Here is a 51993-nt window from a genome sequence, read left to right as displayed (position 1 = left end):
TCTCGCTTTTCTCGATCCCAGAACCCTAGCTGTCCCATCAGTTTTAATCCTGGTTGCTACATTCTATTTTTCCATAAATCGGCCTGAATTTAATTTTTATACCAACTCAATATGGGAGTCATATTCTTTGGAAAGCGTGCATCCACTGCTCAAATTGGTATTAGAGGTGCCCGCTGAAAGGCAGCGCGGACGCGCGCCCAGTCGCTCGCTGCCGCCTCACTCACGGCGAGCAGCCGCCCCCTCAGTAACTGCCGGGGGGGCCAGTCCCAAAAAAACGCGCACCTGCTCCAGATAGCGCGGCGCATCCTCCAGCATGGGGAAATGCGCCGTTTGCGGCAGCTCGCAGTGCGTAACCCCCTCATTGAGGGCAGCTGCCCGCCGGCCCATCCAGTTGGGGATGATGATGTCTTTCTCGCCCGAGACCAGCAGCGTCGGAACGCGCAGGCCGGCAAAAGCCTGCGGCATGACCTGGGCGGCATGCCGGCTGACGGCCGTGCGGATGGTGCCTGCGGCAGCCTCAGTATTGGCAGCCAGATAGTCCTCCAAAAAGGCGCGGCGCTCGGCTGCCGGTATGGGGCGCTGCAGAAAGCGCGCCATGAACAGTCGGTCCATGCCCGGGACGCGCCGGAACCAGTTGAAGCGCAACCGGACGATGTTGCGCCCCGCCCAGTGGAAGGCCGAAAACGCCCAGCGATTGTAGGGAAAAATGCCGCTACAGGTCAGGATGGTCCGCTCGACGCGCTCGGGATAGTGATGGGCAAACAGTAGGGCAACCGAGGCACCAGTGGAGTGGCCGTTAATGAACGCGCGCTCCAGCCCCAGCGCATCCAGCAGTTCCGCTAAGTCCTGGACGTAGTCCTCCAGCGCGTATCCAGGCAGCGCCTGGCTGGGAGCTGCTGGTAGGGGCGAGCGCCCGAAGCCGCGCAGGTCGTACAGCAGACAGTCGAAGCGATCCGCCAATGCTGCCGCCGTTGGGCGCCAGTAACGTGCGGAGCCGCCCCAGCCGTGGAGAAAAACCAGGACGGGCTTGTTGGACTCGCCCTCGGTATGGGTGACCCACTCGTAGTAGTGGGGCACCCCGCGGATGGTGACCCTTGCGCCCGAGCTGCGCTCGCTTGCCATGCCCCCTCCTGCGCCGAGCCGCTCGCTAGGCGGATTCGGCCTGCGGCACCGACGATGGGTGCCAGAGCAGCTCGGCCGAGGCGCGTTGCTCCACCATCTCGCGCGTGATCTGGCAGTGCTGGATGTCGGAGCGCGAGGGCAGATCGTACATCAGCTCGAGCATGACTTCCTCGATAATGCCGCGCAGGGCGCGCGCCCCGGTATTGCGGTGGTAGGCTTCTTGGGCGATCGCGCGCAGGGCCTCAGTGGTGAACTCGAGTTCGATGTCGTCCATGGCCAGCAGCTTTTGATACTGCTTGACCAGGGCATTGCGCGGCTCGGTCAGGATGGACATGAGCGCTTGCTCGCTCAGCGGCTCCAGCACGGCCGAGACCGGAATGCGCCCGACGAACTCGGGGATCATGCCGTACTTGACCAGATCGTCAGGCTCTAGCTGCCGGAGCAGGCTGCTAGCCGAGGCCTGATCGCTCCCGACAGCTTCGCCTTCGTCGCGGACGAAGCCCATGGCGCGCTTGCCCACGCGCTGCCGAACCACGTCCTCGAGGCCAATGAAGGCCCCACCGCAGACGAACAAAATGTTGCTGGTATCGATGGGGATCAGCTCCTGGTGGGGGTGCTTGCGCCCGCCCTGCGGCGGTACGTTCGCCACCGTGCCCTCCAGCATCTTGAGCAGGGCTTGCTGCACCCCTTCCCCGGAAACATCGCGGGTGATGGAGGTGTTTTCGCTTTTGCGGGCGACCTTGTCGATCTCATCAATGTAGATAATGCCGCGCTGGGCTTGGGTGGCATCCATATCGGCAACTTGCAGCAGCCGCAGTAGGATGTTTTCCACGTCCTCGCCCACATAGCCCGCTTCGGTCAGGGTTGTGGCGTCGGCAACCGCAAACGGCACATCCAGCACCTCTGCCAGGCTCTTGGCCAGCAGGGTTTTGCCGCAACCGGTAGGACCGATTAGCAGGATGTTGGATTTGTGCAGCGTGACCTCGCCCTCGGCATCGCCATCGGCTGTTGCTTCGGCCCCTTCGGTCTCCTCGCTAGCAGGCTGCTGCTGGGCCAAGCGCTTGTAGTGGTTGTAGACTGCAACCGAGAGGATCTTTTTGCTCTCTTGCTGGCCGATGACGTGCTCGTCCAAATAGTCTTTGATGGCTTTGGGCTTGGGCAGCTCACTAAGGGAGAGCGGCGCCGCGCTGTTGCCCGATTGCGATGGGCCCTGCTCCGGTGAAGGGACGGGCTGGGGCGCCTGGCCCGGCGAGTCGGCCAGCTCGTCATCCAGAATCTCGTTGCAGAGCTCGACGCACTCGTCGCAAATGTAGACCCCTGGCCCCGCGATCAGCTTGCGGACTTGCTCTTGAGACTTGCCGCAGAAGGAGCACTTGAGGTGGGTGTCTTGCTTGGCCATGCCTGCCTCGTAGCTAGGATGCGGCGGCAGCAGCCCCCTGACCGGATAGTGCCGGTTGAGCGATGACGCGGTCGATCAGGCCGTACTCTTTGGCCTCTTGCGAGGACATGAAAAAGTCGCGATCGGTATCGCGCGCGATGCGATCGTAGGGTTGCCCCGTGTGGTCGGCCAACAGCTCGTTGAGGGTGCGCTTGAGATAAACGATTTCTTTGGCCTGGATGTTGATATCGGCCGCATGGCCCTGCGCGCCGCCCAGCGGCTGGTGGATCATGATGCGCGCGCTGGGCAGGGCCATGCGCTTGCCCGGACTGCCAGCCCCCAGCAAAAAGGCTCCCATGCTGGCTGCCAGGCCGTAGCAGATGGTGGCCACATCCGGGCGGATTTGCTGGATGGTGTCGTAGATGGCCATGCCGGCGTAAATGGCGCCGCCCGGCGAGTTGATGTAGAGCTGGATGTCTTGCTCGGGGTCCTCGGCTTCCAAATACAGCAGCTGCGCGACTACCGTATCGGCTACCGAATCATCGACCTGGGAGCCCAAAAAGACGATGCGCTCGCGCAGCAGGCGCGAGTAGAGATCGAAGGCCCGCTCGCCCATGCCGGATTGCTCCACCACCATGGGGACGACCGCCTCGCTGGCGGAGCGGATGGGGTGCCAGCGGCGGCTGTCGGGTTGGTAGCCCTGCAACTGCGAATAAACCATAGCGCGCGGGTGGCAAGCGGCGGGGTAAGTACGGCTCCATTATGCCTTAGCGGCCGCAGCACTAGGCTCACGCCTGCGGGTCTTGCGCCGAGACATCGACGGTTTGCTCCGAGGCCTGCTCGGTCTCGCCAGCCTCTGACTCGGGCTGCTGTTCCTGCTCGTCCTGCTCGGATTCCTCCGACTGCAGCGTCCCTTGGGGCACGAGCTCGATCGCGGCGTTTTGCTCCAGCCACTCCAGCGCTTTTTCCTTGCGCAGGTCATCGGTAACCATCTGCTGCATGCGCTCAGGATCGTAGTCTTGGTCGGAGAGCTCTTGCTTGAGCGACTCGATCTTGCTGTCGATTTCGTCTTGCTGGGGTTCGAGTCCCTGACGCTTGGCTACCTCAATCAGCACTAGCGACTGCTTGAGGCGCTGGATGGCCTCAGGGCGCGAGCGCTCTTTCATCTGCGGGATAGTGTCGTCGGTAAAGACCTGCCGGACGTCGATACCGTACTGACTCAGCTCCATGGCCGTTTGAGTCAGCATGGTCTGCACTTCCCGGTCGATCATCGACTCGGGCAGATCGATCTCGACGCGCTCGAGCAGGGCGTCGTTGAGGGCTTGCCGGATGCTGTTTTGGGTCTCCTGCTGGGCCTGTTCCTTAAACTGCGATGCCAGCGATTCCCGCATTTGCGACAGGCTCTCGTACTCGCCCACCTCCTGGGCGAACTCGTCGTCGAGCTCGGGTAGCTCGCGCGCTTTGATCTCGTTGAGGGTGACGTTAAAGGTGACGTTGCGCCCGGCCAGATTCTCTTGCGGATAGTCGCCTTCGAAGGTGACCTCAATGGCTTGGGTCTGCCCCTGCTGCATGCCCACTATGCCGCTGACGATACCCTCGATGAACTCGCCCTCTTCGAGGTCGAGCTGAAAGTCGCTGTCCTGGGCGCCCTCTAGTGGCGCCTCGTCCTCGCTCTCGGCCAGGCGCCCTTGGTAGTCGATGACGACCGTATCGCCCCACTGGGCCGGTCGGTCCTCGACCGGGACCAGCGTGGCCTGCTCCGCGCGGCGCTGTTGCAAAAACTGCTCCACTTGCTCGGCGATCGCCTCGTCATCTTCCGGCGTTTGCTCCGCCCGGACGCTCAGCTGCTGGTAATCCGCATCGTCCAGCTTGACCTCGGGCGAGACGTCCACTGCCGCCGAGACGGTCAGCGTCTGGCCGGGCTGGTAGTTTTGAGTCAGCGCCTCAAACGACGAGCGCAGCTGCGGCTTGCTAATGGCCTCAATCTGCTCCTGCTCGATCACCTCATCCAGAATCTGCTCGAGCAGATCCTCGAGTGCGGCCGCTTTGATCCGCTCGGGGCCCAGCCGTTGGATGAGCACCTGGCGCGGCACCTTGCCCTTGCGAAACCCAGGAATGTCGGCCGATTGGGCCAAGTTTTTGACGACTCGGTCGTAGGCTTGCTGCGAGCGTTCGGCGGGGATCTCGATTTCCAGACCGATTTGACTGCCGGGCAACTGTTCCTGGGTAACGCGCATGCCTCAAGTGCTCGTGACGCGGCGGCCGACCGTGCAGCCTCCCCCTAGCCCGCAGGCATCTGGGTCAGGCGTTGCTCGGGGGCTCAACTGTATCCAGGGCAGCGTAACACAGCCGCAGCCGGCGATCGCCTTGCTCGGCGGGCAATCTGCTAGCCTTAGGTGACAGCCCTGCATCGGGCAGGTACGGGCTGGTTCAGGAGCAACCACAAGCGGAGGCACAGCGTTGAGCGAGGGCATTCGCGTCGCCATTTTGGGGGCCACCGGTGCCGTGGGCGCCGAGCTGATCGCGCTGCTCGAGCAGCGCCAGTTCCCGGTCGCCGAGCTAAAACTGCTGGCCTCGCCGCGCTCCGCCGGCCGCCAGATGCCGTTCCGGGGCGAGTCCTTGCCGGTGGAGCCGGTCAGCGAGGCAGCGCTGGCGGATGCGGATCTGGTTCTGGCTTCGGCCGGTAGCGCGACGGCCAAAACCTGGATCCCCAAAGCCGTGGCAGCCGGTGCCGTCGCGATCGACAACTCCAGTGCCTTTCGCCTGGATCCGCAAGTGCCGTTGGTGGTACCGGAGGTCAATCCGGAAGCTGCCGCCGGCCACCGCGGCGCGATCGCCAATCCCAACTGCACCACTAGCTTGATGGCAACGGCGGTATGGCCGCTGCACCGCCTGCAGCCGCTCAAGCGCTTGCTGGCAACCACCTACCAATCGGCCAGCGGCGCCGGGGCTCAGGCGATGGCGGAGCTCAAAGCGCAGGCCCGCGCCATCCTCGAGGGTCAGGAGCCACCCACTGAGGCCTTCGCGCACCCGCTGGCGTTTAACGTTTTCCCGCACAAATCCCCGCTCGATGCCAGCGGTTACTGCCAGGAGGAGCGCAAGCTTATCGATGAGACGCGCAAGATTTTCAACGCGCCCGAGCTGCCGGTGAGCGCCACCTGCGTCCGGGTTCCGGTGCTGCGGGCGCATGCCGAGGCCCTCAATCTCGAGTTTGGGTCGCCGCTAGCGCTCGAGCGCGCGCGCGAGGCCCTGGCCCAGGCCCCCGGCATCGAAATGGTAGAGGACTGGCAAGCCAACCACTTCCCCATGCCGGCCGAGGCCACCGGGCGCGATCCGGTTCTGGTGGGTCGCCTCCGCCGCGATGCTTCGCACCCCAACGCGTTAGAGTTGTGGCTGTGCGGCGATCAGATCCGCAAGGGCGCTGCCCTCAACGCCGTGCAGATTGCCGAGCTGCTGCAGCGCGAGAACCGCATCCACCCCGCTGCTTCAGCGATGGCGGTTTAGTCCCCTCGGTGATTCCCAAGCAATGACTGACAGCTCGCTCGGACGCGTCATCACCGCCATGGTGACCCCCTTCACCGCCGATGGTGCGGTGGACTATGCCATGGCGGAGCGCTTGGCTGCGGCGCTGGTGGCCGATGGCAGCGACGGGGTTGTCGTTTGCGGGACCACTGGCGAATCGCCCACCCTCACCTGGGATGAGGAGTACAAGCTGTTCAAAGTCGTTCGCAGTGCCGTTGGCTCCCAGGCCAACGTCATTGCTGGCACGGGGTCCAACGCGACATCCGAGGCGATCGCGGCCACGCAAAAAGCGGCCCAGTTGGGGCTGGATGGCGCTCTATCGGTGGTGCCTTACTACAACAAGCCTCCCCAACAGGGGCTGTACCGGCACTTTGAAGCCATCGCCCGGGCCTGCCCCGACCTGCCGCTGATGGTCTACAACATCCCCAGTCGGACCGGCCAGAGCCTTGACCCCGAAACCGTGGCCCAACTGGCCCGGCTCGACAACGCAGTCGCGCTCAAGGACTCCAGCGGCAGCCTGGATCGCATCAGCCAGATCCGGCAGCTGACCGATGCCTCCTTTGCCATCTACTCCGGCGATGATTACATCACGCTGCCGTTTCTATCGGTGGGGGCCACAGGCGTGGTTAGCGTCGCCAGCCACCTGGTGGGATCCCAACTGCAGCAGCTGATCCGCAACTTCGAAGCCGGTAACGTCGCGGCGGCGCGACAGATCCACCTGCAGCTTTATCCGCTTTTTCGCGCCTTATTTGCTTCCACCAACCCCATTCCCATCAAAGCAGCCCTGGCCCAACAGGGCTGGTCCGTTGGCGCGCCGCGCCTCCCCCTGTGCGAGCTGGACGCTGAGAGCCAAGCGCAGTTGGCGCGCGTCATGCAAGACCTCTCGCTCGCCTAGCAGCGGCGCGGCCCCTACCCCGCAGCGCGGCAAGCCCCTGCCGCCGTTTCGTGGGGCGATCGCAACTATGACCCCTAACCCCGATCCCATCCGCGCAGGAGGCTAATGAGTAGCAAGCAAAGCGATGCAGCCTCGCCCCTCAACATCATCCCGCTGGGCGGGCTGCACGAAGTCGGCAAAAACACTTGCATCTTTGAATGCGGTGAGGAAATGTTTCTGCTCGATGGGGGCATCGGTTTTCCCAGCGAGCAGATGCACGGCGTCAACGTTGTCCTGCCGGACATGCGCTACGTGCGGCAGAACCGCCACAAAATCAAAGGCATGGTGGTGACCCACGGCCACGAGGATCACATCGGCGGTATTGCCTACTACCTGCAGCAATTCGACATTCCGGTCATCTACGGACCGCGCCTGGCGCTATCGTTGCTGCAAGGCAAGCTCGAGGAGGCTAACGTTGCCGATCGCACCGAGCTCAAATCGGTGGGCCCGCGCGAGGTGGTTCAGCTCGGGAGCGCCTTTGCCATTGAGTTCATCCGCAACACCCACTCGCTGGCCGATAGTTTCTGCCTGGCCGTTCGCACCCCAGCCGGCACAGTCATCCACACCGGGGATTTCAAAGTCGACCACACGCCCCCCGATGGCGAAACCTTCGACCTGCATCGCCTCGCCGAGTACGGCGCAAGCGGGGTGCTCTGCCTGCTGAGCGATTCCACCAACGCCGAAACCCCGGGCCATACCCCCTCCGAGCAGACAGTCTATCCCAACCTCGATCACGTTTTCGCCCAAGCCACCGGCCGGTTGATGGTGACCACCTTTGCCTCTTCCATCCACCGCATTGGCATCATTCTGGCGCTAGCGCAAAAGCACGGGCGGACCGTATCAGTGGTGGGGCGCTCGATGCTCAACGCGATCGCCCACGCCCGCAACCTAGGCTACATCCACTGTCCGGACAGCCTGTTCGAGCCGCTCAAATCCCTCGCCCGCTTGCCCGAGTCGCAGCAGCTGGTTCTGACCACCGGCTCCCAGGGGGAGCCCATGGCGGCCATGACCCGGATCGCGCGCGGCGAGCATCCCCAACTGCAAGCGCGCGAAGGCGACACCATCGCCTTTTCCGCCAACCCCATTCCCGGCAACACCATTGCCGTGGTGGATGCCATCGACCGCTTGATGGCCCAAGGGGCCCACGTCGTCTACGGGCGCGAGCAAGGGATCCACGTCTCCGGCCACGGGTCGCAAGAAGACCAAAAGCTCATTCTGGCGCTGGTACGGCCGCAGTTTTTCGTTCCGGTGCACGGCGAGTACCGCATGCTGGTCAAGCACGCCCAAATGGCGCAGCAGATGGGCATTCCGTCAGAACGCACCGCCCTGGTTCAAAACGGCGACACGCTGGTGCTAACCCCCAACGACCTGGAGCGCGGCGAGCCCGTGCTGGCCGGCATTGAGCTAGTCGATCGCGCCGGAATCGTGCGCGGCGACACCATCAAAGAGCGGCAGCAACTGGCCGCCGATGGGGTTATCACCGTGGCCGCCACGCTCGCTCGCGACGGTACGCTTGCGGCCCAGCCCCAGGTGCAGTTGCAGGGGGTCGTCAATGCGCTGGAGCGCTCGGCCGTGCAGCGCATGGTGAGCCAGAGCCTATCGCAGCTGGTGGCGCAGCAGGCCCCGTTGCAGGACGGCGGCCGTGGCGAGTTCGATTGGACCCGCCTCAAAACCGAACTCGAGAGCAACTTGCAGCGGCTGGTGCAACAAGAGTTCCGCAGCAGCCCGGCCACGATCGTCCTGCTGCAGGTGCCGGCGCAAGACGGCAACGGCCAGGCCCCGAGCGAGGCCGCCAACCGTCCCCGAACGCGGCGGCGCCGGCGCTCCAAATCGAAGGCCTCGAGCCCCTCCTGAGCGCGCCCGGCGCTAGAGCTCGCGGATGCGGACCCGGTCGGCTTGGAGCTCGCCCACCAGCACCGTACTGGCGGCGTTAACAAACAGGCCGTTCTCCAGTACGCCGGAAATGTTGTTGATGGTTTGCTCTAACTCGGCTGCGTTGTCGATCGAGCCAAACCGGACGTCAAAAACCAAATTGCCCTGATCGGTCACCACCGGGCCGGCCTTGTTGACCCCCATGCGCAGCTCGGGCTCGCCGCCCAACTGCTCGAGCGCGCGCCGTGCGGGCGCCTGCGCCATGGGAATGACCTCGACCGGCAACCGGAACTTCTCGCCTAAGGTCGAGACCAGCTTGCCGCTATCGACAGCAACCACGAAGGTACGGGCAAACGTATCGACGACTTTCTCGCGCGTGTGGGCCGCACCGCCGCCCTTGATGAGGGTCTTGGCCGGATCGACTTCGTCGGCGCCATCGACCGCAATGTCAATGTGCGATACCGCATCCAGGCTAGTGAGCGGGATCCCGTACTGCTTGGCCAGGACTTCGGCTTGAAAGGAGGTAGGGATGCCCGCAATGTTGCCTAGCTGCCCGGCCTGCAAGCGCTCGCCGATGGCCTGGATGGCATAGGCTGTCGTCGAGCCTGTCCCCAGTCCCACGACCGCATTGGCGGGGACGTGATCGGCGGCCGCGCGGCCGACTTGCTCCTTGAGAGACTGAGCCGAATCGGTTTTCGCTGTCATGCTTGCTTAGCTCCTTGCGCCCTAAGACGGCGGGCTGCGTTGCCGGGGATGCCCGAGCAACGCGCTTACTGCTTGCTTTGTGCGGCCAGCCGTTCTTTGAGCTTGGCTAGCTCGTCAGCCCAGCGCGGATCGGGCTCAACGCTCTCAGCACTACTACTACCTTTGCCGCTGCTGCGCTGGCGTTTTTTGTTGTTGCGGCGCTTGTTGGCGCCCCCGCCATCGGCGCTGTCTGAGGCTGCTGCTTCTTCCGCGTTCTCCTTGGAGCGAGGCAGCGCCTTTTCGATTTTGAGCGGATTCTCTTTAAAAGTTTGGCCGTTGTACTTTTCAATGAACTGGTTGGCCGTTTCGTCGTCGGGAACGGTTACGAACGCAAACCCCCGGCAGTTGCCGGTTTTGCGGTCTTCGATCACCTTGACCGACACAGAATCGGCAACATCGCTAAAGACCGCTTGGAGCGCTTCTTGCTCGATGGGCTCTTTCGGTAGGTTGCCGACATAGAGACGCACGGACATAAACGTTACCTCCTAGATAACCTCCCGATCGTTAAGTGGGGCAAAACACTGTCATTGCAACGTTGGCCACAACCGGAGCTGGGCGCCATCGGCGGCCTACCCCCTGCAGGCAGCAAGGCGCTCGCTCGAGCTGCACGCGAGCGTTCGGTGTGGCGTCAAAAGCTTGCGGACAAAAGCGTGCTTCGATGCGCTGCGATGGGCCTCGATCAAGCCCAATGCCCTAACTGGCCCCCGAGGATACCACACGCACCCCCGCTGCACGCGATAGTGCTTCAGTCGGCACGACCGCCCCTCGCTTGCCGAACCCGTACGATGCTAGCAGCGCCTCTCATGCGCTGCTCGAGGCGGGAGTGGGCACTGTGTCAAACTCCTTGTTATATTTTTTAAAGAAAGTTTACAACGCATCCGGAATCTTCATTCGCGTTGTAGGAGCCCGCTTATGTCTCAACCCGCAGAGCTATCGCTAGAACAAGAGTTCAACGTCCGCTCCTTTGAATACCAAGTTCGCCAGATGAGCCGCGAACAGGCCCAGGAGTTCTTGATCAAGCTCTACAAGCAAATGCTTATGCGCGAAAACTTGTATCAGGAGTTCCTCAAGCACGAGTGGGGGCTCGATGGGACCTCAAGCTTCCCGTACTCGCAGGAAGCTAGCTAGAACCGGCTTGGCTGCCGCGTGCAGCCAAGCCCAAAGGCTACCAGCCCCACGTGCCGGAACTGCCTTTAAACGGACCGACAATATCGCTGGTGATCCAGCCGCCGTAAAAGCAGCCGGTCTGCGGCTGTACGCGTTCGGTGCCGACGTAGCAAGCCGCCATCTGAGCCGGATAGAACGCTAGGTACTCGCGGATGCCAGCGTACTGTTGGGGCGGTTGGGGATAGTCCCAAGCGGCGTTAAGGGCCTGCCGATCCCCTACAGCGACCGTGTAGTAGCGGGCTTGCCCTTTCCACTCGCAGAACGAGCGGTGGTTGGTGGGCACTAGGTACTCGGTGCGGACGTCTGCCGGCGGCAAGTAATAAACGGGGGGATGGCTGGTCTCGAGCAGGCGCTGGGCGCGCTGGCTGTCGGCGATGGTGACGCCATTGAATTCCACCCGGATGCGCTGGGCGCTGGGTTCCAGGCGCGGCGGACGCGGGTAGTCCCACACTGACTCTTGACCGGGACCGGGTTGGACGCGTTGCCGTTGGCGCATGGCGCTCGACCGTCTGCCTGCAGGCGCTTCTTCTCATTTTAGGTGGCAGTAGCCAGCACTAGCTATCAGCTCAGACGGCACGCCGCCACTGCTGGCCAGCCTTATTTGTATTGTTGGCAGCAGCGATCGCGCTGACTGCCCTGATGGCCGGCATTTTGCTGCTGGCTCACCTAGGGGCTACGCCCTCGCTCTAGTCGAGCTCGTAGCCGAACGCGCGGTCGTCCACAGCGCGCATGTCCAAATCGGCGAGGCCGTACTCGGCCCAGCGGCGGTCCACTCGGGCTGCTACCTCGGGATCGGGCTCGAGCGGGGCGCTCCAGTCGCGATCGGTCTCGGGTGGGGCTTTGGTGGTGGCATCGATACCCATGCGAGCGCCCAGCCCGTCCTTTTCAGTAGCAAAGTCTAAGCTGTCGAACGGCGTGCGCGGCAGCACGAACGTATCGCGCCCCGGATCCACTTTGGAGCAAGTGGCCCAGACCACCTGGCGCGGGTCGCGCACGTTGATGGCTTTGTCCACCACGATGACGAATTTGGTGTAGGTAAACTGCGGTAGCGCGCTCCAAAACGCCAGCGCCGCCCGCCGAGCCTGCCCGGGGTAAGCCTTGTCAATAGAAATAATGGCAGCTTTGTAGCTCAGCGCATCCATGGGCAGGAAAAAGTCCACCAACTCCGAGACCTGCTGCCGCAGGATGGGCGTGTAAATGCGGTTGAGCGCGATCGCCACGATGGCCTCTTCTTTGGGCGGTCGCCCGCTAAAGGTGGTCAGATAAACCGGATCCTTGCGATGGGTCAGGCAGTGGAAGCGGATGGCGGGGGCCTGCTCCTGCTCGCCGTAGTAGCCCATGTGGTCCCCAAAGGGCCCATCCGGCAGCTCGTCGCCGGGCGCGATGGTGCCCTCTAGCACGAACTCGGCATCCGCCGGCACTTTCAGATCCACAGTCTTGCACTGGGCCAGCGGCACGCCCGAGCCGCCGTAGAGCCCGGCAAACAGCCACTCCGAGAGATCGAGCGGGATGGGGGTTGCCGCCGCCATCACCAGCAGCGGGTCCACCCCCAATGCCACCGCGACCTCGAGGTTTTGCCCCGCTTCGGCCGCCTTGCGCAGGTGCCGCGCGCCGCCGCGCACCGAAAGCCAGTGCACGGTCATGGCATCGCGCGACTGCAACTGCAGGCGGTAAATGCCCACGTTGGGCGTGCCGGTCTCGACATCCTTGGTAATGACCAAGCCCAGGGTGGCGATCTTGCCGGCGTCGCCGGGATGGGGCCGGATGAGCGGCAGCTGCCGCAGATCGAGATCTTCCCCCTGCCGTACAACCTGCTGGCAGGCCGGGAAAAAGGAACGGCCCGGTTGGGCTTTGGCGGCATCGAACAGCAGCTTGCCCAGCTCGAGCGCGTCAGTGGCCTTTTTGGGGGGCTTGGGTTGCTGCAGCGTGCCCAGTTTCTGGCCCAGGGCCTCCAGATCCTGCGGCGACTGCACTTGCATTGCCCAGCACACCCGCTCCAGCGTCCCCAGCACGTTGATCGCCACCGGATGCGAGGCGCCCTTGACGTTCTCGAACAGCAGCGCCGGCCCCCCGGCGCGCAACACGCGGTTGGCGATTTCGGCAATTTCCAAATCCGGATCAACGGGGGCATGGATGCATCGCAGTTGCCCCTGCGCCTCAAGCTGTTGGAGAAAGGCGCGCAGATCTCTGGCCATTGCTCGGGCTCCGCTCGACTGGCCCCAATTATGGCGGGTTCGCTCAAAGGGCCAGCAGCAAGCTGGCGGCAACGACAGCTAGCACCAGCAGCAGCCCGCGGTAACGGCGCCACCCCTGGCGGCCGGCAGCAGGGGCCGAGGCCGATAGGCGGTCGGGCAGCGGGTGCGGCCAGGGCTGCTCGCGATCCACAAACAGCGGGCAGCTGCGGGCGTAGGGGCGCTGCGGAAAGTTGCAGGTATCGTCAGCATGGTAGGCGCAGCGATCGCACAAAAACGCCCCTTCCGGGGCGCGGTACAGCGGAATGCCGGGATGCCCGTGCGCTTTAAGCGGCGCTTGGCAGCGCGGGCAGGTGACGGCTTGGGCGCTGACCGGAGACTGGCAGCGGTGGCAGGCCGGCATAGCGATCGCGGTGGGGACTGCCGGCCATGCTAGCGGGGCCGCTGGCGGTGCCTTCCAGCCGAGCTGTGCGATGATAGAAATACGAGGATGCGGGCAGCGAACTGCCGCTAGTGCCTTAACTCTGGGAGACCGGATGGATAGCGGGAACTGGATCAAGCAACTGCTCACAGTCGGGGTAGGCACGACCTCGCTGGTGGCCGAAAAAATGCAAGAGGTCAGCGAGCGTTGGGTGCGCGAAGGCCGCATCGACCCCGAGCAAGCCCGGGCGCTAGTCGACGACCTGATGCAGCGCTTGCAAGCTGACAGTGACAATTACGAACAAGAATTCGAGCGGCAAATGGAGCGCATGCTGCAAGATCTGGGCGTGGCACGCCAGGGCGAGCTGGACGAGTTGCGCGGGCGCATCGACCGCTTAGAACGCCAAATTCGGGATTTGGAGAACAAACGCTGGCGCTAAACTGGGGCCGGCCAAGCAACAGCAACGTATGCGCGGGATTCTTATCAGTTTGGGTGCCCTGGCGGCTTGCCTGTTGGTATTGTTGGGCGCTCAGCTCGCCAACAGCGGCAGCGATCGCGCCCTGGCCGCCGAATCACCTCCCACCAATACGCCGGGCTTCGAGGATTTGCCCACCATCGTCAACAGCAGCAACCTGGATCCCGATGCGGTCGTTACCACCGACTCGGGCTTAAAGTACGTCGACATTCGCCAAGGCGATGGTCCCAGTCCCGAACCAGGACAGACAGTGGTCGTTCACTACACCGGGACCCTCTCGGACGGCACGCAGTTCGATAGCTCGCGCGAGCGCAACAATCCGTTTTCGTTCAAGCTCGGGGCCAACCAGGTCGTTCCGGGCTGGGAAGAAGGCGTTGCCACCATGCGCGTCGGCGGGCGGCGCGAGCTCATCATTCCGCCCGAGCTGGGCTACGGCGAGAGCGGGGCCAGCAGCATCATCCCGCCCAATGCAACCCTGATTTTTGATGTCGAGCTGCTCGAGATCAAAGGCAAGCCCAACGGCAGCCAAAGCTCGGCTGACGCCAGCGGCCAAGGCAGCTAGCCGCCCCGCTTGCAGCGGCAGCGCCCGAGAGCCCGGGTGATAGCCTATAGAAAGGTGTATTGGCACAGGGAGCCTTTGTGACGGTCAGAGTCCGCATTGCCCCCAGCCCGACCGGCAAGCTGCACATCGGTACGGCCCGAACGGCGGTTTTTAACTGGCTGTTCGCCCGCCGCCATGGCGGCCGCTTTATCCTGCGCATTGAGGATACGGACCGGGAGCGCTCGCGCTCCGAGTTCACCGACGACATCCAGCAAGGGCTGCGCTGGCTGGGCCTGGATTGGGACGAAAGCCCGATCTTTCAATCGCAGCGCCTGGGGGCCTACCGGCAGGCCATCCAGACCCTGCTCGATCGCGGCTGGGCCTACCGCTGCTACTGCACCGAGGCCGAGCTCGAGCAGATGCGGGCCGCCCAGAAAGCGCGCGGCGAAGCCCCGCGCTACGACAACCGCCACCGCCACCTAACCCCCGAGCAGCGGGCCGCGTTTGAAGCTGAAGGCCGCCGCCCTGTCATCCGCTTCCAAATTGAGGACGAGCGCGAAATTCGCTGGCGCGATCGCATTCGCGGCGAGCTGCGCTGGCAGGGCAGCGACCTGGGCGGCGACATGGTCATTGCCCGCCCGGGCGATACCAGCGAGATCGGCCAGCCGCTCTACAACCTGGCGGCCGTGGTGGATGACATCGAACTGGCCATCACCCACGTCATTCGCGGCGAGGACCACATCGCCAACACCGCCAAGCAGATTTTGCTCTACGAAGCTTTGGCGGCAGCGCCGCCCGAATTCGCCCACACGCCGCTCATTCTGAGCATAGGCGGGCAAAAGCTCTCCAAGCGCGAGAACGTCACTGCCATCTCGCAGTTCCGGCAGATGGGCTTTGTCCCTGAGGCCCTAGCCAACTACATGGCGCTGCTGGGCTGGACGCCGCCCGATGCCACCCAAGAGCGCTTCACCCTAGCCCAAGCTACCGAGCAGTTCAGCCTGGAGCGCGTGAGCAAATCCGGTGCCAAATTTGACTGGAGCAGGCTGGATTGGCTCAACAGCCAGTACTTGCAACAGATGCCGCCCGAGCGGCTGACGGAGCTGCTCATTCCGTACTGGCAGCAAGCCGGCTACCGCTTCGATCCCAGCGCTGATCGCGAGTGGTTGCAGGGCATTGCCGCCCTCATTGCCTCCAGCCTCACCCGCTTGAGCGATGCCATCGAGCAGGCGCGCTCGTTTCTGGCCGATGCCATCGAGCTGAGCGAGGACGCCCGAGCCCAGCTGCAGCAACCGGGCGCCCGCGAGGCGCTGTCGGCGGTGGCCGAGGTACTGGCCCAGCGCGAGGCACTGACGGGAACTGAGGCGCAGGCCATCGTGCAGGAAGTCACCCAGGCGCAGGGGCTCAAAAAAGGCACAGTGATGCGATCGCTGCGAGCCGCGCTCACCGGCGAGGTTCGCGGGCACGATCTGATCCAGTCCTGGGTGCTGCTCCACCAGCGCGGGCTGGACCGCCAGCGCTTGCAAGCAGTCCTCGAGCGGCATCCCTCGCCTGCCTCATGAGCCAGGCGACCGCCTGGGGCGAAGGTAGTACAATGCCGGCGGATGGCACGAGGGCGTAGGCTTGGCATTCAAACTCGGCCTGCTGGGCCTGGGCACGGTCGGCAGTAGCGTTGTCGGGATCCTGGAAGCCCCCCAGGGGCGCCATCCACTGCTGCGCGAGTTCGAGATCCAGCGCGTCGGGGTGCGCTCGCTGGATAAAGCCCGCAGCGTCGAGCTGCCCCCCGATGTCCTGACCGACGATTTGGAAGGGATCGTTACCGATCCCGCCATTGATGCCATTGTCGAGCTCATGGGCGGGCTGGAGCCGGCGCGCTCGCTCATGCTGCAGGCCATCGAGCAGGGCAAGCACGTGGTCACGGCCAACAAAGCCGCGATCGCGCGCTACGGCGACGAAATTTTTGCCGCCGCCCATCGAGCCGGGGTTTACGTCTCACTCGAAGCGGCTGCCGGCGGCGGCATTCCCGTCATCCAGCCGCTCAAGCACGCCCTGAGCGCCAACCGCCTCCAGCGCGCCATCGGCATTGTCAACGGCACCACCAACTACATCCTGACCCAAATGGCGGCCCACAACGCCGACTTTGATGCAGTCTTGGCCGAGGCCCAGCAGTTGGGCTATGCCGAGGCCGATCCCAGCGCCGATGTGGACGGCTACGACGCGGCCGACAAACTGGCCATTCTGGCCTCGCTCGCCTTCGGCCAGAGCGTGCCGCTGGATGCCATCCATCGCGAGGGCATCGGCCAGGTGAGCGCTGCCGATATCAGCTACGCGGATCGGCTGGGGTTTGCCCTCAAGCTACTGGTGATCGCCCAGCGCGATGCCAGCGGCGAGCTGGAGGCGCGCGTGCACCCCACCCTAGTGCCCAAGGACTATCCGCTCGCCAGCATTGATGGCGTCGACAACGCCATCCTGATCGAGGGCGAGCCCATCGGGCAAGTGATGTTTTTCGGGCCGGGGGCCGGCAGCGGTCCCACCGCCAGCGCCGTCGTCTCGGACCTGATGAACGTTGCAGCCATCCTCAAAACCTGCGCCCCTCCCCAGGCGCTCCATCCGCTGCTGGGCACCCAGCCGCAGCCCCCAGCCTCAGTACAGCCCATAGAAGCGCTCGTCGCGCGCTTTTACGCGCGCTTGCTGTGCGTGGACCGCCCGGGCGTGCTCGGGCACATCGGGCATTGCTTCGGCCAGCACGCCGTTAGTTTGGAGTCCATCGTCCAGATCGACTTTCGCGATGGGCTGGCCGAAATCGTGGTCGTAACGCACCAAGTGCAAGAGCGCAACGTCCGCGCTGCCCTCACTGCCATTCAGGAGTCGGCCGCGCTGGAGCAGCTCAGCATTCCCAGCTTGCTGCGCGTGCTATCTGCTAGTTAAGCTTCGGCATCCGCGACCAAGGCAGGCTGGCGCTCGTCCGCCGCCAGCGGCAGGCCCAGCAGCGTCTTGTATGTCCCCGCGTACGCGCGCGCCGAGCGGTACCAGCTAAAGTCCTGCTGCATGCCGCGCTGCTGCAGCTGCTGCCAGCTCTGGGCGTGGGCGAAGCCCTCCCGGGTGCGGACCAGGCAGGTGTAGAGTGCCAGCGCGTCGTAGCCCTGGAAGCAGTACCCGGTCCCGGCGCCAGCAGCGGGATCGTGCGGCGCCACTGTATCCACCAGGCCGCCGGTGTGACGAACGATGGGGACGCAACCGTAGCGCATGGCCAACATTTGGCTGATGCCGCAGGGCTCAAAGCGCGAGGGCATGAGGAAAGCATCGCTGCCGGCATAGACCCACCGCGAGAGGCGGTCGTTGTAGAGCAGCTGCACGGCCATGCGGCCGGGATGGCGGGCGGCCAAATCCCAAAGCTGGGTCTCGTAGCGGGCCTCGCCCGTGCCCAAAACGGCGAATTGCGCGTCGGTGTAGGCCAGGAACCAGCCCAGGCTCTGCAGCACCAGATCGAGGCCTTTTTGCTCCACCAGCCGCGACACCATGCCGATGGTGAAGGTTTGGGGCTCGGCGCTCAGGCCGAACGCCGACTGCAGGGCCGCCTTGTTGGCCGCGCGCTGCTCCAGGGTCTGGGCCGTGTAGGGCTGCGGGATGTGATCGTCGCTTGCGGGGTCGAAGCTGACTGTGTCGATGCCGTTGACGATGCCGACCAGCTTGTCGCTTTGGGCGGCCAGCAGGGCATCCAGCGACTCGCCGTACTCAGGGGTTTGGATCTGGCGGGCGTAGGTGGGCGAGACCGTATTGATGCGATCGGCGTGGTGAATGGCCGCTGCCATGATGTTGTGGCCCTGCACCTCGCTCGGGAGCGAGACAAACTGCGCCAACCGCTCCCGGGTGGGGCCCTGGTAGGCCAGATTGTGGATGGTTAGGACTGTGGCGATCGCGGATGAGTGGCGCAGCCAAACGGGGATTGCCCCTGTATGCCAGTCGTGGCAGTGGACGATTTGCGGCTGCCAGTAGTGCCAGCAAAGCTCGGTGGCCGCACGTGCAAACAGTGTAAACCGCCAGCCTTCGTCGTCACCGTGATAAATGCGGCGGGGCTCAAAGGCTGCATGCCCCACCAGGTAGAGCGGTACCGTCGTCCCGGGCAGTACGGTCTCATAAACCCCAAATGCCTGCCCAAGCGCCCGACCTTGCCAGACTGGCGCTGCGGGAATGCTGAGCTCATCCGGCAAGAAGCCGTAATACGGCAAACAGATGCGGACATCGTGCCCCAGCTCCCTCAACACGCGGGGCAAAACGCCCACGACATCGCCCATGCCGCCGACTTTGGCGATGGGAGCAGCTTCGGCGGCAACAAACAGGATTTGCATGGTGTTGCTAGCTAGTAGCTGGGATCGCGCTCGATTTGGGCAAAAATGTCGTCCAAGATGGCTTTGGCGCCGCGATCGCGCAAGCGCACGGCCAGCTCGTACCCCAATCGCTCGGCGCTTTGGCGCGAGCCGCTGATGCTGTCCTGGATCAGCTGCTGGCCGTCCAGGCTCGCCACCATCCCTATCAGGGTCAGCGCTTCGCCATCGATGTGCGAGTTGACCCCAATGGGAACCTGGCAGCCGCCTTCCAGCTCGCGCAAAAACGCGCGCTCGGCCAGGGTGCGGTCGCGGGTAAGCGGGTCCTCGACGGCTTTGACCAGCGCCAGCGTCTCCGCATCGCCCTCGCAGCACTCCAGGCCCAGGGCGCCTTGTCCGACCGCGTGGAGGCAAAAGCGCGGCGGGATGACTTGCTGGATGCGATCGCTGCGCCCCAAGCGCTGCAAGCCCGCCACGGCCAGGATGATGGCATCGTAGTCGCCGGCATCGAGCTTGGCGAGCCGGGTGTTGAGGTTGCCGCGGACGTCTTTGAACTGCAGGTGCGGGAAGTGATAGCGCAGCTGGGCCAAGCGCCGCAGCGACGAGGTCCCCACGACGCAGCCTTCTGGTAGCGTCTCGATGGTGCAGTCGCGGTAAGCCTCGCGCACCAGCAGCGCATCGCCGGGGTCGACGCGCTCGGTAATGCTGCCAATGACCAGCCCCTCCGGCAGCTGGGTGGGCAGGTCCTTGAGCGAGTGAACGGCCAGCGCCAGGCGGCCATCGAGCAGGGCCAGCTCCAGCTCCTTGGTAAACAGGCCCTTATCGCCAATTTTGGATAGGGCGACGTTTTGGATGTTGTCGCCCTGGGTGCTCATGGCCTCGACCTCAAACGCCCGCTCCGGGAACTGGGCCTGCAAGCGCTGCTGCACCCAATCCGTTTGCGCCCGGGCCAGCTTGCTTTTGCGAGTGCCGATGCGAACGGCCGGACTGGCAGCGGAGGTCATGGCGTTGCTGAGATCGCGCGGGCCGGTAGGGGCATTGTGACACGAGCGCCGCTTGCCGCCCTTACAGGCCCAAGATCAGGCGTGCCAGATAAAAATAAATCAGCACGCCCAGCACATCGACGGCCGTGGTGATAAACGGCGCCGACATCAGTGCCGGATCCAGGCCGATGGCGCGGAACAGAAACGGCAGGGCCGAGCCCGCCCCCGAGGCCAGGATGGCGATGGCAAACAAACTGGCGCCTACCGACACGGCCACTGGCAGCTCATTTTGCAACCAGAACGCCCATCCCAGGGCGAGCGCGCCCAGCATGGTTCCCAACAGCGCGCCCACCAGGATCTCGCGGGCGACGACCTGCAGCGGCCCCAAATCGCGGACCTCGTCCGTGTTGATGCCGCGGATGACCACGGTTGAGGACTGGGCGCCAACGTTGCCGCCAGTGCCGATTAGCAGCGGGATGAAGGCGGCCAACCCCACCACTTGCTGCAAGACCGCTTGTTGGGACTGAATGATCTGGCTGGTGAGGCTATTGGTCAACAGCAGCGCCAGCAGCCAGACAACGCGCTTGCCAGCCGCTGCCCCAGGGTGGGTCTGGAAGTAGCTATCGCCGGCCGATTGCACGCCGCCCAAGGTATAGATGTCCTCGGTGGTTTCTTGCTCTAGAACGTCAATGACGTCATCGACCGTAATGACGCCCACCAGGCGCTGCTCGCGATCGACCACGGGCAGCGCCAGCAAATCGTAGCGCTGGATCAGCCGCGCGGCTTCTTCCTGGTCCGTATCGGTTTGCACCGAGACCAAATCGCGGGTGACGATGTCGCCAACGGGGGTCTCGGGATCAGCCAGCACCAGGTCTCGCAGCGACACGATTCCGGACAGCTGCCGGGCGGCATCGGTGACATAGAGCGAATAAACCGTTTCCGAGGCGCTGGCCAAGTTGCGGATTCGCTCCAGGGACTGGGCGACCGTCCAAGTGTCTTTGAGCGAGATGTACTCGGGCGTCATCAGCCGCCCGGCCGTATCCTCGGGATAGCCCAGCAGCTGTGCGGTGGCCTGGCGCTCTTGGGCGCTGAGCTGGCTCAGCAGGCGCCGAACCACTTTGGCCGGGAGTTCGTCGAACAGCTTCACTCGGTCGTCGGGCGACATGCGCTCGACCAGATCGATGACTTCTTGCCGCTTGAACTCTTGGATCAGTCCCTGCTGAACGCTGGTGTCAAGGTTTTCGTAAACTTCAATCGCTTTGCCTTTGGGCAGCAGGCGGAACGCGATCGCCTGCCACGATTCGGGAAGCGCCTCGATGGCCTCGGCAACGTCGATGGGCTGGACGGGAACCAGCAGGGATTTGACCCCCTGCCAGTTCTCTTGCTCCAGCATGCTTTGCAGCTGCTCGCTCACCAGCTGCCGCAGCTCCTCGCGCGAGGTCGTTTGCAGCGAATCCAGCCGTTCGGTCACGTTGCCCCCCTCGCTGGCAGCGCGCGCTAGCGGCAGTCCCAGCTATCTCGCTTGGGAATTGGTGCGGCCAGGCTGGCCCCTACAGCTTGGCATTGTAGAGGGTTGTCTCGGCGCCGTTGCTCACCCCAGCAGGCGGCCCAGCAGCATGCCCAGGCGAACCCCAACTGCGCCCAGTGTGGCGCTCCCCAACCAGTAGCAGCCGGCGATCACAGCGCCGCGATCGCGCCACAGCGCCAAGCTCTCAAGCTCGTAGCTGGAAAAGGTGGTGTAGGCGCCCAAAAACCCCGTCCCCACCAGCAGCCGCAGCTCGGGGGCAATGTCGTTGGTCCGCACTAGTGCCGCCGCTACCAACAGTCCCATGGCCAGGCAGCCCGAGAGGTTGACGGCTGCGGTGCCGTAGGGAAAGCTGCCGCCCAATCGCTGCGCGAACCACAGCGTGAGGTAGTGCCGGCTCAAGGCACCGGCGGCGGCGCCCAGCGCGATCGCCAGGGGCGGGCGCCAAGCGGGGTCGAGGGGCATGGCAATCAGTGGCGGGCAGCAGCGATCGGGGCCGTGCAGGCCCAAGCGAAGGTAGCTCCGAATGCTAGCAGCTCGCTCCCATCGGCGGCAGCAGACGGGGGAATAGGATGGAGGTGAATCCTTTGCCGATACCATGAGAGGTGAAGCCGTATGAACCAAGGACCCGAGACGCCTCAGGAGCAGGCCCCCATTCAAGTCAGCGATCGCACCGATCGCTTGGTGGAGCAGAACATGCCGGAAGCCACCGAGCAAGCGCGGGCCGAGACCAAAAACCTCATCGAGACCGTGACGCGCAAAGCGCAATCGGAGGCGCAAAAGGCCGGCGAGCTGGCCTTGGATAACTATCTGGAGGCCATCCGCCGGACCCGGCAAGAGATCGAGTCGGCCGAGTTGTTCGATCCCGACCGCATCGAGCAAAGTTTCCAGCTGCTGCAACAAGACGCCCAGCAAAATTGGGAGTCGCTGGTGCAGGAGTTCAACGAGTTTGGCGATCGCCTCAACGAGGCAGCCCGCGCTGCTTGGGACGCCCTAACCCAGCCCCGCTCGGGCAGCTAACGCTAGGCCCCATTTGGCTGTTCCGGATCGGCATGCTGGCGCGCTTGCTGGCCGCGCTGGTTGGCAAGCGCATTGCGCCGCAGCATGCGCGGCTTGACACGGCGTAGGGCCGAGCCGCGGAAGCGCCGATCCCACTCGCGGTCTGAGATTTGGGCTAGCTCGCTCAGCTTGAGTGCCACGTTTTCCAGGCGCGGGTAAAAATCGGCCACATCCGTTGCTTGGGCAAAGCTTTGGTTCCAGGGGCAAACGTCCTGGCAGATGTCGCACCCGGCCACCCAGCCTTCTAGGTGGGGCTCGATCCACTGCGGCAGCACCTCCGAGCGGTTCTCGATGGTGTGGTAGGCGATGCAGCGATTGGCATCGACCACAAAGGGCTGCGTAATGGCATCGGTGGGGCACGCTTCCAGGCAGCGCGTGCAGCTGCCGCAGTGCTCGGTGTGCGGCCGATCGGCGCTGAGCGCCAGATCGGTCAGGACCTCGCCCAAAAACACCCAGCTGCCGTACTCGCGCGTAATGAGGTTGCCGTTTTTGGCAATCCAGCCCAATCCGGCCTGCTGCGCCCACACCTTGTCCTGAACGGGGCCCGTATCGCAGTAGTAGCGCGCCCGGGCACCGCCGCCCTGCTCCTGCAGCCAACTGGCTAGGGCCTTGAGCTTTTTGTCCATGATCTTGTGGTAGTCCCGCCCCCAGGCGTAGCGCGAGATTTTGGCAGCGTCCTCGCCCTTGGGGTGGGATTGGGGCGTGTAGTAGTTGAGGGCGACGCAGATGACCGAGCGGACCTCCGGCAGGCACCGGTGCACGTCAAAGCGCTTGGGATTCTCCATCCAGTGCATGTCGGCATGGTACTGCTGCGCCAGCCAGTGCCGCAGGTGCTGGACGGCCTGGCTTAGCTCGGCGGCATCGGCAGGGGCAACGCCGACTTTGTGGAATCCCAAGGCCCGAGCTTGGTTTTCGAGCGCAGTACGGGTGACTGGCACCGGAGCGATCGCCGCGTGCGAACGGATAAGTACCATCTAGATAGCACTTAAGCCAGCGTGCTACAAGATGGGTTTGCATTTCTTAATAAAAAGTTGCATAATGTAACTGCATTCAGCGAAGGGCCCCAACGGCCGCCCTCGGACTGAAATCGCCGAAGCACTCTGCCAACCAGCCATGACCTACACCACGCCTGCCACCCCAACCGCCAATACCAACCTCGAGACACCTGTCGCCGCAACGACGGCCCAAATCCGGCGCCTGAGCGTCGACGATCGGCTCGCACTGCTCTGGTATGTCTATACCGATATGGGCCAATTCGTTACACCGGCTGCACCCGGCGCTGCCCGCTTGCAGCTTGCCCAAGGCCTGCTGGAGCAATTCGAGCGCATGTCTTACCAGGAGCAGCTGCAGGCCATGCGCGATCTGGATCGCAACGCCAATACCCCCATCTGCCGCGCCTACGGCATCCTGAGCGCCAACACGCAGCTGGCCTTCTGGTACCAGCTTGCCCAGTGGATGCGCCAGGGCAAAGTCGTACCCATGCCAGCCGACCATCAAACGAGCGCCGAGGTTCGCAGCGCTCGCTACGCCATCCGCAACCTGGAATTCGGCCAGCAGCTGACCGTTCTGCGCAACGCGGTCGCCACCATGGGCAACGATCCGCTAGTCCAGTAACCGCACGGACCTGCTGGCAGCGCCGTCACCTTGCCGGCAGGTCTGCTTGCTTGCAGCCGCGCCACCGCCAACGATAACCATGACTGAAGCGACAACCGCCGGCGAGCCCGCCGTTACCGAGCTCGAAGAGCCCACCCTCGAGCGCTACTTCCGCACCTTCAACGCCGGCCAATTTGAGGCCACGGCCCAGCTTTCTCATCCCGATGGCGTGCTGCAGCCGCCGCTCGATGACCCTCAGGCTGGCCGCACGGCGATCGCGGCCTATTTAAACGCCGAAGCCCAAGGCATGCAGGCCTACCCGCGCCAAGCCACCCTGGAAGCGAGTGACGGGCACGGGGTGCGCGTGGGCGGCTACGTGCAAACGCCGCTGCTTGGCGTCAACGTTGCCTGGGTATTTTCGCTGCTACCCGACGGCCAAATTGCGCGCGCCGAGATTAAGCTCCTCGCTGCCCTGCAAGAACTGTTCGAGCGCGGCGCCGCGCCAACGGGTTAGCCCACCGGGCTGGCTTGAGCCCACGTTTGGCTCAACTGGCGGCGGCCCAGCTCGCAGTCGCGTTGGGAGGGCTGCCAGTCCGGGTGGCCGGCCATGAGCAAACTCTCCAGCGTTTCGCGATCGAAGAGGTGCCAGACCAGCGCGCCGGCGAGCGTCGTTTCGATTGCGTAGCAATTTGGAGCGATGCAGTGCAGGGTGCAGCGCTCGGCCGCGCGCTCGAGCGTTAGCTGCTGTTGCGGCGCCAGGGCCCGAAAGGCCCGGACGGTTTGCCTCCACTCGGCCAACGAGGTGGCGTGCAAGCCGGGGATGGCCGTTGCAAACGTCGGGTCGCCGTTGGCCTCAATCCAGTAATAGCGTGCTGGATCGATCCCCTGCAGCCACGGTCCTTCATCATCCAAGCGGTACCGCGGGGCCAGCACGAGCAAATCTGCCATAACGATTGACCGAAATTGCCTTGAGATGAAGACGATCCTGCCTTATACCCCCCTCAAACTCATATTCTTTAGCAATCGCGGCACTCGCTTCAATAAAATTTAATACAAATTAATGCGGGGCAGCTCAGCGGCGCCTGCTATCGGTGAATAAGTTGGTGAACATCATGAGCAAGCCGCCGATGGTGATCGCCAGCGCCAAGCCGGCAGCAGCCCAGTTGGCCCAGTCGCTATTTTCCATCCCAGCCTCGGTGTGGTTGGCCAATTACGCCCGGCGAGCGTCCCTTGCGCCAGCTGGCGCGCTGGGTAAGGGACCGCCCGCCGACCCCTGCTATTGCTTGCGGAAGTGAAAGATGCCCCAAGCCATGTAGCCGCTTTGGCCGCCATTGACCCAGTGACGCAGGCCCTCTTTCATCCGGTCGATGTAGGCCTGGCTTACGCCCGCCTGGCGCACTTCCTGCTCGCGGCGCATCAGTTCTTGGCGCACCCGGCCGTAGTGGTTGGTGAGCTGATGGGTGCGCTCGTCGAAGGCAAGTTCTTCCAAGCCCAGCTTGCGCGCCTGCTCGCGATAGAAGCCTGGCGAGCCCAAACTGTCCAGATGGATGCGCTCCAGGATGGGTTGCAGCACCCCTTCCGGGCAATTATCGGTTTGCATGGGATCGGTAAAGATAAACTCACCGCCGCTTCGCAGCACGCGAGTCACCTCGGCCAGGACGCGGGCGTGATCGCCGCTGTGTAGGAACGAATCCTGCGACCAAACGATGTCGAAGCTGCCGTCCGCGTATGGGAGGTCGGTGAAGTCGCCGTCGACGACATCGATGAGGTGGTCTAGCCCCTGCTCGCGGTTTTTGACGCGATCGCGCTCGTTTTCCACCTCGCTGAGGTTGAGCGCCACGCAGGGGCAACCGTAGGTCCGGGCAAGGTAGCGGACCGAGCCGCCGTAGCCGGCCCCAACGTCAATAACGCGCGAGTTGGGACCGAGGATCTGCAGCATCTCGGCCATGCGCTCGACCGTGCGGTGGCTGGCATCAGCAATGGGCTCGTTTTGGGACTGGTAGAGCCCAACGTGGATGTCTTCGCCGCCCCAGATGGTGTAGTAGAAATTGTCGGCGTCGTTGCTGTTGTAGTACTGGCGGGCCGTATCGACGACGGCATCGGCTGATTCGCTCATGGTTGGCAGTGCTCCTTAAGGCATCGGCGGCCAACCGAGCGGTCTGCCGGTCGCGGTGCGGCAGCTGGGAGCCCCGGACCGGCACTGGCAACCGCTCGGTTAGTCCTGAGACTAGGCCGACGGTTGCTTGGTTGCAACGTGGATGAAAAAGTCCGGATCGTCTTGGTGGTAGGTCTCTTGGAAGTCGCCGTAGGTTTTGACCTCTTGAAAGCCTACCTCGTAGAGCAGGCGCCGCGTGTAGTCTTTGCGCAGCGGGTACATGTTGAGGTTGAAAACGGACTTGTCGGGGAACTCGTATCGGAAGCGCGCAAGGCCGTCATCGACGTACTCGGGCTCGGCTTTAACGTTCTCGCCGCAGTAGTAGTAGGTGTGCTTGGTGTCGTAACGGCCGTCGAGGATGGAGTCATAGTTGCGCTGGTCGACGATCAGCACGCCGTCGTGGTTGAGCACGGCATAAAACTCGGCCAGCGCTTTGCGCCGATCCTGCTCGGAGAACAGGTGGGTAAAGGAGTTCCCCAGGCAGATGGCGGCATCGAAGCGCTCGTGGATGTCTTTAGTCAGCCAGCGCCAGTCCGCGTGGACGGTTCGCAGGATCTGGTTGCAGTGGGTGGCATTCTCGAAGGCTTTGACCAGCATCTCGACGCTGCCATCGGCACTGGCCACATCAAAGCCGGCCTCAAGCAGGCGAATGGAATGGAAGCCCGTGCCGGCTGCCGCATCGAGCACGCGCCTTGCGCCGTGGTTTTTGAGGGTTTCGATAAAGAAATACCCTTCGCTGGTGGCCCGAGCCTCCCAGTTGATGAGCTGATCCCACTTCTCGACAAAGTTTTGGATGTATTCATTGGCGTAATGGTCGCTGTCCCGAACGGCCGTGGGATCGGTGCCGTAGTCCTGCACCTGTTGGCCGTTTTTGGGCAGGTTCATTTGCGGTAGGTTCATGGTTTGCCTCGCGGAGTTCGCTAGCTTCCCAAAACAGGATTGAGCGATCCCGACCGAGCCGAATGCGCGCCGCTCGCGCATGGGCGGCCGTTGGGCGGCATCGCAGCGCAGAGCATCCTGCTTGGCCGCTGCCATTTCACGCACTGGGGCGATGGCCGGGACCGAGCGCACGGGCAATCGCGCCCTGGGAAGCAGGTGTTTGCTAGCGGGCGTCGGTTGGGCACCGTTCGCCTGCTGGCAACCTCGATCATTAAACCCCGTTGGGCGCCCCAATGTCCAGCGCCGGTTGCGGCGGGAGCGCTGCATCGTTCCCAGGCGGGGCGGCAAGCGCGCTCTCACCTCAGCTCCCCCGATCCCCGCAGCCTCATTCGAATTTGGGCGGTGCTTGCATCGTATAAACCTCGGTCTGCTGCGCGATCGCGCGCCGCAGGTAGGCAGGCGTTTGCAGCAGCCCCAACAAGGCCGTACCGTCCAACATTCGCAGCCCGCCGCTGGTTTGCTCGGCCAGCAGGCGATCCACAGCGTCCGGATCGGGGCGGGTGGGAATGGTCTCGGCCGAGCCCAGCACAAAACCCCAAGGCGAGGCAAAGGTGGGAACGTAGGAGGTATAGGACCAAAAGTGCGGAAAGACAGCCCCCACCGTGTTGGCCAAGCGGGCGTGCAGGGTGAGCTTAGGGGGGGCGACGGGCCCAGCCTGAATGACAAAAAAACCGCCTGGGGCAAGCGCATTGCGGACGCGCTCGAAATACTCGCGGGTAAACAGCTGGAAGGAGGGGCCCTCCTCAATGGGATCGGAGAGGTCCGAGATGATAAGGTCCCACGGTTGCTCGGTGCCTTCCAAAACGGCGATGGCATCGCCAATGTGCAGCTCAAGGCGCGGATCCTCAAAGGCATTGGCGTGCATCTCGCCCAGATGCTCGCGGCAGGCTTCGACGACCTCGCCATCAATATCGACCATCAAAACACGCTCGACCGACTGCCAGCGCAGCACTTCCCGGATGGTGGCGCCTTCGCCGCCGCCCAGCACCAGCACGCGGCGCGGCCCGCCCTGGGCGATCGCGGCCGGATGGACCAGCGCTTCGTGGTAGAGGAACTCGTCGCCGGTGCAGGACTGCCACTTGCCATCGAGGACTAGCGCCTTACCGTAGGCCCCCGTCTCGACCACGTACATGTCCTGATAGGCCGTTTGCTTGTGCGCCAGTACCCGCGTAATGCCGTGCGCGTAAATGTCCCAGGCCGTCAGGTATTCGCTGAGCCAGAAATCGGCTTGGAGCTTGCCGCCAGCCATGGCGCGATCGCTATTGCGCTAGAGTTCGCCTCGGGCATCCTATCGGTCTGGGGCGGTTAAGCGCGCTCGATGCGACCGGCTTCGACGGTCAGTACCTGCGAGTCGCGCTGCCACTGCACATCAAACGCTTGCAGGTGGGTGGCCGTTATGAGGGTCTGAAAGCGCGCTTGGATGGCTGCCAGCAGCCGATCCTGGCGCTCGGGATCCAGCTCGGCCAAAACGTCATCGAGCAACAGCAGCGGTGGCTCGCCCACAATTTGCTCGATCAGCTGCAGCTCGGCCAGCTTGAGCGACAGCACCAGGGTGCGCTGCTGTCCCTGCGAGCCGTACTGCCGGGCAGGGATGCCATCGAGGGTCAGCGCAATTTCATCGCGGTGCGGCCCCACCACCGTCCGGCCTTGGTGCATCTCGGCCTCGCGCCGCTGCGCGATGCGCTCGCCAATGGCGCGCCGCACGCTATCCGGATCCCCCTCCGGCGGATAGCTGACGTTGGGCGTGTAGGCAACTGCCAACGCTTCGCGCGCGTTGCTGATGCTGGCGTGCCAGTCCCGGGCCAGCGGGGCCAGGCGCTGCAAGATGCGAGCGCGGCGGCCCATGAGGCGCGCGCCATTGGCCGTTAGCTGCGCGTCCCAAGCCGCCAGGCGGTCTTGCCAATCCGGGCTGGCGCTCGCGGGGCGCTCTTGCGCGGCGCGCGCCCGGCGCAGTTCTTGCAGCAGCGCGTTGCGCTGCCGCAGCACGCGGTTGTATTGCTGCAGCAGGTGCGCGTAGACCGGCTCGAGCTGGACCAGCAAGGCATCCAGCCAGCGACGGCGGACCTCGGGTCTGCCGCGGACCAGCTCCAAATCCAAATTGGAAAAGGTGACCGCATTGAGCGAGCCTAAGAAATCGAGCTGCCGCTGCAAGGACTGGCCGTTGAGGCTAGCCGTGCGCCGCCCGCGCTTGCGCAGCGTCAGGGCCAGCTCGAGCGGGCCGAATGCGCGCTGGGCGCTTGCCTCAATGCGGGCGGCTGGGGCGTCTTGATGGACCAGGTCGCCATCGCGGGCGGCGCGGTTGCTTTTGAGCGTTGCCAGCAGCTCGATGGCCTCCAGCAGGTTGGATTTGCCCTGGGCGTTTTTGCCCACCAAAATCGTTTTTTGCGCGTCGAAGCCCACGCGCCCCTCGCGGTAATTGCGGAATTGCTGTAGGGACAGCTCGTGCAAGAACATGGCCGCTTCCCTCGCCAAACCCAGGGGCAGGCGCAGCGCCCCGATGGTAAATGGCACGATTGGGGACATACGCCAGCCCCCAAGCCCCCATGGAAGTCATTCCGGCTATCGATTTGCTCGGCGGCCGCTGCGTGCGGCTCTATCAGGGCGATCGCGCGCAAGCGCAAACCTACGGCGAGGATCCGGTAGCCGTGGCCCGGCAGTGGGTTGAAGCGGGGGCAACGCGGCTGCATACCGTCGATTTGGATGGCGCCGAGCGAGGCCATCCGGTCAATCAGGACGCCATTGCCGCGATCGCGCGCGCCGTTGCGGTGCCCGTTCAGGTCGGCGGCGGATTGCGTGATCGCGACAGCGTGGCCCGACTCCTTGAGGCCGGTGCGGTGCGCGCCATTTTGGGGACGGCTGCCATCGAGCAGCCGGGGGTCGTCTGCGCGCTCTGCCAGGCGTTCCCGGGCCAGATTGCCGCCAGCATCGACGCACGCAACGGCCGGGTGGCGGCGCACGGTTGGTTGGAGACCACCGAGGTGAGCGCGATCAAGCTGGCCCAGCAGCTGCAGGCACTGGGGGTAGCTGCCATCGTCTATACCGACATCCAGCGCGATGGAACGCTGAGCGGGCCCAACCTCGAGGCCCTGCGCGCGCTGGCTGCGGCCATCGAGGTGCCGGCGATCGCCTCGGGCGGGGTCAGCTCGGTGGCGGACTTGCTCGATTTGGCTGCGCTCGAGCCCCTGGGCCTGAGTGGGGCAATCGTCGGCCGCGCGCTCTACACCGGTGACGTATCGCTGCCGGAGGCGCTGCAAGCGGTTGGGCCGGGGCGCTGGCAGGACGTCCCTGCCGACACCGAACCGCCAGCGTGGGCTTAGCTGCCTGGTGGCACGCCCTGCAGCAGGCTCGTGCCACCCCACACTAGCGACGCGACGATCGCCGCTGACAGCGCTGCGCTAACCGTACAGATGGCCAGGCCCATGAGGCCGATGGCGCCGTCATCTTCAAACAAGCCGAACCCGGTCACGAAAATGCCAATGGAGGGCAGCGTATTGGTCAGCGGAATGGGGACCATCATGGAAGCTGCCATCAGCGCGATGGCGCCGCCGAGCGCCATGCGACCGGGCGGACTGGTACAAACAAAGCTCAGCCGGGGCCGCGCTACAGCTTCAATGCGCTGCAGCCAGGGCAGCCCCTGCCGGGTCCAGTGCCGGGCGCGCTCGAGCTCGATGCTGTAGTTGCGGACGCGCTGGGGCAGCCACGGCAGTTTGGCTCCCCAAGCTAGCTGTAAGGCTAGCAGCAACAGCACGGCCCCAAACGGAATGGCATAGCCCGGGGCCGGAACCGGTAGGGCCGAAGGCAGCGCCAGCGCGACAAAAAGCAGCCCAAAGGTGCGCTCTTGGGTCAGTGCTAGGAGCTCCTGCAGCTGGACCTGCGGCAGCCGCTGTTGCTGAAAGAAAAAACGCTGCAGCTCGGCTGACAGTCGCGCCATGGGAGCTTCGGTTGGCTGGCGATTGCGGGAGCAGGCGACTGCAATGCGGGGGAGCTAACCGTCCCCCGCAAGGCCTGCCTCAATCGGTACCTTCGCTCCAGGAGTTCATGTACTGGGTCTGTTTTTGGCTGAGCTCATCGCGCCGGATGCCCATGGCGCGCAGCTTCAGGCGCGCGATCTCGGCATCGACATCGCGCGGGATGGAGTGCACGCGATGCTCGAGCTGCCCTTGGTTTTTCACCAGGTACTCGCTGGCCAGCGCCTGGTTGGCAAAGCTCATGTCCATCACGGCGCTGGGATGCCCCTCGGCCGAGGCGAGGTTGATCAAGCGGCCTTCGCCCAGCACCACGATGGAGTTGCCATTGGGCAGCACGTACTGCTCGGTAAACGGCCGGACCTCATTGATCTCGTTCACTTGGGAGCGCAGCGATTCGAGGTCGATCTCGATGTCGAAGTGGCCGGCGTTGCAGACAATCGCGCCGTCTTTCATGTGCTTGAAGTGCTCGCCGTGGATGACGTGCTTGTTGCCAGTGACCGTGACGAACACATCCCCTAGGGCAGCGGCGTCGTCCATGGGCATGACGCGAAAGCCATCCATGACAGCTTCCAGCGCCCGGACATCGTCGACCTCGGTAACGACGACGTTGGCCCCCATGCCGCGCCCGCGCATGGCAACGCCTTTACCGCACCAGCCGTAGCCGGCAACCACCAGCGTCTTGCCCGCCAGCAGCGTGTTGGTCGCCCGCAGGATGCCGTCGATGGTGGATTGGCCGGTGCCGTAGCGATTGTCGAAAAAGTGCTTGGTGTCCGCGTCGTTGACGTTCATGGAGGGGAACGCCAGAACGCCGTCGTTGACCATCGCTTGCAGGCGATTGATCCCGGTTGTGGTTTCTTCGGTCGTCCCCACGATGTCGCCGATCTGGTTCTGGCGCTCCTGAATCAGGGTGGCGGTGACATCGCCGCCGTCATCGATGATGATGTTGGGGCGGTGATCCAGCGAGACGTTGACGTGGCGGTGGAAGGTCTCGTTGTCCTCGCCTTTGATGGCAAACACCGGGATACCCCAATCGGCCACGAGGCTGGCGGCTACTTCGTCTTGGGTCGAGAGCGGATTGCTGGCGATCAGCAACGCGTCCGCGCCCCCTGCCTGCAGCGCGATGGCCAGATTGGCTGTTTCGGCAGTGACGTGGCAGCAGGCCGTCAGTCGGATGCCTTCTAGGGGTTTGGGAGGCGATACGGTACCACGACCACCGCTACTACCAGGAGGCGGACCCGGTGATCCCCGACCGGACGTACGACACGCTGTTCGACCGCCTGGAGACGCTCGAGGAGTCGTCCGGCCGCCGCTCGGAGACCAGCCCGACCCGGCGCGTCGGGGGAGCGCCGGTGGACGGGCTGGCAGCTTACAATTTGGACGTATCGGTCGGTGGGCAAGTGAGGTAGCGTGCCGCGACGTTTCCGCTTCCGCAAGCGGCGCTTGGGCCTTGGGATGCTGGCTGGGCTGAGCTTGTTGCTAGCTTTGCTGGGCTCGCCAGCCCGCGCGCAGATACCGGGCATGCTGGATTCCAATCTAGCCCCCGAGCACTTGATATCGGCGCCCCAAAACGGCAGCGATTCGGACAGTCGCTGCATTTGGCTGGACGGCCGCTGCTTGTTTGAAATTGCCGCCCCCAAAACGGCGCTCTGGGAGCGAGCGGCAACCATTCAAGGCGTGCTCAACAACACCATTCTTCCGCGCTATCTGGGGGCTTCGGATCCCCAACTCAAGCTCCAGACGGAGAAGGCCAAAGACTCGCTCGCGCTCGTCGTTTCGCTCGGCTCGTGCACTAGCAGCGATTGCCAGTGGCGCCTGATGAACGTCACGGCCCAAGATGCGGCATTGCGCTCGGTCAGCCAGCCGATGCGCGCGCGCCAAATTGCCAGTCAGCTGCGCCAGGGGCTCGAGCGCGCCCAGCGCGAGCGGCAGCCTGCCTACATGCGCGCGCAGGCCCGCAAAGCAGCCGCCCTGGGGGCTGCAGCGCTACTGGCCAGCACGGCCATTTACTGGCGCTGGCAGCGGCGCTACCGGCGCTCCAAGCAAGCCCTGGCTGCCGCCGAAGCCCCACCCAACCCGCCAACTGCAACGCGGCTCAACCGCCGGCAAAACCGCCACCTTAGCGAGGTGGGCCACCGCTTGCTGCAGCTCGCCCAAATCGGCATTTGGTTGGGGAGCAGCCTCACCGCTTGCAGCTTGTTTCCGCAAACGCGCATTATCCCCATTTTTATTGCCTCCAGCTTTGGGTTGCCCCTCAAAATCGCCTTGGTGGGATTCGGCATCTATTTGATCGTGCGCTTGAGCTACGCGCTCATCGACCGCCTGACGGCGCTGCTGGCCAACAACGCCTTGATGACCCCCGAGGCCAACTGGCGGTTGCAGTTGCGTGCCTCGACCATTTCAGGGGTGGCCAAAAGCATCGCCACCGGGAGCTGGCTCGTCATTGGCATGCTGGCGGGGCTGACAGCCATGGGCGTCAACACGGGGCCGCTGCTGGCTGGGGCCGGCCTTATTGGCGTGGGGCTCTCCTTTGCCGCGCAAAACCTCATTCGCGATTTCATCAACGGCTTTTTAATCGTGCTGGAAGACCAGTACGCCGTGGGGGACTGGATCGCGGTCAGCAGTCCCAATGGCGATGTCGGTGGCCTGGTGGAAAAGTCGGCCTGCGTATCACGCAGCTGCGGGATGCCGGGGGGCGGCTGGTCACTGTACCCAACAGCGCCGTTGCGGTGGTCGCCAACTTCTCCAGCAACTGGTCGCGGGCCGATCTCAAAATTCCGGTGGCCTACCAAGCCGATACGGATGGCGCCATCGCCACCATCGAACGCGTGGCGAGCACCCTAAGCCAAGACCGCCATTGGCGCCCCTACATCCTGGAGAAACCGCGCGTCCTGGGCGTGGATGACTTTGGCGATCACGGGACGATCGTCCGCGTCTGGATCAAAACGCAGCCCATGAAGCAGTGGGCCGTCGCGCGCGAGTGCCGCCGGCGCATTAAGGCCGCCTTGGACGAGCAGGGAATCGCCCTATCGCTGCCGCAACAAGCTTGGTTCGCACCAGACCAGAACCGTGCCCCCGAGGAGGGCCCCAGTGCTGCTATCCCCGCACCTTCCCCATCCGCGCAGCCGCGCTCGCGCTGAGCCCTACGCGATCATCTCGCCGACAAAGCGTTGGAAGCTCAGCTGATTGGTCTGGTGCCACTGCACCACCTGGCGGCGGAATTGCTGCCACTGCTGGTAGATCTGCTTGAACGTGCCGTCTTGGCGGGCGTTGTCTTCGTAGAGCGAAAAGGCGGCCTCCTGGGCGGCCTTGAGGATTTCGTCCGAGTAGGCTTTGAGCTCGGTCCCGCCCTCGAGCAGCGATTGCAGCGCTTTTTGGTTGCGGGCATCGTACTTGGCCAGCATGTTGAGGTTGGCTTCGCGGGCCGCTGTTTTAAAGATCTCCTGGTACTGCTGGGGCAGCTGCTGCCAGGCCGAGCGATTGACTTGCGCCTCTAGCGTGGCGCCCGGCTCCCACCAACCGGGGTAATAGTAAAAGGGGGCAGCTTCGTTGAGGCCCAGCTTTTTGTCGTCGTAGGGACCCACCCATTCGGCCGCATCGACGGCACCGCGATCGAGAGCCAGATAGACCTCGCCGCCCGGCAGCACTTGCGTGTTGACCCCCAGCTGCGACATGACCTTACCCCCCAAACCGGGGATGCGCATTTTGAGGCCTTCCAGGTCGCTGACGGTGCTGACTTCGCGGTTGAACCACCCGCCCATTTGGGCGCCTGTATTGCCCGCCGGGAAGTTGACGATGTTGAAATCGGCATAGAGCTTTTGCATGGCTTCCAGGCCGCCGCCCTCATAAAGCCAAGCATCCTGCTGTTGGGCCGTCAGCCCGAAAGGAACGGCCGTGCCGAACGCCAGCGCGGGGTTTTTGCCGATGTAATAATAGCTGGCCGTATGGCCGCATTCCACGGTTCCGGATTGGACGGCAGTCAGCACTTGGTCCCCCGGCACGATCTCGCCGCTTGCAAACGGGTGGATCTGAAAGCGCCCATCGGTCATGGCGCTCACCCGCCGGCTGATATCCTCAGCGCCGCCGTAAATCGTGTCCAGCGACTCGGGCCAGCTTGTCGCCATGCGCCACTCCACGCGGGGCAGGCTGCTGGCCTGGGTTGCGGGTCCCTGGTCCGTTTGGTTGCACGCGCCTAGGGCGGTGGCACTGGCTGCGCCGAGCGCGGCGCTGCCAACAAACGTTCTGCGTTTCATAAGTGATCGCCTTGCCTTGGTTGCGGCGGCACCCCCTACTGACAGCCGCCGGATAGGAGCAATCTAGGCCACTGCCGCTGGGTGGCGGCAATGGCTTAAATAAAATTAACAGCCCGTCCCATTGCAGCCATGTGGTTTCTGTTTGCCAGCCTGACGGCCCTGTTCGAGTCCCTCAAGGATGCCGCCAGCAAGCGCGGCCTGCAGGCCCTCAACGAGTACGTTGTGGCTTGGTCGCTAACGGTCTTTACGCTACCGCTGCTACTGCCTGTGCTGCTGGTGACGGGCGTTCCCGAGCTGGGCCCCATGTTTCCGTGGGCCCTTCTAGCTGGTGGCAGTACCAACGTGGTGGCCATCCTGCTCTACATTCGGGCGCTCAAGCTCACGGACCTCTCCATTGCTGTGCCGCTGATCGCCTTTACGCCGCTGTTTTTGCTGGTAACCTCGCCACTGATTGTGGGCGAGCATCCCACTGCCTCCGATGCCGCCGGGATCGCGGCCATTGTAGTGGGCTCCTACGTGCTCAACCTCAAGCAGCGCAAGCGCGGCATTCTGGCCCCGCTGCGCGCGCTGCTGCAGCAGCGGGGCGCGCAGTTAATGCTGTTGGTGGCCTTTATTTGGAGCTTTAGCTCCACCATCGACAAAGTGGGCGTGCGCAACTCCAGCCCTAGCTTTTGGGCGGGCGCCAACTTTAGCTTCATTGCAACCAGCATGCTGCCCCTCGTGCTAGTCAAATCGCCGCAAGGCATCCGGCCGGTGCTGCAGTATCTGCCTGTCCTGGCGCCCGTTGGCTTGCTGCAAGGGGCTGCCGTGCTGTGCCAGATGCAGGCCATCAGCCTGACCTTGGTGGCCCACGTCATCTCGGTCAAGCGCACCAGCACCCTACTGAGCGTGCTCTGGGGGCACTTACTGTTCCGCGAGCGCGGCCTGCTGGAGCGAGCCAGCGGTGCCGCCATCATGGTTGGGGGCGTGGCGCTAATTGCCCTGGGTTGAGCCATTGCGGGCGCTATCGGACGGGGCCAGCTGTTGCAATAGCTGGTCTAGCTCCTCAATCGCGTTCCCGTACTGGGCCCAGTTGCCATTGCGCGCTGCCTCGCGCGCGGCTTGCAGCGCTTCGCGGGCATCCCGAACGCGGCTTGCAGGCAGGGCAGCCTCCGGCGGCTCCGCCTCGGCTTCGGCGGGGGCAGCGTCGCTGGGGGCGGCTTGGGGTTGCCCTTGAGCGAAGAGCGCACTCAAGGCGTCCTCCAGCGTCGGCCGCATGATGGTCTGCTCTTGGTAAGCCGCAATGACACGCTTGAGCTCGGGAAGCTCGCCCTGCTCCGCGCGCAAGTAGACGGGCTCGATGTAGAGCAGCGCCTCGGCAATGGGAATGGTGAGCAGGTTGCCGCGGATCACGCGCGAGCCGCGCTGGTCCCAAAGGCTCAGCTGCTCGGAGATGTCGGGGTTTTGATTGATGCGCGCCTCGATCTGGCTGGGACCGAAGACCAGTTCTTGCTTGGGGAACTGGTACAGGCGCAGCTGGCCGTAGCGATCGCCATCCGAGCGGGCGGCCATCCAGCCGATGGCATTGTCTTTGTCCTCGGGGGTAAACGGCAGAATCAGCGCGAATTCCTCTCCATCGGCCTCGGGCAAGCGCATGATGATGTAGTAAGGCTCGACGGCCCCTTTTTGGCCGCGACGCTGCTCGACGGGGTAGCGCCAGAGGTCTTCTTGGCTGTAGAAGGTCTCGGCATCGCGCATGTGGTAGCGCAGATACATCTGCGCCTGGATGTTGAACAGATTGAGCGGATACCGAACGTGGGCCGCCAGCGCCTCCGGGAGGGCCGATTGGGGCTCAAATAGCTCGGGAAAAATCCGGCGGTAGGTCGCCAGGAGCGGATCGCTACCGTCAAAGGCGTAGAAGGTGATGCTGCCGTGGTAGGCATCCACCGCGATTTTGACCGAGTTGCGAGCGTAGTTAAAGCCGCCGGCAACGAGCTGGTCGTCCGCCCCCGGCTCCAAAATGGCCCCGGCACGATTGATCCCCGAGACCGGCTCGGCGTAGGGGTAGCGATCGCTGACCGTGTAGCCCTCGATCAGCCACTTCAGCCGGCCGTCAGCTACGACCAGGTAGGGATCGCCATCCAGGCGCAGGAACGGCGCGATGCGGGCGACGCGATCGCGAATTTGCCGGTGGTAGTGGATGCGGGAATCCGTGCCAAAGTAGGACGAAATCGCCACTTTGAGGTTGCCTAGCTGGTAGGCATAGGCCAAGCGCCTGCCCAGCGACCCCATGGGAACGCCGCCTTGCCCGTCGTAGCGCGTCTGGGCATTGCTATCGCCGCGGGGATAGTCGAACTCGGGGGTACTGGTCCCGGTAAAGATGGGTTCCTGTGTCTGCTCGCCGTAATAAATCGCGGGCTGCTCAATGGCAGTATCGACGCTCGACTGGGGCGGGATGTCTTTGATGAATAGCTCCGGCAGCCCCTGCGGCGTCACAGTATTGACTGGGCTCATGACCGCGCCGTAACCGTGGGTGTATTTCAAGCGCCGGCTCACCCAACTATCGCTAGGGGCATCGGCCAGCTCGCGCGCCGCGAGCGTGACTTGCCGGTAGTTGCCATTGAGGGTATAGCGATCCACATCGACATCCGGAAAGGTGTAGTAGGGCCGGATGCCTTGCAGCTGCTGGTAGGTGGTCTCTAGCGGCCGGTAGTCCCAGAGGCGGATGTTGCGAACGGTGGCTTGGTTGGCCTCGAGGTCTTGCCGCTCGAGCGGCGCGTTGCCCGGATAGGCAGAGCGCTCGACTTCATCGAGGCGATAAGCCTGCCGCGTTAGGGCAATTTCGCGCTCGAGGTAGGGCTTCTCGCGGGCTAGCTCGTTGGGGGCGACTGCCAGCTGCTGCTGCAGGCTGGGATAGATCTGGGTTAGCACCAGGGCCGCAACGGCGTACCCGCCCACTCCCAAGGCCGGCAGTTGCAGGCTGGTTTGCTGCAGCGAGAGCAGCAGCATTACCGCCAGCGCGACCGCAACCACGCTCATGGCCTCCAAGCCTGGCAGTCGGGCGTGAATGTCGGTAAAGCCTGCCCCCGTGACGGCCCCTGCCGTTGAGTACAGCAGCTGGTAACGCTCCAGCCAGAACCCTAGGGCCAACAGCAGCGCCAGCGCGACCAGCAGCAGCGTGACGTGCGTTTTGGCCTGCCCGGCAATCGCGCGGCGCCAGCCCCGCTGCGGATCGATGCCCCCAGCGAGCGCGTAGAGCGGAACGGTTACGGCCAGCCCAGCCACGACCAGCCCGAGCAGCCAGCCGTGCAGGCCCTGATAGAACGGCAGCCGGAACGCATAAAAGCCAATGTCGCGCTCGAAAACTGGATCGCGCGTCCCAAACGAGCTGGCGTGGATGAACTTGAGCGGCGTCTCCCAGCCGGCCGCGCTGCTGGCTGCAATCAGTGCCAGCAGGGTGATCGCAATAGGCAGTGCGATTTTGAGCGCGCCGCGGGCCTCATCCAGGTGGCGACTGCGGCGGGATTGGCCTTGCGGGCGCAGGGCAAGCGCGGCATTGAGGCCCAAAAAAGCCGCAAAGGCAGCAAAGGTGGCCACCCAGGTTAGAACCTGCCATCCCAGCCGCTTCCAGAACGTCCCGGCAAAGTCGAGCGCCGCAAACCACCAGGCTTCGGTGAGCAGGCGGACGAGCGTTTCTGAGGTTAGGGCGAGAATCGTGATCGCGATGGCGACCGGAGGGAGCAGTTTGAGAAGCCAATTGGCAGGACGAGGGCGCACGGCAAGCAGCTGCGAGCAATACGATTGCCATTGTGACTGCCAGGCGGGGCAAACGAAATCGGCACTTGCAACCGTTATAGACTGAGGGCGCAACTAGCGCATCGGCTAGCCATATGCCGTTTGGCCCGTACCGGAGTCGGGCGCTTGCCTGGATCGCTCGCCGCTCGCTGCGCCTGAGCCAGCAGCTCGGGCACACCTGGCGGCGATTGCGAGTTGCTGCTGCTTGGAGCGGGCAAGTCTTGCTCTATCCGCTGTATTTGCTGGTGCGCGGCAGCTTTGCCCTGGCATCGACCCAGCCGCCCACTGGGCGCCTGCCGGGCGATGCCCCACCGAGCGCGGATGCCCCCATCCGAGCCACTTTGGCCGCCATCCGCATCCGCTACAGCGCCCGCGGCGAGCTCAAAAGCGCCGAGGTCCTCGGAGCGCGCCCTGCCCTGCTTGCCCCTTGGCAGGGGCTCAAGCGCGCGCTCGTACGCGAGCGCACTGCGAGCGCCGAGCGCGCTGCCATCCGTGGGGTTGCCGTGCTGCGCGAGAGTGGCGAGCCCGTTCTGGTCGGCGCCGACAACCAGGCGCTGCCCCTGCTAGCGCCCGCGCAGCAGCATGCCCTGCAGCACTACCTGCGCCAGCAACTGGCAGCGTACTGGTACCGGCACGAATTCGATTCCCCCTTCTCGCGCTTCCCTCCCTTGCAGCCAGCTGCACTCGGCCCGCCCGGCCGGCGCCCGAATTCGCTAGCGATCGCGCTCAACCTATTCGACGAGGCCCGCTCGGCCCCATCTCCGCAACTGCTGGCCGTGCGCCTGCGGCAAGCCAGCGACCGGCTGGAGGGATGGGCCCAGCGCTTGGGCCGTGCGGCTGGGAGCGAGCCCACCCCATCCGCAGCGGAGGGCACGCCCTGGCTGAGCTGGTCGGATCTGTACGCTGCGCCCACCCCAGAGCAAGCACCGCTGGAGAGCAGCAGCGAACAACAAGGTTGGTGGGACCAGTTGCAGGACGCCCTCGCGCCCGAGGAGGAGGAGGCGGAAGCAGCCGAGGCCATCGAGACGCCTGCGCGCGCGAGCGGCTACGTGCGCCATCCGCTCGCTCGCCTTTTGGTCTGGCTGGATGGTGCCTTGCTATGGCTCGAGCAGCGCCTTGCCCGGTTGGGGCAATGGCTGCGGCGCGGAGGGCAGGGCCGTTAGTAGCTCAATCGCGCGTGACCCCTTGCCGGACCTCGCGAACGCTGCTCTCGGAAAAGGGCTCTGCTGAGCCTTCCCAGTTGAACCCATGGACGCGGAAGCGGATCGCGCCCAGCCCGAGCTCGGGGTTGTAGCGCAAAGCGACGTTGTAGGTGCGGCGGCTGTACTCCAGCACGTAGTCAGTGCTGATGGTGTCGCCATCGGCCAGATCGAATGCCGTTTGAACCCCTACCCGAACGGGGCCATAGATCTGTTGCGTGATGCCCAGCTCCAGCACCTGCCGATCGGCGACCCGATCAAACTGGAACGGCGAGGTGCCGTCGCGCAGTGCCTGCGTGTAGCGGAGGTTGAAGCCGGTGTAGTCCAAAACCGGCTGCGAAAAGTGGCCGATTTGGCCCCGCACGCCGATGCTGCCGCTCAACGAGCGCTGCGCATCGCCGTTGCTGTAGCCGCTAAAGGCACCGGTGAGGCCAGTCGTTAGCTCCAGATACGGCACCACCGGCACCGGCGTATAGCGCAGCCCCTGGTCTTCGCTCCGGGGGAGGGCCTCGCCTTCCCAGAGGGTGAAATTGCGGCTGAGCGAGGCAGCCCCTTGGTAGCGCGTCAGGGTCGCCAGATCCTGGGTCTTGCCTGCCTCCAGCAAGGCTGGGCGATCGCTTTGGGCGGTGATGCGCTGCACCCCAGCCTGGTAGCTCAACCGGATCCCCGTATCGCCCAGCGTTAGGGTGGGCGAGGTTACATAAGCGCCCAGGCTGTTGCGGACGGTCTCGAAGCCGAGCGAGCCATTAAAAACGCGCTCATTGTGGCTGTATTCCAGGTTCAGCACGTGCGGGCGCTCCCGATCGCCCACAAGCTGCCTCAGCCGCACGCGGCCTTGAAGCTGCCGTTCGAAGTTGTCCTCGGCTTCTTCCGCCTCGGTGGCATTGGGGGCCTGCTCGCCTAGATTGAATCCCACAATCTCACCCGAGGCGTTCAGACGCGTACGCGGCGCCAGCTGGGCTTCCAAGTCGGCTTTAAGCCCCAAGGTAGCCAGCCCCAAGGGGCTACTATCGAAGGCAGCCCGTTGCAGAAAGTACTGCGGTGTCAGCTCCAGCTGCAGCTTTGGGGTCTGGATGAGCTCGAAGCTGCGCTCGAGGTACAGGCCGCCGCGCTCGTCGCTGTCAAAGCCCACGTTGACCAGAGCCGGATCGCTGGCGCGCTCGGCCAGGATGACTTGGTTGCGCAGGATGGGCAGCGATAGCGTGCGGTCGAAGACAAGGCGCGGGTCCTGGGCGCTGACCTTATCGCGGCTAGGCCCCAGATGGGTTAGCTGGGCCGCGTCAGCAGCCACCTCTAGCTCGGGCGGCGAGAACAGATCGTTGGTAATGCGGATGTTTTGCGCTTGCCAGTTTTGCCCGTCAAATTCGAGGCGCTTGGCACGAAAGCGCAACTGATTGATGCCGCCTTCAGCCGCCGGTTGCCGCTCGGCTCGCTCCAGATCCCGACCTTCGCCCGCACCGAGCTCAACTCGGGCGCCGCCTTCCGGGCGCACCTGCTGCGGCCCTTGGGCAGCGAGGCGATCGCCGAGCGGCTGCCGGGCAAAGCCGCTGGTGCTGGCATCGTTGGGCAGGGTTTGCCTCGTATCGCGGCTGAGGGTGGGAATGTAGATCTCGCCGCGGGCATTGGTGATGGTGCCGCTGTCCTGGGCAAAGCGGTATTCAAAGCGCTCGCCGCGCAGCCGCTGCCGGCCGCGCTGGAGCGCAACCTGGCCGCTAGCAACGGCCACCCGCTCGGCCAGATCGACGCGGACGCGATCGGCGGTGAGCTCGCCCTGGATGAAGCGCGCTACGACCTCGCCCTCAGCCGTCACGCTCCGCTGCTGCCGGTCGTAGTTCACCCGATCGGCTCGGACCTCGATCGCGCGTATGGGGGACTCCTCAGGCGTTGGGACCTGGGTCTGGGCGATCCGCACCGCCGGTTGCTGGGGCGGGAAGGCAAATGCGAACGCCCGTTTGCCTGCCGAGCGCGACTGCAGGCGCAGCTTGGGGACCGGTGCCTGTTGTTGGGGGGCTTGCGCGGTTGCCGGGGAGGGGGCCTCGGGCGGGCATTGCGTGCGGACTAGCGGCGGCAGTTCGGGCGGTGGTGGCAATGGCGGCATGGCGGCAGTCGCAGGCCGAGCGAGCCCAATCCTAGTACCGGGCGCAAGCGCATCGCTTTAGGGAGCGCTCTCGCCCCCTCGGATAGAGTTGGAGACTTGCCCTGCCCCCGCAGCTCGCGCGTTTATTCCAGATCGCGCCGCTTGGGATTGCGGGCCGGATCGCCGGATAAAAAGCCAAACACAAACAACGCGACAAAAAACGTCACGACCAGATAAACGGCGATCTTGAGCGTCAGCATGGCGTCCGCTTGAGCAGAACTGCGCCCCCAATTCTATCGCGAGCGGGGTCACAGCCAGAATGCCCACCAGTCGCGCTGCTGCCAGAGCAACAGGGCACCGCTAAAGGCAACAAACGAGATGACGATCTGCTGGAATCGGTGTTCCGCCACGTTTTGCAGGGCGCGCCGCCCCAACCAGTTGCCCGGAATGGCGCCTGCCCCCAAAATCAGCCCATAGCCCCAATAAGGCCAACTCAACGTCCCAAAGGCTGCGTAGGCAAGGGCTTTGGTTAGGTGGACGGCGGTGATGTTAGCCGATTTAGTGGCGATCAAGCGCTCTTTGGCCAGGCCGTAGCTCAAATAGAACGGGTTGAGCAGCGGCCCCGTACTGCCAACCACCCCAGACAGGAACGCGTAGGCAAACCCGGCGGGCAGAAAGTGCCAGGCGCGCGCTTGCAGGCAAGGAAGGGTTTGCTGCCAGCGGTAGCTCGCAAACGACAGCAGCAGAAATGCCCCCAGCAGCACTCCCAACCGGTCCGCGTCAAGCCGGCTAAAAACGAAGGCGCCCCCAATGGCGCCCGCGATCGCGCCGGGCAAGTACCAGCGCGTTACGTGCCAGTCGATGCCCTGCCAGTACAGCCCGACGCGGTGGCCGTTGCCGATGAGCATCCCAACGGTGATCGCGGGTGGAACGGCAGCAGGCCCCACGCCAACGCTGACTGCCGGAATCAAGATCAGGGCGCTGCCACCGCCGGCCAAGGCACTCAAAAACCAAGCCAGGCAACTGGCAGTTCCCAGCAACAGCCCTAACGCCACGATTGCCTCAATTCCTGTCAGTGGCTAACCCTGCCCGTATCTTAATAAAAGTTAAGAGCAAAGCCCGCGACCCCAAACGCTTCCCAGTCGCAGCCGCCCGTTAGGATAATTAAGGCTATTTGAAGGCAAAACCTCCGCATTCGTGACACAGTCAGCCCGTTCTTCGGCAAGCACCCCATCCCAATCGCCTGCAACGGCCCAAGCGCCGGCGCAGACGCCACTCTACGATCTGGCGCTAGAGCAGCAAGCGCGCATGACCGAATTCTCGGGCTGGCAGATGCCAGTCCAGTTCGCCGGGCTCAAACGCGAACACCACACGGTGCGCCAGGCGGTGGGCTTGTTCGATATCTCGCACATGGGCAAATTTGCCCTTAGCGCTCGGGATCTGCTTGCCGCCCTGCAACCGCTAGTTCCGTCCGATTTGGAACGCCTGCAACCCGGTCAGGCCCAGTATACGGTGCTGCTGAACGAGGGGGCTGGGATTGTCGATGACTTCATTTTTTACTACCAGGGCCAAGATGGCAGCGGCCGGCAGCAGGGCCTCGCGATCGTCAACGCGGCAACGCGAGCCAAGGACTGCGACTGGCTGCGCGCGCAGCTAGCCGATACGGCCGTCGAGCTCTGGGATCGCTCGGACGAGCAAGTTTTGCTGGCGCTGCAGGGACCGCAAGCCATTGCGACCCTGCAACCGCATGCCGACGCCGATCTGAGCGCGCTGAAACCGTTCGGGCACTGCCAGACCGCCATTGCTGGCGAGCCGGCATTCGTCTCGCGCACGGGCTATACGGGAGAGGATGGCTTCGAAATCATGCTCGCGCCCGAGGCCGGTCGGCGCTTGTGGCAATTGCTGATGGCAGCCGGGGTTGCCCCTTGCGGTTTGGGCGCGCGCGACACGCTCCGCCTCGAGGCTGCCCTGCCACTCTACGGCCACGAAATTGCCGAGACGACAACGCCGCTGGAAGCCGGATTGGGTTGGCTGGTCCATCTCGAGCGTAAAGGGGCGTTTCTGGGCCGCGAGGCGCTCGAGCGCCAAAAAGCCCAAGGCGTTCGGCGCCGGCTGGTGGGACTGCAAATGGAGGGGCGCCACATTGCGCGCCACGGCTATCCGGTGCGCATTGGCGATGAAGCGGTCGGCGAGATCGCCAGCGGGACGTTTTCCCCCACCTTAGAGCGCGCGATCGCGCTGGCCTACCTGCCCCAGGCATCCTCAGCGGTTGGCAATCGGGTTGCCGTTGAAATTCGCGGCCAATCCCATCCCGCCACCGTAGTCAAGCGCCCGTTCTACCGCTCGCCCTACCGCCCGGCCTAGCGCCCGACCCTACACCGGCGCTAGAGTTGCCAGCGCGCCGGCACGGGCAATTGTGCCGTTCCCCGATTCGTGAGAAGCTTGTAGCTAGCGCCAGCAGGTGCCAGCCCTCGGCAGCTAGGGCAGCGCCGGCATGGGGTTCCCTGCTGCCGCAGATCCGAGACGCAAAATGGCTATGGAATACCCAGACGATCTGAAGTACCTCGACAGCCACGAGTACGCCCACGCCGATGGGGATACGGCCACCATTGGCATCAGCGCCTATGCTGTCGATCAGCTCGGCGACATCGTGTTTGTCGAGCTGCCCGAGCCCGGCGACGCTGTCGAGAAGGGAAAAGGATTCGGCACGGTGGAGTCGGTCAAAGCCGTTGAAGACATGTATTCGCCCGTGACCGGGACCGTAATCGAGCGCAACGATGCAGTCGTCGAGTCCCCCGAGCAGATTGCCGAAGATCCCTACGGGGATGCGTGGCTGCTCAAAGTCCGCATGGACGATCCCAACGACCTCAACGATGCGCTCTCGGCCCAAGAGTACCGAGCCAAAGTTGAAGGGAGCTAACCCCGGTAGCGCCGCACGCCGAACGGGCAAATATCAGTTTGTTACAAAGTGATAAGCGCGTGCGCTACTCCTGTCCCCATCCATTTCCAACTAACTCGCTATGGTCAGTTTAGATAGCCGACCCGCCACGGCTGCCGAGGCCGAGAGCAGTGGTTCCGCCATTGAGGGCAAGCTCACCCAGCTCGATTCTTTTGTCGGCCGGCACGTCGATCCCAGCGCGGACCAAATCGAGCGGATGCTCAAAGCGCTGGGCTTTAGCAGCCTCGATGCGCTGGCGGATGCTGCCGTCCCCGCTGCCATCCGCCTGGGGCGCGAGCTGCAGTTGCCCGAGGCATGCAGCGAACGGGCCGCGCTAGCGGAACTGCAGGCGATCGCCGATCGCAATCAGGTCTTTCGTTCGTTTATCGGCATGGGGTACCACGACTGCTTTACCCCACCGGTCATCCAGCGCAACATTCTGGAGAATCCCGGTTGGTACACCGCCTATACCCCCTATCAGGCCGAGATCGCCCAGGGCCGCATGGAGGCCCTGCTCAACTTCCAGACCATGGTCATCGACCTGACGGGGCTCGACATTGCCAATGCCTCGCTGCTGGATGAGAGCACGGCAGCCGCCGAGGCCATGACCCTAAGCTGCAACGTGGCCAAGGCCCAAGCCAACGCCTTTTTCATCTCGCAGGCTTGCCACCCTCAGACCATCGAGGTCGTCCGGACGCGGGCCGAATCCCAGGGGATTGAGGTTATTGTCGGCGACCACCACAGCTTCGACTTCGAGCGGCAGCCTGTCTTTGGCGCCTTGCTGCAGTACCCGGCGACCGACGGAACGATTTACGATTACCGCGGCTTCATCGAGCGGGCGCACGCCAGCAACGCCCTGGTCACCATGGCGGCCGATCCCCTGAGCTTGGCGCTGCTGACGCCCCCGGGCGAGCTCGGCGCTGACATTGCGGTGGGCAATACGCAACGCTTTGGGGTGCCGTTGGGCTACGGCGGTCCCCACGCTGCGTACTTTGCCACCCGGGCGGCCTACAAGCGCCGCATTCCCGGTCGGATGGTGGGCGTGTCCTACGATGCCGATGGCAATCCCGCCCTGCGGTTGGCCCTGCAAACGCGCGAGCAGCACATTCGCCGCGATCGCGCCACGAGCAACATCTGTACGGCGCAGGTGCTGCTGGCTGCCATGGCTTCCACCTATGCGGTCTATCACGGGCCGCAGGGCATCGCGCGCATTGCCCGCAACGTTTTTAACCTGACAGCAACGCTGGCAGCCGGGCTGCAGCGGTTGGGCTATCGCCTGGAAACGCCGTGCTTTTTCGACACCATCCGGGTTAGCGTTACCGCCGACTCGCCCCAGCAGAGCGCCGCCGCCATTTTGGAAGCGGCCGAGGCTCGCGGGATCAACCTGCGCTCGTTCGATGCCAGCAGTGTGGGCATCGCGCTGGATGAAACCACCACCGGCGACGACTTAATCGCGCTCTGGCAGGTCTTTGCGGCTAGCGGGCGCTTGCCGTTCGAGCCCGAGGCGCTAGCTGGCGACGCCGAGGTTGCCTGGGACGCGCCCTTGGTGCGCCAAAGCGCTTATTTGACCCATTCCGTTTTCAATAGCTATCACACCGAGACCAAACTGCTGCGCTACCTCAAGCGCCTCGAGGCCAAAGATCTGTCACTGACAACCTCCATGATCCCGCTGGGCTCCTGCACGATGAAGCTCAACGGGGCGGCCGAGATGCTGCCGGTGACTTGGCCGGCATTTGGCAAGCTGCACCCATTCGCACCGCGCTCGCAAGCCCGCGGCTACCAAATCCTGTTCGAGCAGCTCGAGCGTTGGTTGGCCGAAATTACCGGGTTTGAGGCCATCTCGCTGCAACCCAATGCCGGCTCGCAAGGCGAGTACGCCGGGCTCAAGGTCATCCGCAAGTACCACGAGCAGCGCGGGGAAGGTGAGCGCAACATCTGCCTGATCCCCGAGTCGGCCCACGGCACCAACCCCGCCAGTGCGGTCATGGCGGGCATGCAGGTAGTTGCCATTGACTGCGACGCGCAGGGCAACATCGACATGGCCGATCTGCGCGCCAAAGCCCAGCAGTACGCCGAGCGCCTGGCCGCGCTAATGGTTACCTATCCCTCCACCCACGGCGTGTTTGAGGACAACATCCAGCAAATCTGCGACCTGATCCACGAGTATGGCGGTCAAGTGTATTTGGATGGGGCCAACCTCAACGCCCAGATGGGCCTTTGCCGGCCGGCTGATTACGGCGCCGACGTCTGCCATCTCAACCTACATAAGACCTTTTGCATTCCGCACGGCGGGGGCGGTCCCGGGATGGGCCCGATCGGCGCTGCGCCGCACCTAGCCCCTTTTCTGCCCGGCCATCCTGTTATCGAAACGGGCGGCGAGCTCGGCATTGGCGCGATCGCGGCGGCCCCATGGGGCAGCCCCAGCATCCTGCCCATCTCCTGGATGTTCGTCCGCCTGATGGGGGCTCGGGGCCTCACCCAGGCCTCGCAAGTGGCCATCCTCAACGCCAACTACCTCGCCCACCGGCTCGAGGAATGCTTCCCCATTCTCTACAAAGGCAATACCGGGCTGGTCGCGCACGAGTGCATTGTCGATCTGCGCCCCATCAAGCAGAGCGCCGGCATTACTGTGGGCGATGTCGCCAAGCGGTTGATGGACTACGGCTTCCACGCCCCCACAGTGTCCTGGCCGGTGGCCGGGACCATGATGGTTGAGCCTACTGAGAGCGAGTCGCAGGACGAGCTTGATCGCTTCTGCGATGCCATGGCCGGCATCCGCGACGAAATTGCAGCCATCGAGCGCGGCGAGGCCGATCCCGACAACAATGCCCTCAAGCATGCGCCCCACACCCATCAGGTACTGATTGCTGGCGACTGGCAGCGCCCCTACGCGCGCGAGCATGCTGCCTACCCAGCCCCCTGGCTCTGGGAATACAAATATTGGCCGCCCGTGGCGCGCATCGACGATGCCTACGGCGATCGCAACCTGGTCTGCTCCTGCGCGGGCATGGAGGCCTACAAATAAGCCCAAGGGCCGCAAGCATGCAAAAAGCCGTTGCCCGGCTAAGGCAACGGCTTTTTAGAGCCCAAAAGGGCGGGCTAGCTAGCGCCGCTCGTTCCGGTTGCTACTTCTTCCTCAGCGGGGGCCCCTGAGGGGGAAGCCTCGGTTTTGAGGGTCAGGTAGCGGATAACTTCATCGCTTAGGCGCAGGGCCCGCTCGAAGGGCGCGATCTGGCTTCCATCGAGGGTGTAGTTGGTCTGGATGTAGATGCCCTCGGTGTGGCGCTTGATGGGATAAGCTAAGCGCCGCTTGCCCCGGTTTTGGACCTGGATATCCTGACCGCCACGCTCGCTCAGCCAACTCTGGAAGCGAGTCATGACTTCCTCAATCTGCTCGTCCGATAGATCCGGACGCAGAATGTACATGGTTTCGTAGCTGCGCTGCATGGTACCTCCTTGCGGACGATCAGGCCTCCGAGCGCGCGCCTCGGAAGCAAGGAACGGCGGGCGGCAGTTACCGCCGCTGGGAGCTACCTATTGTGGAGCAGGACAGCGCCGGCGTCAAAACGGGCTGGGCGCTAGCGAACCTGACCGTGAACGGCCTCCGAAATTGCCGGAATCTCGGCGTAGCGGCCCAGCGCCGACTGGGCGATCGCGTAAATGCAGGCAGCCAGCATGCCCAAAAAGACAACGTTGAAAAGCGTCTCCAGCAGGAACGTGCCTTGCAGGCCCTGCCCGAAGATGCGCGATGCAAACCGCAGCAGGATCAGCAAAATATCGAGCAAGATGGCCTGCATCGTGTTGAAGCGGATGAAGTGGCTGATGTCCTCGTTGCGGACCACAAGAAACAGCAGCACGATAAACACGATCAGGCCAAAGAAGGGGAAAACAGAATACAGCTGCAGTAGCGGCTGAATTGGCAGATAGATCAGCTGCAGGGCCGGAAACTGGTTGAAAAGGTACTGCCCGAACGGCACGACATAGATCAGCGGCAGCAGATAAGGCAGGGCAGCAAAAAACCGGTCCTTGGCATCGACAGAGCCCATCGCCCCTCCTCGAGTTGCACCCTCGCCAATCGCGTAGCTAGCCCATAGCTTAGCGTATGGCGTGGGGGAGGCAGTCGATGCGCAGCTGGAAATAGGGCCGAGCGTGCGCCAGCGCCTGTCCGGTCCCCTCGCGTGTTGGGGCCGCTGGCATGGGCGTTCGCTGGCCGCGGCGGATTTGTTAAACTGATAGCGGTTTGCTGGCGGTGCCCCGCCGGCAGGTCTCCAGGCGTCGGCCGTCGAGACTTACTGGCACCGAGCGCGGTGCAGCAGCGGCTACCGGCCGGCCTCTATTGAAATTGGGACGGATTCAACGTGACTCAAACCAATCTGGATTTTCTGGTTCAAAACGATCCCCAAGTTGCGGAGGCGCTACAACTCGAGCTCCAGCGCCAGCGCGACCACCTGGAGCTGATCGCAAGCGAGAACTTCACCTCACCCGCCGTACTGGCGGCTCAAGGATCGGTCCTGACCAATAAATACGCCGAAGGGGTCCCGGGCAAGCGCTACTACGGCGGATGCGAGTTTATTGATCGTGCCGAACAGCTGGCCATCGATCGCGCCCAACAGCTGTTCGGGGCAGCCAGCGCGAACGTACAGCCGCACTCGGGGGCGCAGGCCAACTTTGCCGTTTTTCTGGCCCTGCTGCAGCCCGGCGACAAGATCATGGGCATGGACTTGTCGCATGGCGGTCACCTCACCCACGGCTCCCCCGTTAATGTCTCCGGCAAGTGGTTCCAGGTTTGCCACTACGGCGTCGATCCCCAAAGCGAGCGCATCGACTACGACCGCATCCGCGAGCTCGCCCGGCAAGAGCGGCCCAAGCTCATCATCTGCGGCTACTCGGCGTATCCGCGCCAAATCGATTTCGAACAATTCCGCGCGATCGCCGATGAGGTTGGTGCTTACTTGGTCGCCGACATCGCCCACATTGCCGGCTTGGTTGCTTCAGGGCACCACCCCAACCCAGTGCCCCACTGCGATGCCGTCACCACCACCACCCACAAAACCCTGCGGGGCCCGCGCGGCGGCCTGATCCTGACCCGCGATCCGGAGCTGGGCAAAAAGCTCAACAAGGCAGTATTTCCCGGTTCCCAGGGCGGCCCCCTCGAGCACGCGATCGCCGGAAAAGCAGTTGCCTTTGGCGAAGCACTAACGCCTGACTTCCAGCGCTACTCCGCCCAAGTCATTGCCAACGCGCAGACGCTGGCCCAGCGCTTGCAAGAGCGGGGCTTCAAGGTGGTCTCAGGAGGCACGGACAATCACCTGCTTCTGCTGGATCTGCGCTCTATTGGCATGACTGGCAAGCGAGCGGACCAACTGTTGGGCGAGATCAACATCACCGCTAACAAAAACACAGTCCCGCTGGATCCCGAATCGCCCTTTGTGACCAGCGGCTTGCGATTGGGCTCGCCTGCCGTCACAACGCGCGGCATGGAGGCAGCCGAGTTCACCGAGATCGCCGATACCATCGCTGATCGCTTGTTCGACCCTGAAAGCGAGCGCGTCCAAAGCGACTGCCAAAATCGCGTCCGCGCACTTTGCCAGCGCTTTCCGCTCTATCCGCACCTGAGCGTTCCCGTACCGGCCATGGCGTAGCGCGCGCAATGCCTCAGTTGCGCCTGTAGCATGCCGCTAACCCCGATTGCGTCCGCCGCCGCCCGGGGCGAGCTGCAAGCCGTCCGCTGGATGGCCACGGATCTGGACGGGACGCTGACGCAACAGGGCAAACTGACGGCCACCCTGCTGCAAGCGTTGGAATCGCTGGCCCAAGCCGGGATTGCCGTCCTCATTGTGACGGGGCGATCGGCCGGTTGGGTCAGCGGCCTGGTCCGCTATCTGCCCATTACCGGCGCCATCGCCGAAAATGGTGGCCTCTTGCATGCGGCCGAGCGCGATCGGCCCGCCATCCTGGCGCCGTTCCCCAACCTGGATCGGCACCGCCAGCAGCTAGCGGATGCATTTCGCGCCCTGCAGGCGCACTATCCCGAGCTAGCCGAATCGGCAGACAACCGCTTCCGCATGACCGATTGGACCTTCGATGTTGCCGGGCTGAGCCCCGAGCGCTTGCAAGCGCTCGGACAGGCGTGCCGCGAATGGGGATGGGAATTTACTTACAGTACCGTCCAGTGCCACATCAAGCCCCCTTGGCCGGATAAGGCAACCGGCGCTTGGCAGGCCATCGAGCGCTTCTCCTCGCAAGTTGCGCCGCATCAAGTGCTTGCAGTGGGCGATAGCCCCAACGACGATCCGCTATTCGATGCCGAAGCGTTTCCGCTCTCGGCAGGGGTCGCCAACATCCGCGCCTATACGGATGCCCTGAGGCACCACCCTGCCTACATCACCACCGCAGCCGAGGGAGCCGGCTTTAGCGAGCTAGCCCGATTGCTGGCTGGCCAAGCCTGAGCGGCGCATGCCGAGCAGGGCAGCTACTAACGAAGGGGCCGCTAGGCGGTCCCCTCACTGGCAAGCACCGTCGGCGCTGGTGCCGCTATTCCATCACGGCTTCCACTTCGGCAATTTCGGGGATGGATTCGCGGAGCTTGCGCTCGATCCCCATTTTGAGCGTCATGGTCGAGCTCGGGCAGGATCCGCAGGCGCCTTGCAGTTGCAGTTTGACGACAGGGCCATCAATTTCGTAAAGCTGCACGTTGCCGCCATCCGCCATTAGGTACGGCCGCAGCTGCTCCAGCACCTGCTCGACGTTTTCTTCTGTTAGGGCGAGTTTCGTATCGGCCATAATTAACCTTCCGTGCGTGCGCAGCGGATCGAGATTGCTATCCATCAATCGTAGCGCGCG

48 protein-coding genes and 1 pseudogene are annotated in these 51993 nt (G+C 64.0%); 20 read left to right on the top strand and 29 right to left on the bottom strand.

From position 1 onward, the window contains the following. Positions 1-216: 216 nt before the first annotated feature. From BRC58_02615 to BRC58_02600, 4 genes are all read right to left on the bottom strand, one after another. Complete coding sequence (locus BRC58_02615) at positions 217-1122, bottom strand: alpha/beta hydrolase (protein PSP18881.1); 906 nt, start codon at positions 1120-1122, stop codon at positions 217-219. Between the two features lie 25 nt (positions 1123-1147). Beyond that, entirely contained in the window at positions 1148-2521 is a 1374-nt protein-coding gene (locus BRC58_02610) for an ATP-dependent Clp protease ATP-binding subunit ClpX (protein ID PSP18880.1), read from the bottom strand. Positions 2522-2534: 13 nt separating this feature from the next. Continuing rightward, complete coding sequence (gene clpP / locus BRC58_02605) at positions 2535-3221, bottom strand: ATP-dependent Clp endopeptidase, proteolytic subunit ClpP (GenBank protein PSP18879.1); 687 nt, start codon at positions 3219-3221, stop codon at positions 2535-2537. A gap of 67 nt (positions 3222-3288) precedes the next feature. Continuing rightward, positions 3289-4737, bottom strand: a complete 1449-nt coding sequence (locus tag BRC58_02600; protein PSP18878.1) for a trigger factor — start codon at positions 4735-4737, stop codon at positions 3289-3291. A gap of 223 nt (positions 4738-4960) precedes the next feature. On the opposite strand from BRC58_02600, the gene BRC58_02595 reads away from it, so the two are divergent. The 3 genes from BRC58_02595 to BRC58_02585 all read left to right on the top strand — a co-directional run bounded on the left by BRC58_02595 (position 4961) and on the right by BRC58_02585 (position 8810). Then, positions 4961-6004 carry an aspartate-semialdehyde dehydrogenase gene (locus BRC58_02595; protein ID PSP18877.1) on the top strand — a complete coding sequence of 348 codons (1044 nt, stop codon included), beginning with the start codon at positions 4961-4963 and terminating at the stop codon, positions 6002-6004. Between the two features lie 22 nt (positions 6005-6026). Then, the gene (locus BRC58_02590; protein PSP18876.1) at positions 6027-6917 is read left to right on the top strand and encodes a 4-hydroxy-tetrahydrodipicolinate synthase; all 891 of its coding nucleotides are present in this window, start codon (positions 6027-6029) and stop codon (positions 6915-6917) included. Between the two features lie 105 nt (positions 6918-7022). Next, positions 7023-8810 carry a ribonuclease J gene (locus tag BRC58_02585; protein PSP18875.1) on the top strand — a complete coding sequence of 596 codons (1788 nt, stop codon included), beginning with the start codon at positions 7023-7025 and terminating at the stop codon, positions 8808-8810. Between the two features lie 12 nt (positions 8811-8822). On the opposite strand, the gene BRC58_02580 is transcribed toward BRC58_02585, so the two are convergent. Together BRC58_02580 and BRC58_02575 are read right to left on the bottom strand one after the other, a co-directional pair. Next, entirely contained in the window at positions 8823-9533 is a 711-nt protein-coding gene (locus BRC58_02580) for a ribose 5-phosphate isomerase A (GenBank protein PSP18874.1), read from the bottom strand. 65 nt (positions 9534-9598) lie between these two features. After that, on the bottom strand, positions 9599-10045 hold the full coding sequence (locus tag BRC58_02575) for an RNA-binding protein (GenBank protein PSP18873.1): 447 nt from the start codon (positions 10043-10045) through the stop codon (positions 9599-9601). A 439-nt stretch (positions 10046-10484) separates the two neighbouring features. Here BRC58_02575 and BRC58_02570 point away from each other — a divergent pair, with 439 nt between their 5' ends. Continuing rightward, entirely contained in the window at positions 10485-10700 is a 216-nt protein-coding gene (locus BRC58_02570) for an NblA-related protein (protein ID PSP18872.1), read from the top strand. 37 nt (positions 10701-10737) lie between these two features. Here the strand turns inward: BRC58_02570 and BRC58_02565 are convergent, their stop codons facing one another. The 3 genes from BRC58_02565 to BRC58_02555 form a co-directional block, all read right to left on the bottom strand. After that, positions 10738-11235, bottom strand: a complete 498-nt coding sequence (locus BRC58_02565) for a hypothetical protein (GenBank protein PSP18871.1) — start codon at positions 11233-11235, stop codon at positions 10738-10740. A 190-nt stretch (positions 11236-11425) separates the two neighbouring features. Further along, positions 11426-12934: a UbiD family decarboxylase gene (locus tag BRC58_02560; GenBank protein PSP18870.1), complete on the bottom strand. Its 1509-nt coding sequence runs from the start codon at positions 12932-12934 to the stop codon at positions 11426-11428. Between the two features lie 43 nt (positions 12935-12977). Beyond that, entirely contained in the window at positions 12978-13334 is a 357-nt protein-coding gene (locus BRC58_02555) for a hypothetical protein (protein PSP18869.1), read from the bottom strand. A gap of 133 nt (positions 13335-13467) precedes the next feature. On the opposite strand from BRC58_02555, the gene BRC58_02550 reads away from it, so the two are divergent. From BRC58_02550 to BRC58_02535, 4 genes are all read left to right on the top strand, one after another. Beyond that, positions 13468-13791, top strand: a complete 324-nt coding sequence (locus tag BRC58_02550) for a hypothetical protein (GenBank protein PSP18868.1) — start codon at positions 13468-13470, stop codon at positions 13789-13791. Positions 13792-13819: 28 nt separating this feature from the next. Further along, on the top strand, positions 13820-14389 hold the full coding sequence (locus BRC58_02545; GenBank protein PSP18867.1) for a peptidylprolyl isomerase: 570 nt from the start codon (positions 13820-13822) through the stop codon (positions 14387-14389). 77 nt (positions 14390-14466) lie between these two features. Continuing rightward, on the top strand, positions 14467-15927 hold the full coding sequence (locus BRC58_02540) for a glutamate--tRNA ligase (protein ID PSP18866.1): 1461 nt from the start codon (positions 14467-14469) through the stop codon (positions 15925-15927). A 61-nt stretch (positions 15928-15988) separates the two neighbouring features. Next, positions 15989-17293: a homoserine dehydrogenase gene (locus tag BRC58_02535; GenBank protein PSP18865.1), complete on the top strand. Its 1305-nt coding sequence runs from the start codon at positions 15989-15991 to the stop codon at positions 17291-17293. Here the strand turns inward: BRC58_02535 and BRC58_02530 are convergent. The 4 genes from BRC58_02530 to crcB form a co-directional block, all read right to left on the bottom strand. Continuing rightward, the gene (locus BRC58_02530; protein PSP18864.1) at positions 17290-18714 is read right to left on the bottom strand and encodes a glycogen synthase GlgA; all 1425 of its coding nucleotides are present in this window, start codon (positions 18712-18714) and stop codon (positions 17290-17292) included. The genes BRC58_02535 and BRC58_02530 overlap by 4 nt on opposite strands. 11 nt (positions 18715-18725) lie before the next feature. After that, positions 18726-19694, bottom strand: coding sequence for a hydroxymethylbilane synthase (locus BRC58_02525; protein PSP18863.1), 969 nt, complete (start codon positions 19692-19694; stop codon positions 18726-18728). A 61-nt stretch (positions 19695-19755) separates the two neighbouring features. Beyond that, entirely contained in the window at positions 19756-21144 is a 1389-nt protein-coding gene (gene mgtE / locus BRC58_02520) for a magnesium transporter (GenBank protein ID PSP18862.1), read from the bottom strand. A 120-nt stretch (positions 21145-21264) separates the two neighbouring features. Next, complete coding sequence (gene crcB / locus BRC58_02515) at positions 21265-21663, bottom strand: fluoride efflux transporter CrcB (protein PSP18884.1); 399 nt, start codon at positions 21661-21663, stop codon at positions 21265-21267. A gap of 150 nt (positions 21664-21813) precedes the next feature. On the opposite strand from crcB, the gene BRC58_02510 reads away from it, so the two are divergent. Next, the gene (locus BRC58_02510) at positions 21814-22218 is read left to right on the top strand and encodes a hypothetical protein (GenBank protein ID PSP18861.1); all 405 of its coding nucleotides are present in this window, start codon (positions 21814-21816) and stop codon (positions 22216-22218) included. A 2-nt stretch (positions 22219-22220) separates the two neighbouring features. On the opposite strand, the gene queG is transcribed toward BRC58_02510, so the two are convergent. Beyond that, a complete protein-coding gene (queG, locus tag BRC58_02505; protein PSP18860.1) occupies positions 22221-23231 on the bottom strand; it encodes a tRNA epoxyqueuosine(34) reductase QueG in 1011 nt (336 codons plus the stop codon). 139 nt (positions 23232-23370) lie between these two features. Between queG and BRC58_02500 the strand changes: the two genes are divergently transcribed. Both BRC58_02500 and BRC58_02495 read left to right on the top strand, forming a co-directional pair. After that, complete coding sequence (locus BRC58_02500; GenBank protein PSP18859.1) at positions 23371-23871, top strand: Orange carotenoid protein; 501 nt, start codon at positions 23371-23373, stop codon at positions 23869-23871. A 79-nt stretch (positions 23872-23950) separates the two neighbouring features. Continuing rightward, a complete protein-coding gene (locus BRC58_02495) occupies positions 23951-24364 on the top strand; it encodes a nuclear transport factor 2 (protein PSP18858.1) in 414 nt (137 codons plus the stop codon). Here the strand turns inward: BRC58_02495 and BRC58_02490 are convergent. The 5 genes from BRC58_02490 to BRC58_02470 form a co-directional block, all read right to left on the bottom strand. Beyond that, positions 24361-24798, bottom strand: coding sequence for a hypothetical protein (locus BRC58_02490; protein ID PSP18857.1), 438 nt, complete (start codon positions 24796-24798; stop codon positions 24361-24363). The two genes, BRC58_02495 and BRC58_02490, sit on opposite strands and share 4 nt — an antisense overlap. A 328-nt stretch (positions 24799-25126) precedes the next feature. Further along, positions 25127-25966 (bottom strand): SAM-dependent methyltransferase, encoded by an 840-nt coding sequence (locus BRC58_02485; protein PSP18856.1) that lies wholly within the window; start codon positions 25964-25966, stop codon positions 25127-25129. A gap of 111 nt (positions 25967-26077) precedes the next feature. Beyond that, positions 26078-26890 (bottom strand): SAM-dependent methyltransferase, encoded by an 813-nt coding sequence (locus BRC58_02480; protein ID PSP18883.1) that lies wholly within the window; start codon positions 26888-26890, stop codon positions 26078-26080. Between the two features lie 379 nt (positions 26891-27269). Continuing rightward, complete coding sequence (locus BRC58_02475) at positions 27270-28193, bottom strand: spermidine synthase (GenBank protein ID PSP18855.1); 924 nt, start codon at positions 28191-28193, stop codon at positions 27270-27272. A 56-nt stretch (positions 28194-28249) separates the two neighbouring features. Continuing rightward, entirely contained in the window at positions 28250-29398 is a 1149-nt protein-coding gene (locus tag BRC58_02470; GenBank protein PSP18882.1) for a DNA replication/repair protein RecF, read from the bottom strand. A gap of 89 nt (positions 29399-29487) precedes the next feature. Between BRC58_02470 and hisA the strand changes: the two genes are divergently transcribed. Then, entirely contained in the window at positions 29488-30261 is a 774-nt protein-coding gene (hisA, locus tag BRC58_02465; protein ID PSP18854.1) for a 1-(5-phosphoribosyl)-5-[(5-phosphoribosylamino)methylideneamino]imidazole-4-carboxamide isomerase, read from the top strand. Here the strand turns inward: hisA and BRC58_02460 are convergent. Further along, positions 30258-30875 carry a hypothetical protein gene (locus tag BRC58_02460; GenBank protein PSP18853.1) on the bottom strand — a complete coding sequence of 206 codons (618 nt, stop codon included), beginning with the start codon at positions 30873-30875 and terminating at the stop codon, positions 30258-30260. The genes hisA and BRC58_02460 overlap by 4 nt on opposite strands. A gap of 79 nt (positions 30876-30954) precedes the next feature. Next, the gene (locus BRC58_02455; protein PSP18852.1) at positions 30955-32277 is read right to left on the bottom strand and encodes an adenosylhomocysteinase; all 1323 of its coding nucleotides are present in this window, start codon (positions 32275-32277) and stop codon (positions 30955-30957) included. Positions 32278-32364: 87 nt separating this feature from the next. Here BRC58_02455 and BRC58_02450 point away from each other — a divergent pair. Next, positions 32365-34049: pseudogene (locus BRC58_02450) on the top strand (mechanosensitive ion channel protein MscS). A gap of 3 nt (positions 34050-34052) precedes the next feature. On the opposite strand, the gene BRC58_02445 reads toward BRC58_02450, so the two are convergent. Next, positions 34053-35162, bottom strand: coding sequence for an ABC transporter substrate-binding protein (locus BRC58_02445; protein ID PSP18851.1), 1110 nt, complete (start codon positions 35160-35162; stop codon positions 34053-34055). A 129-nt stretch (positions 35163-35291) separates the two neighbouring features. Here BRC58_02445 and BRC58_02440 point away from each other — a divergent pair, with 129 nt between their 5' ends. Then, entirely contained in the window at positions 35292-36152 is an 861-nt protein-coding gene (locus tag BRC58_02440; GenBank protein PSP18850.1) for a hypothetical protein, read from the top strand. Here the strand turns inward: BRC58_02440 and BRC58_02435 are convergent. Beyond that, a complete protein-coding gene (locus BRC58_02435) occupies positions 36135-38918 on the bottom strand; it encodes a UPF0182 family protein (GenBank protein PSP18849.1) in 2784 nt (927 codons plus the stop codon). The two genes, BRC58_02440 and BRC58_02435, sit on opposite strands and share 18 nt — an antisense overlap. Before the next feature lie 113 nt (positions 38919-39031). On the opposite strand from BRC58_02435, the gene BRC58_02430 reads away from it, so the two are divergent. Continuing rightward, a complete protein-coding gene (locus BRC58_02430) occupies positions 39032-40099 on the top strand; it encodes a hypothetical protein (protein PSP18848.1) in 1068 nt (355 codons plus the stop codon). Between the two features lie 4 nt (positions 40100-40103). Here the strand turns inward: BRC58_02430 and BRC58_02425 are convergent, their stop codons facing one another. The 3 genes from BRC58_02425 to BRC58_02415 all read right to left on the bottom strand — a co-directional run bounded on the left by BRC58_02425 (position 40104) and on the right by BRC58_02415 (position 43270). Continuing rightward, a complete protein-coding gene (locus BRC58_02425; protein ID PSP18847.1) occupies positions 40104-42233 on the bottom strand; it encodes a DUF3769 domain-containing protein in 2130 nt (709 codons plus the stop codon). Positions 42234-42355: 122 nt separating this feature from the next. Continuing rightward, positions 42356-42472 (bottom strand): photosystem II reaction center protein I, encoded by a 117-nt coding sequence (locus BRC58_02420; GenBank protein PSP18846.1) that lies wholly within the window; start codon positions 42470-42472, stop codon positions 42356-42358. Positions 42473-42520: 48 nt separating this feature from the next. After that, complete coding sequence (locus tag BRC58_02415) at positions 42521-43270, bottom strand: sulfite exporter TauE/SafE family protein (protein PSP18845.1); 750 nt, start codon at positions 43268-43270, stop codon at positions 42521-42523. Positions 43271-43520: 250 nt separating this feature from the next. Here BRC58_02415 and gcvT point away from each other — a divergent pair, with 250 nt between their 5' ends. The 3 genes from gcvT to gcvP all read left to right on the top strand — a co-directional run bounded on the left by gcvT (position 43521) and on the right by gcvP (position 48175). Then, positions 43521-44576, top strand: a complete 1056-nt coding sequence (gcvT, locus tag BRC58_02410; GenBank protein ID PSP18844.1) for a glycine cleavage system protein T — start codon at positions 43521-43523, stop codon at positions 44574-44576. Positions 44577-44742: 166 nt separating this feature from the next. Continuing rightward, positions 44743-45132 carry a glycine cleavage system protein H gene (gene gcvH / locus BRC58_02405; protein ID PSP18843.1) on the top strand — a complete coding sequence of 130 codons (390 nt, stop codon included), beginning with the start codon at positions 44743-44745 and terminating at the stop codon, positions 45130-45132. 100 nt (positions 45133-45232) lie between these two features. Continuing rightward, entirely contained in the window at positions 45233-48175 is a 2943-nt protein-coding gene (gene gcvP, locus BRC58_02400; GenBank protein PSP18842.1) for a glycine dehydrogenase (aminomethyl-transferring), read from the top strand. Between the two features lie 74 nt (positions 48176-48249). Here gcvP and BRC58_02395 read toward each other — a convergent pair whose 3' ends face one another. Beyond that, the gene (locus BRC58_02395) at positions 48250-48597 is read right to left on the bottom strand and encodes a 30S ribosomal protein S6 (protein ID PSP18841.1); all 348 of its coding nucleotides are present in this window, start codon (positions 48595-48597) and stop codon (positions 48250-48252) included. Positions 48598-48728: 131 nt separating this feature from the next. Further along, positions 48729-49196, bottom strand: coding sequence for a hypothetical protein (locus tag BRC58_02390; protein ID PSP18840.1), 468 nt, complete (start codon positions 49194-49196; stop codon positions 48729-48731). Between the two features lie 312 nt (positions 49197-49508). On the opposite strand from BRC58_02390, the gene glyA reads away from it, so the two are divergent. Further along, entirely contained in the window at positions 49509-50792 is a 1284-nt protein-coding gene (gene glyA, locus BRC58_02385; GenBank protein ID PSP18839.1) for a serine hydroxymethyltransferase, read from the top strand. 30 nt (positions 50793-50822) lie between these two features. Beyond that, positions 50823-51599, top strand: a complete 777-nt coding sequence (locus BRC58_02380; protein PSP18838.1) for an HAD family hydrolase — start codon at positions 50823-50825, stop codon at positions 51597-51599. Positions 51600-51684: 85 nt separating this feature from the next. Here the strand turns inward: BRC58_02380 and BRC58_02375 are convergent, their stop codons facing one another. Next, the gene (locus BRC58_02375; protein ID PSP18837.1) at positions 51685-51933 is read right to left on the bottom strand and encodes a hypothetical protein; all 249 of its coding nucleotides are present in this window, start codon (positions 51931-51933) and stop codon (positions 51685-51687) included. Positions 51934-51993 lie beyond the last annotated feature (60 nt).

Source organism: Cyanobacteria bacterium QS_8_64_29 (genome assembly GCA_003022125.1).
Lineage (GTDB): Bacteria > Cyanobacteriota > Cyanobacteriia > Cyanobacteriales > Rubidibacteraceae > QS-8-64-29.
This window is presented reverse-complemented; position numbering and strand designations above follow the sequence as displayed.

What these genes read in the sequence shown, in the direction of transcription:
- gcvH (PSP18843.1), top strand. Translation starts at nt 44,743, where the DNA reads ATGGCTATGGAATACCCAGACGATCTGAAGTACCTCGACAGCCACGAG.
- BRC58_02530 (PSP18864.1), bottom strand. Translation starts at nt 18,714, where the DNA reads ATGCAAATCCTGTTTGTTGCCGCCGAAGCTGCTCCCATCGCCAAAGTC.
- BRC58_02555 (PSP18869.1), bottom strand. Translation starts at nt 13,334, where the DNA reads ATGCCGGCCTGCCACCGCTGCCAGTCTCCGGTCAGCGCCCAAGCCGTC.
- BRC58_02460 (PSP18853.1), bottom strand. Translation starts at nt 30,875, where the DNA reads ATGGCGCGACTGTCAGCCGAGCTGCAGCGTTTTTTCTTTCAGCAACAG.
- BRC58_02390 (PSP18840.1), bottom strand. Translation starts at nt 49,196, where the DNA reads ATGGGCTCTGTCGATGCCAAGGACCGGTTTTTTGCTGCCCTGCCTTAT.
- BRC58_02395 (PSP18841.1), bottom strand. Translation starts at nt 48,597, where the DNA reads ATGCAGCGCAGCTACGAAACCATGTACATTCTGCGTCCGGATCTATCG.
- BRC58_02440 (PSP18850.1), top strand. Translation starts at nt 35,292, where the DNA reads ATGTGGTTTCTGTTTGCCAGCCTGACGGCCCTGTTCGAGTCCCTCAAG.
- hisA (PSP18854.1), top strand. Translation starts at nt 29,488, where the DNA reads ATGGAAGTCATTCCGGCTATCGATTTGCTCGGCGGCCGCTGCGTGCGG.
- BRC58_02585 (PSP18875.1), top strand. Translation starts at nt 7,023, where the DNA reads ATGAGTAGCAAGCAAAGCGATGCAGCCTCGCCCCTCAACATCATCCCG.
- BRC58_02615 (PSP18881.1), bottom strand. Translation starts at nt 1,122, where the DNA reads ATGGCAAGCGAGCGCAGCTCGGGCGCAAGGGTCACCATCCGCGGGGTG.
- BRC58_02380 (PSP18838.1), top strand. Translation starts at nt 50,823, where the DNA reads ATGCCGCTAACCCCGATTGCGTCCGCCGCCGCCCGGGGCGAGCTGCAA.
- BRC58_02485 (PSP18856.1), bottom strand. Translation starts at nt 25,966, where the DNA reads ATGAGCGAATCAGCCGATGCCGTCGTCGATACGGCCCGCCAGTACTAC.
- BRC58_02525 (PSP18863.1), bottom strand. Translation starts at nt 19,694, where the DNA reads ATGACCTCCGCTGCCAGTCCGGCCGTTCGCATCGGCACTCGCAAAAGC.
- BRC58_02500 (PSP18859.1), top strand. Translation starts at nt 23,371, where the DNA reads ATGACCTACACCACGCCTGCCACCCCAACCGCCAATACCAACCTCGAG.
- BRC58_02545 (PSP18867.1), top strand. Translation starts at nt 13,820, where the DNA reads ATGCGCGGGATTCTTATCAGTTTGGGTGCCCTGGCGGCTTGCCTGTTG.
- BRC58_02565 (PSP18871.1), bottom strand. Translation starts at nt 11,235, where the DNA reads ATGCGCCAACGGCAACGCGTCCAACCCGGTCCCGGTCAAGAGTCAGTG.
- BRC58_02430 (PSP18848.1), top strand. Translation starts at nt 39,032, where the DNA reads ATGCCGTTTGGCCCGTACCGGAGTCGGGCGCTTGCCTGGATCGCTCGC.
- BRC58_02375 (PSP18837.1), bottom strand. Translation starts at nt 51,933, where the DNA reads ATGGCCGATACGAAACTCGCCCTAACAGAAGAAAACGTCGAGCAGGTG.
- BRC58_02425 (PSP18847.1), bottom strand. Translation starts at nt 42,233, where the DNA reads ATGCCGCCATTGCCACCACCGCCCGAACTGCCGCCGCTAGTCCGCACG.
- BRC58_02480 (PSP18883.1), bottom strand. Translation starts at nt 26,890, where the DNA reads ATGAACCTGCCCAAAAACGGCCAACAGGTGCAGGACTACGGCACCGAT.
- crcB (PSP18884.1), bottom strand. Translation starts at nt 21,663, where the DNA reads ATGCCCCTCGACCCCGCTTGGCGCCCGCCCCTGGCGATCGCGCTGGGC.
- clpP (PSP18879.1), bottom strand. Translation starts at nt 3,221, where the DNA reads ATGGTTTATTCGCAGTTGCAGGGCTACCAACCCGACAGCCGCCGCTGG.
- BRC58_02420 (PSP18846.1), bottom strand. Translation starts at nt 42,472, where the DNA reads ATGCTGACGCTCAAGATCGCCGTTTATCTGGTCGTGACGTTTTTTGTC.
- BRC58_02470 (PSP18882.1), bottom strand. Translation starts at nt 29,398, where the DNA reads ATGTTCTTGCACGAGCTGTCCCTACAGCAATTCCGCAATTACCGCGAG.
- BRC58_02490 (PSP18857.1), bottom strand. Translation starts at nt 24,798, where the DNA reads ATGGCAGATTTGCTCGTGCTGGCCCCGCGGTACCGCTTGGATGATGAA.
- gcvT (PSP18844.1), top strand. Translation starts at nt 43,521, where the DNA reads ATGACCGAATTCTCGGGCTGGCAGATGCCAGTCCAGTTCGCCGGGCTC.
- BRC58_02600 (PSP18878.1), bottom strand. Translation starts at nt 4,737, where the DNA reads ATGCGCGTTACCCAGGAACAGTTGCCCGGCAGTCAAATCGGTCTGGAA.
- BRC58_02590 (PSP18876.1), top strand. Translation starts at nt 6,027, where the DNA reads ATGACTGACAGCTCGCTCGGACGCGTCATCACCGCCATGGTGACCCCC.
- BRC58_02560 (PSP18870.1), bottom strand. Translation starts at nt 12,934, where the DNA reads ATGGCCAGAGATCTGCGCGCCTTTCTCCAACAGCTTGAGGCGCAGGGG.
- BRC58_02475 (PSP18855.1), bottom strand. Translation starts at nt 28,193, where the DNA reads ATGGCTGGCGGCAAGCTCCAAGCCGATTTCTGGCTCAGCGAATACCTG.
- BRC58_02495 (PSP18858.1), top strand. Translation starts at nt 23,951, where the DNA reads ATGACTGAAGCGACAACCGCCGGCGAGCCCGCCGTTACCGAGCTCGAA.
- BRC58_02580 (PSP18874.1), bottom strand. Translation starts at nt 9,533, where the DNA reads ATGACAGCGAAAACCGATTCGGCTCAGTCTCTCAAGGAGCAAGTCGGC.
- BRC58_02510 (PSP18861.1), top strand. Translation starts at nt 21,814, where the DNA reads ATGAACCAAGGACCCGAGACGCCTCAGGAGCAGGCCCCCATTCAAGTC.
- BRC58_02575 (PSP18873.1), bottom strand. Translation starts at nt 10,045, where the DNA reads ATGTCCGTGCGTCTCTATGTCGGCAACCTACCGAAAGAGCCCATCGAG.
- BRC58_02610 (PSP18880.1), bottom strand. Translation starts at nt 2,521, where the DNA reads ATGGCCAAGCAAGACACCCACCTCAAGTGCTCCTTCTGCGGCAAGTCT.
- queG (PSP18860.1), bottom strand. Translation starts at nt 23,231, where the DNA reads ATGGTACTTATCCGTTCGCACGCGGCGATCGCTCCGGTGCCAGTCACC.
- BRC58_02550 (PSP18868.1), top strand. Translation starts at nt 13,468, where the DNA reads ATGGATAGCGGGAACTGGATCAAGCAACTGCTCACAGTCGGGGTAGGC.
- BRC58_02570 (PSP18872.1), top strand. Translation starts at nt 10,485, where the DNA reads ATGTCTCAACCCGCAGAGCTATCGCTAGAACAAGAGTTCAACGTCCGC.
- gcvP (PSP18842.1), top strand. Translation starts at nt 45,233, where the DNA reads ATGGTCAGTTTAGATAGCCGACCCGCCACGGCTGCCGAGGCCGAGAGC.
- BRC58_02445 (PSP18851.1), bottom strand. Translation starts at nt 35,162, where the DNA reads ATGAAACGCAGAACGTTTGTTGGCAGCGCCGCGCTCGGCGCAGCCAGT.